This window comes from Leptotrichia sp. HMT-225 (assembly GCF_030644325.1).
GTDB lineage: Bacteria > Fusobacteriota > Fusobacteriia > Fusobacteriales > Leptotrichiaceae > Leptotrichia > Leptotrichia massiliensis.
The window spans coordinates 2,133,838-2,191,508 of sequence record NZ_CP130323.1 but is presented as its reverse complement, the minus strand read 5'-3'; the positions used below and the strand labels follow the sequence as shown (position 1 = coordinate 2,191,508).

56 protein-coding genes and 6 tRNA genes (1 of these 62 running past the window's edge) are annotated in these 57,671 nt (G+C 30.5%); 51 read left to right on the top strand and 11 right to left on the bottom strand.

Annotated elements, in window-relative coordinates; translation table 11 throughout:
- The first annotated feature begins 85 nt into the window (after positions 1 to 85).
- Positions 86 to 1,270, top strand: a complete 1,185-nt coding sequence (gene tuf / locus QU666_RS10530) for an elongation factor Tu (protein WP_304984829.1) — start codon at positions 86 to 88, stop codon at positions 1,268 to 1,270.
- A gap of 519 nt (positions 1,271 to 1,789) precedes the next feature.
- Positions 1,790 to 2,893, top strand: a complete 1,104-nt coding sequence (locus tag QU666_RS10525) for a hypothetical protein (RefSeq protein WP_021769775.1) — start codon at positions 1,790 to 1,792, stop codon at positions 2,891 to 2,893.
- 79 nt (positions 2,894 to 2,972) lie between these two features.
- Here QU666_RS10525 and QU666_RS10520 read toward each other — a convergent pair whose 3' ends face one another.
- The 6 genes from QU666_RS10520 to ppc form a co-directional block, all read right to left on the bottom strand.
- Positions 2,973 to 4,307: a HAMP domain-containing sensor histidine kinase gene (locus QU666_RS10520; protein ID WP_021769774.1), complete on the bottom strand. Its 1,335-nt coding sequence runs from the start codon at positions 4,305 to 4,307 to the stop codon at positions 2,973 to 2,975.
- A gap of 33 nt (positions 4,308 to 4,340) precedes the next feature.
- Positions 4,341 to 5,012, bottom strand: a complete 672-nt coding sequence (locus QU666_RS10515) for a response regulator transcription factor (RefSeq protein ID WP_021769773.1) — start codon at positions 5,010 to 5,012, stop codon at positions 4,341 to 4,343.
- Positions 5,013 to 5,196: 184 nt separating this feature from the next.
- Positions 5,197 to 5,514 carry a PepSY domain-containing protein gene (locus QU666_RS10510; protein ID WP_021769772.1) on the bottom strand — a complete coding sequence of 106 codons (318 nt, stop codon included), beginning with the start codon at positions 5,512 to 5,514 and terminating at the stop codon, positions 5,197 to 5,199.
- 76 nt (positions 5,515 to 5,590) lie between these two features.
- The gene (locus tag QU666_RS10505) at positions 5,591 to 6,166 is read right to left on the bottom strand and encodes a PepSY domain-containing protein (RefSeq protein WP_304984828.1); all 576 of its coding nucleotides are present in this window, start codon (positions 6,164 to 6,166) and stop codon (positions 5,591 to 5,593) included.
- Between the two features lie 50 nt (positions 6,167 to 6,216).
- Entirely contained in the window at positions 6,217 to 6,573 is a 357-nt protein-coding gene (locus QU666_RS10500; RefSeq protein WP_036071463.1) for a PepSY domain-containing protein, read from the bottom strand.
- Positions 6,574 to 6,730: 157 nt separating this feature from the next.
- Complete coding sequence (gene ppc, locus QU666_RS10495; RefSeq protein WP_021769768.1) at positions 6,731 to 9,532, bottom strand: phosphoenolpyruvate carboxylase; 2,802 nt, start codon at positions 9,530 to 9,532, stop codon at positions 6,731 to 6,733.
- Between the two features lie 802 nt (positions 9,533 to 10,334).
- Between ppc and QU666_RS10490 the strand changes: the two genes are divergently transcribed.
- The 49 genes from QU666_RS10490 to QU666_RS10250 all read left to right on the top strand — a co-directional run bounded on the left by QU666_RS10490 (position 10,335) and on the right by QU666_RS10250 (position 51,457).
- Entirely contained in the window at positions 10,335 to 12,674 is a 2,340-nt protein-coding gene (locus QU666_RS10490) for an endonuclease MutS2 (protein WP_021769767.1), read from the top strand.
- Between the two features lie 30 nt (positions 12,675 to 12,704).
- The gene (locus tag QU666_RS10485) at positions 12,705 to 13,925 is read left to right on the top strand and encodes an AAA family ATPase (protein ID WP_021769766.1); all 1,221 of its coding nucleotides are present in this window, start codon (positions 12,705 to 12,707) and stop codon (positions 13,923 to 13,925) included.
- Positions 13,909 to 14,556, top strand: coding sequence for a retron system putative HNH endonuclease (locus QU666_RS10480; RefSeq protein WP_021769765.1), 648 nt, complete (start codon positions 13,909 to 13,911; stop codon positions 14,554 to 14,556). The genes QU666_RS10485 and QU666_RS10480 overlap by 17 nt, the downstream gene beginning before the upstream one ends.
- A 41-nt stretch (positions 14,557 to 14,597) precedes the next feature.
- A complete protein-coding gene (gene cysS, locus QU666_RS10475; RefSeq protein ID WP_036071460.1) occupies positions 14,598 to 16,046 on the top strand; it encodes a cysteine--tRNA ligase in 1,449 nt (482 codons plus the stop codon).
- 36 nt (positions 16,047 to 16,082) lie between these two features.
- Complete coding sequence (locus QU666_RS10470; RefSeq protein ID WP_021769763.1) at positions 16,083 to 16,931, top strand: NgoPII family restriction endonuclease; 849 nt, start codon at positions 16,083 to 16,085, stop codon at positions 16,929 to 16,931.
- A gap of 11 nt (positions 16,932 to 16,942) precedes the next feature.
- Entirely contained in the window at positions 16,943 to 17,929 is a 987-nt protein-coding gene (locus tag QU666_RS10465; protein WP_021769762.1) for a DNA cytosine methyltransferase, read from the top strand.
- Between the two features lie 42 nt (positions 17,930 to 17,971).
- Positions 17,972 to 19,177 (top strand): bifunctional phosphopantothenoylcysteine decarboxylase/phosphopantothenate--cysteine ligase CoaBC, encoded by a 1,206-nt coding sequence (coaBC, locus tag QU666_RS10460; protein WP_021769761.1) that lies wholly within the window; start codon positions 17,972 to 17,974, stop codon positions 19,175 to 19,177.
- Between the two features lie 68 nt (positions 19,178 to 19,245).
- A complete protein-coding gene (locus QU666_RS10455) occupies positions 19,246 to 19,479 on the top strand; it encodes a hypothetical protein (protein WP_021769760.1) in 234 nt (77 codons plus the stop codon).
- 12 nt (positions 19,480 to 19,491) lie between these two features.
- Positions 19,492 to 19,962, top strand: a complete 471-nt coding sequence (locus QU666_RS10450; RefSeq protein ID WP_021769759.1) for a hypothetical protein — start codon at positions 19,492 to 19,494, stop codon at positions 19,960 to 19,962.
- A gap of 39 nt (positions 19,963 to 20,001) precedes the next feature.
- Positions 20,002 to 20,964, top strand: a complete 963-nt coding sequence (locus QU666_RS10445; protein WP_021769758.1) for a M23 family metallopeptidase — start codon at positions 20,002 to 20,004, stop codon at positions 20,962 to 20,964.
- A 297-nt stretch (positions 20,965 to 21,261) separates the two neighbouring features.
- Positions 21,262 to 21,347, top strand: a tRNA-Leu gene (locus tag QU666_RS10440).
- A 411-nt stretch (positions 21,348 to 21,758) separates the two neighbouring features.
- Positions 21,759 to 23,048, top strand: a complete 1,290-nt coding sequence (miaB, locus tag QU666_RS10435) for a tRNA (N6-isopentenyl adenosine(37)-C2)-methylthiotransferase MiaB (protein ID WP_051285857.1) — start codon at positions 21,759 to 21,761, stop codon at positions 23,046 to 23,048.
- Positions 23,049 to 23,261: 213 nt separating this feature from the next.
- Complete coding sequence (rho, locus tag QU666_RS10430) at positions 23,262 to 24,506, top strand: transcription termination factor Rho (RefSeq protein WP_036071652.1); 1,245 nt, start codon at positions 23,262 to 23,264, stop codon at positions 24,504 to 24,506.
- A gap of 24 nt (positions 24,507 to 24,530) precedes the next feature.
- Positions 24,531 to 24,812: a cupin domain-containing protein gene (locus tag QU666_RS10425; RefSeq protein WP_021769942.1), complete on the top strand. Its 282-nt coding sequence runs from the start codon at positions 24,531 to 24,533 to the stop codon at positions 24,810 to 24,812.
- A 199-nt stretch (positions 24,813 to 25,011) separates the two neighbouring features.
- Positions 25,012 to 25,088, top strand: a tRNA-Pro gene (locus QU666_RS10420).
- A gap of 13 nt (positions 25,089 to 25,101) precedes the next feature.
- Positions 25,102 to 25,177 (top strand) — tRNA-Gly (locus QU666_RS10415).
- Between the two features lie 36 nt (positions 25,178 to 25,213).
- Positions 25,214 to 25,289: transfer RNA gene (locus QU666_RS10410), tRNA-His, on the top strand.
- An 8-nt stretch (positions 25,290 to 25,297) separates the two neighbouring features.
- Positions 25,298 to 25,373 (top strand) — tRNA-Lys (locus tag QU666_RS10405).
- 23 nt (positions 25,374 to 25,396) lie between these two features.
- Positions 25,397 to 25,480, top strand: a tRNA-Leu gene (locus tag QU666_RS10400).
- A 121-nt stretch (positions 25,481 to 25,601) separates the two neighbouring features.
- Positions 25,602 to 26,354 carry a tRNA pseudouridine(38-40) synthase TruA gene (truA, locus tag QU666_RS10395; RefSeq protein ID WP_021769899.1) on the top strand — a complete coding sequence of 251 codons (753 nt, stop codon included), beginning with the start codon at positions 25,602 to 25,604 and terminating at the stop codon, positions 26,352 to 26,354.
- Between the two features lie 219 nt (positions 26,355 to 26,573).
- Positions 26,574 to 27,044, top strand: coding sequence for an N-acetyltransferase (locus QU666_RS10390; protein WP_021769898.1), 471 nt, complete (start codon positions 26,574 to 26,576; stop codon positions 27,042 to 27,044).
- Positions 27,045 to 27,335: 291 nt separating this feature from the next.
- The gene (locus QU666_RS10385) at positions 27,336 to 27,572 is read left to right on the top strand and encodes a hypothetical protein (RefSeq protein WP_021769897.1); all 237 of its coding nucleotides are present in this window, start codon (positions 27,336 to 27,338) and stop codon (positions 27,570 to 27,572) included.
- 139 nt (positions 27,573 to 27,711) lie between these two features.
- Complete coding sequence (locus tag QU666_RS10380) at positions 27,712 to 28,398, top strand: N-acetylmuramoyl-L-alanine amidase (RefSeq protein WP_036071586.1); 687 nt, start codon at positions 27,712 to 27,714, stop codon at positions 28,396 to 28,398.
- Positions 28,399 to 29,011: 613 nt separating this feature from the next.
- Positions 29,012 to 29,206, top strand: a complete 195-nt coding sequence (locus QU666_RS10375) for a hypothetical protein (protein WP_021769894.1) — start codon at positions 29,012 to 29,014, stop codon at positions 29,204 to 29,206.
- 69 nt (positions 29,207 to 29,275) lie between these two features.
- Positions 29,276 to 29,608, top strand: a complete 333-nt coding sequence (locus QU666_RS10370; protein WP_036071583.1) for a hypothetical protein — start codon at positions 29,276 to 29,278, stop codon at positions 29,606 to 29,608.
- 31 nt (positions 29,609 to 29,639) lie between these two features.
- Complete coding sequence (locus tag QU666_RS10365) at positions 29,640 to 30,248, top strand: lysozyme inhibitor LprI family protein (protein WP_036071596.1); 609 nt, start codon at positions 29,640 to 29,642, stop codon at positions 30,246 to 30,248.
- A gap of 42 nt (positions 30,249 to 30,290) precedes the next feature.
- Positions 30,291 to 30,452, top strand: a complete 162-nt coding sequence (locus QU666_RS10360; protein WP_232218467.1) for a hypothetical protein — start codon at positions 30,291 to 30,293, stop codon at positions 30,450 to 30,452.
- A gap of 117 nt (positions 30,453 to 30,569) precedes the next feature.
- Positions 30,570 to 30,779: a hypothetical protein gene (locus QU666_RS10355; protein ID WP_021769890.1), complete on the top strand. Its 210-nt coding sequence runs from the start codon at positions 30,570 to 30,572 to the stop codon at positions 30,777 to 30,779.
- Positions 30,780 to 31,029: 250 nt separating this feature from the next.
- On the top strand, positions 31,030 to 32,040 hold the full coding sequence (hrcA, locus tag QU666_RS10350) for a heat-inducible transcriptional repressor HrcA (RefSeq protein ID WP_006805786.1): 1,011 nt from the start codon (positions 31,030 to 31,032) through the stop codon (positions 32,038 to 32,040).
- Between the two features lie 24 nt (positions 32,041 to 32,064).
- Positions 32,065 to 32,652 (top strand): nucleotide exchange factor GrpE, encoded by a 588-nt coding sequence (grpE, locus tag QU666_RS10345; protein ID WP_021769889.1) that lies wholly within the window; start codon positions 32,065 to 32,067, stop codon positions 32,650 to 32,652.
- Positions 32,653 to 32,713: 61 nt separating this feature from the next.
- Positions 32,714 to 34,540 (top strand): molecular chaperone DnaK, encoded by a 1,827-nt coding sequence (gene dnaK / locus QU666_RS10340; RefSeq protein WP_036071580.1) that lies wholly within the window; start codon positions 32,714 to 32,716, stop codon positions 34,538 to 34,540.
- Between the two features lie 134 nt (positions 34,541 to 34,674).
- Entirely contained in the window at positions 34,675 to 34,926 is a 252-nt protein-coding gene (locus QU666_RS10335; RefSeq protein WP_021769887.1) for an AbrB/MazE/SpoVT family DNA-binding domain-containing protein, read from the top strand.
- The gene (locus QU666_RS10330) at positions 34,920 to 35,249 is read left to right on the top strand and encodes a type II toxin-antitoxin system PemK/MazF family toxin (protein WP_021769886.1); all 330 of its coding nucleotides are present in this window, start codon (positions 34,920 to 34,922) and stop codon (positions 35,247 to 35,249) included. Before QU666_RS10335 ends, QU666_RS10330 begins: the two co-directional genes overlap by 7 nt.
- A 100-nt stretch (positions 35,250 to 35,349) precedes the next feature.
- Positions 35,350 to 36,231: an aldose 1-epimerase family protein gene (locus QU666_RS10325; protein ID WP_021769885.1), complete on the top strand. Its 882-nt coding sequence runs from the start codon at positions 35,350 to 35,352 to the stop codon at positions 36,229 to 36,231.
- 196 nt (positions 36,232 to 36,427) lie between these two features.
- A complete protein-coding gene (locus QU666_RS10320) occupies positions 36,428 to 36,916 on the top strand; it encodes a hypothetical protein (RefSeq protein ID WP_021769884.1) in 489 nt (162 codons plus the stop codon).
- 82 nt (positions 36,917 to 36,998) lie between these two features.
- Positions 36,999 to 38,168, top strand: coding sequence for a molecular chaperone DnaJ (gene dnaJ / locus QU666_RS10315; RefSeq protein WP_021769883.1), 1,170 nt, complete (start codon positions 36,999 to 37,001; stop codon positions 38,166 to 38,168).
- A 238-nt stretch (positions 38,169 to 38,406) separates the two neighbouring features.
- Positions 38,407 to 38,979 carry a biotin transporter BioY gene (locus tag QU666_RS10310; RefSeq protein WP_021769882.1) on the top strand — a complete coding sequence of 191 codons (573 nt, stop codon included), beginning with the start codon at positions 38,407 to 38,409 and terminating at the stop codon, positions 38,977 to 38,979.
- A gap of 470 nt (positions 38,980 to 39,449) precedes the next feature.
- Positions 39,450 to 40,124: a metal-dependent transcriptional regulator gene (locus tag QU666_RS10305; RefSeq protein WP_021769881.1), complete on the top strand. Its 675-nt coding sequence runs from the start codon at positions 39,450 to 39,452 to the stop codon at positions 40,122 to 40,124.
- Positions 40,117 to 41,052, top strand: a complete 936-nt coding sequence (locus QU666_RS10300; RefSeq protein ID WP_021769880.1) for a metal ABC transporter solute-binding protein, Zn/Mn family — start codon at positions 40,117 to 40,119, stop codon at positions 41,050 to 41,052. The genes QU666_RS10305 and QU666_RS10300 overlap by 8 nt, the downstream gene beginning before the upstream one ends.
- Positions 41,053 to 41,209: 157 nt before the next feature.
- Positions 41,210 to 41,986, top strand: coding sequence for a metal ABC transporter ATP-binding protein (locus tag QU666_RS10295; RefSeq protein ID WP_021769879.1), 777 nt, complete (start codon positions 41,210 to 41,212; stop codon positions 41,984 to 41,986).
- 1 nt (position 41,987) lies between these two features.
- Complete coding sequence (locus QU666_RS10290; RefSeq protein ID WP_021769878.1) at positions 41,988 to 42,944, top strand: metal ABC transporter permease; 957 nt, start codon at positions 41,988 to 41,990, stop codon at positions 42,942 to 42,944.
- Positions 42,945 to 42,947: 3 nt separating this feature from the next.
- Positions 42,948 to 44,048, top strand: a complete 1,101-nt coding sequence (locus tag QU666_RS10285) for a metal ABC transporter permease (protein WP_021769877.1) — start codon at positions 42,948 to 42,950, stop codon at positions 44,046 to 44,048.
- A gap of 248 nt (positions 44,049 to 44,296) precedes the next feature.
- Positions 44,297 to 44,506 carry a hypothetical protein gene (locus tag QU666_RS10280; RefSeq protein ID WP_021769876.1) on the top strand — a complete coding sequence of 70 codons (210 nt, stop codon included), beginning with the start codon at positions 44,297 to 44,299 and terminating at the stop codon, positions 44,504 to 44,506.
- A gap of 50 nt (positions 44,507 to 44,556) precedes the next feature.
- Positions 44,557 to 44,691, top strand: a complete 135-nt coding sequence (locus tag QU666_RS10275; RefSeq protein WP_255349277.1) for a hypothetical protein — start codon at positions 44,557 to 44,559, stop codon at positions 44,689 to 44,691.
- Entirely contained in the window at positions 44,651 to 44,866 is a 216-nt protein-coding gene (locus QU666_RS10270) for a hypothetical protein (RefSeq protein ID WP_021769875.1), read from the top strand. Before QU666_RS10275 ends, QU666_RS10270 begins: the two co-directional genes overlap by 41 nt.
- A gap of 4 nt (positions 44,867 to 44,870) precedes the next feature.
- Positions 44,871 to 45,197: a DUF5713 family protein gene (locus QU666_RS10265; protein ID WP_036071590.1), complete on the top strand. Its 327-nt coding sequence runs from the start codon at positions 44,871 to 44,873 to the stop codon at positions 45,195 to 45,197.
- Between the two features lie 40 nt (positions 45,198 to 45,237).
- A complete protein-coding gene (locus tag QU666_RS10260) occupies positions 45,238 to 45,657 on the top strand; it encodes a hypothetical protein (RefSeq protein WP_021769873.1) in 420 nt (139 codons plus the stop codon).
- Between the two features lie 145 nt (positions 45,658 to 45,802).
- The gene (locus QU666_RS10255; protein ID WP_304984827.1) at positions 45,803 to 50,812 is read left to right on the top strand and encodes a DUF4132 domain-containing protein; all 5,010 of its coding nucleotides are present in this window, start codon (positions 45,803 to 45,805) and stop codon (positions 50,810 to 50,812) included.
- A 150-nt stretch (positions 50,813 to 50,962) separates the two neighbouring features.
- Positions 50,963 to 51,457 (top strand): DUF441 domain-containing protein, encoded by a 495-nt coding sequence (locus tag QU666_RS10250; RefSeq protein WP_021769871.1) that lies wholly within the window; start codon positions 50,963 to 50,965, stop codon positions 51,455 to 51,457.
- A 132-nt stretch (positions 51,458 to 51,589) separates the two neighbouring features.
- Here the strand turns inward: QU666_RS10250 and QU666_RS10245 are convergent, their stop codons facing one another.
- The 5 genes from QU666_RS10245 to accC form a co-directional block, all read right to left on the bottom strand.
- Complete coding sequence (locus QU666_RS10245; RefSeq protein WP_304984826.1) at positions 51,590 to 54,532, bottom strand: autotransporter domain-containing protein; 2,943 nt, start codon at positions 54,530 to 54,532, stop codon at positions 51,590 to 51,592.
- Positions 54,533 to 54,676: 144 nt separating this feature from the next.
- Entirely contained in the window at positions 54,677 to 55,378 is a 702-nt protein-coding gene (locus tag QU666_RS10240; RefSeq protein WP_021769070.1) for an N-glycosylase/DNA lyase, read from the bottom strand.
- A 32-nt stretch (positions 55,379 to 55,410) separates the two neighbouring features.
- Positions 55,411 to 56,286 (bottom strand): alpha/beta hydrolase fold domain-containing protein, encoded by an 876-nt coding sequence (locus tag QU666_RS10235; RefSeq protein WP_021769071.1) that lies wholly within the window; start codon positions 56,284 to 56,286, stop codon positions 55,411 to 55,413.
- 95 nt (positions 56,287 to 56,381) lie between these two features.
- On the bottom strand, positions 56,382 to 57,152 hold the full coding sequence (locus tag QU666_RS10230) for a LamB/YcsF family protein (protein ID WP_021769072.1): 771 nt from the start codon (positions 57,150 to 57,152) through the stop codon (positions 56,382 to 56,384).
- A gap of 32 nt (positions 57,153 to 57,184) precedes the next feature.
- Positions 57,185 to 57,671, bottom strand: the 3' end of a protein-coding gene (accC, locus tag QU666_RS10225; protein WP_021769073.1) for an acetyl-CoA carboxylase biotin carboxylase subunit. Its footprint extends 857 nt past the window's final position; only the last 487 of its 1,344 coding nucleotides appear in the window; its start codon lies beyond the right edge, outside the window; its stop codon occupies positions 57,185 to 57,187.

Genomic DNA, 57,671 nt, shown 5'->3' with positions numbered 1-57,671 from the left:
TTATTATTTAAATATGTTATAATCAAAATGATAAAAATTCATATAAAAAAATAAAAAAAATAAAAATAATGGAGGAAAAATTAAAATGGCAAAAGCTAAATTTGAGAGAAGCAAACCACACGTAAACGTAGGGACAATCGGACACGTAGATCATGGGAAAACAACAACAACAGCAGCAATATCAAAAGTATTGGCTGAAAAAGGACTAGCTGAAAAAGTTGATTTTGAAAACATTGACCAAGCCCCTGAAGAAAGAGAAAGAGGGATTACAATCAACACAGCTCACATTGAGTACGAAACAGAAAACAGACACTATGCTCACGTTGACTGTCCAGGCCATGCCGATTATGTAAAAAACATGATTACAGGAGCAGCTCAAATGGATGGAGCAATCCTAGTAGTATCAGCAGCTGACGGTCCAATGCCTCAAACAAGAGAACACATCCTACTTGCAAGACAAGTTGGAGTTCCTTATATCGTAGTTTACTTGAACAAAGTTGACATGGTAGACGATGAAGAATTATTAGAATTAGTAGAAATGGAAGTAAGAGAATTACTTACAGAATACGGATTCCCTGGAGACGATGTACCAGTAATTAAAGGATCTTCATTAGGAGCATTAAATGGAGAAGCTCAATGGGTAGAAAGAATCATGGAATTAATGAACGCAGTTGACGAATATATTCCAACACCAGAAAGACCAGTAGATCAAGCGTTCCTAATGCCAATTGAAGATGTGTTCACAATTACAGGAAGAGGAACAGTTGTAACAGGAAGAGTAGAAAGAGGAGTAATCAACGTTGGTGAAGAAGTAGAAATCGTAGGAATCAAACCAACAACAAAAACTACTGTAACAGGAGTAGAAATGTTCAGAAAATTATTAGATTCAGGACAAGCTGGAGATAATATAGGAGCATTGTTAAGAGGAACTAAGAAAGAAGAAGTGGAAAGAGGACAAGTACTTGCTAAACCAGGAACAATCAATCCACATACAGGATTCAAGTCAGAAGTATACGTATTGACAAAAGATGAAGGAGGAAGACATACACCATTCTTCACAGGATACAAACCGCAATTCTACTTCAGAACGACTGACATTACAGGAGAAGTAAACTTGCCAGAAGGTGTAGAAATGGTAATGCCTGGAGATAACATTGAAATGACAGTAGAATTAATTCACCCAATCGCAATGGAAGAAGGATTAAGATTTGCGATAAGAGAAGGTGGAAGAACAGTAGCTTCAGGAGTAGTAGCAACTATTACTAAATAGTTTTCTGTAAAGGACTTTCGTTAAGAGATAAAATAAAAATAAATATTTTATGTTGTAGGATAAATTTTTTAATAAAATAAGATATTTATAAGTAAAATATAATTAATGATAGCACTTAATTAAATTATTAAAAAATTTTTTTGAATTTATTTATAGTGCTATTGTTTTTTTGAAAATTATAAGGTATACTAGTTATGAGATTTGTAGTATCTATATATACTAAATATTGTACATTTGTATGTCTTAGACTTTAAAGTAAATTTTTAAAAAGGTATTTTTAAATGATAAATTTGTAAAGTTATATTTAATTTTCATCAAAAAATATAATATTTTTTATTAATTTTGAAGTTGAGTTGCTGTAATCCAAATTATTTAGCTTAAGTTTGAAAATTATTTTAACTTTATTATTAATAAAATTGCTTTTTTTAAAAAAAACTTTACAAATTCATATTATTATGCTAAAATTAGCTGTGAATTGTTAAGATATATTTGTTAAAATTATTTTTAGGAGGAAAAACAATGAAAAAAGTATTAGGAGTATTAGCATTAGTATTAAGCGTATCTAGTCTAGCTTTAGCTGATCAAGATCAAGATACATTAAAAGAAATTCATTTCTCTACTGAATTTAGACAAAGTTATACAGACAAAAAGGCGAACACTGGAAATGGATTAGGAATCGCAGGATTCAAAGGTGAAAACAAAGAAAAAGCTAGATGGAGAAACATCTTTGGTGGAGATTTACATTTAGTAGATGAAGGAAATATGGGATTGAGATTTGAATTCCAAAATGACCAAGATAGAAGAACAAATAAATTCAATTATCAAACTAAAACAGGAACAAAAGGAACTGTTGATAAATCTCAAACTTGGGAATCTGATATTGCATTGTATAAAGACATTACTTTAGGTTCTTGGACTTCTAAATGGGATTTAGGATGGACTTATAAATCTTCAAAAGGAACAGGAAGATACTCTGGACATAGAGGAACATCAAATGAAATTTATGTAGGACCTACATTTGCAATTAACTTCTTTGGACAAGAGTTCAGTGCAAAAACTCAAGCAGTTTATTTTGATCAATCAGGTGGAAAAAGTGCAGATAACGTTTGGGAAGGAAACGACTTCCAAAAAGGAAAAGTATCTGGATGGGGACTTAATGTTGCTTTAGAAAACGGTGGAAAAATCTTTGATAATGGAATTGGAAGCTTAGATTATAATGTAGGATTAACTCATAAATTAAGAGATGCAAAAGGTAAATTGGTTGCAACTGGAAAAGATGCTAAATCTAATGTATATTTAGACTATGTAGTAGGAACTACTTATAAAACACCTAGTTTCGGTGGATTCTATGGATTAATCAATGCTGAAAATGAATGGGAAAAACATACTTCTAGACATGGATTCTCAAATAACTTCTCAGTATGGACTGGATTAGGATATAAGACAGGAATTGATTTACCAGTAGGAACATTAACATTAAATCCTATGGTTAAATACAGAGTTGTTAACAAAGAAACTGTTAAAGGATATGCTAATGATGGACGTTACACAAGTTCAGATAAATATACAAGAGAATACAATGAATTAAGAGCAGGATTAAAAGTTGGATTAGAAGTTAAATAATAACAACTTAATGTAAATTGATTCATATAAAAGGAAAGAGATGAAATATTTCATCTCTTTTTTGAATACGATTTAACTTTTATAAATTAAATTTTGTAACAAATTTCGTCCCTTTATTCAATTCACTTTCAACCTCAATACTTGCATTATGCTGCTCAATGATTTTTGCAACTAATGAAAGTCCTAGTCCAAAGCCCTTGTTTACTTTTTTGTTTCGTGAGTCATTTACTTGGTAAAATCTTCCCCAAATAAGTTTTTTATCTTCATCAGATATTCCAATTCCATTATCTTCAATCTCCATAATGCAACTTTCATTTTCTGAATACAATTTTACACTTATTTCATCCTTTGTAAATTTCATTGCATTATTAAGCAAATTGTCAAGCAGTCTTTCAATCATTACTTTATTACCATTTATAAATATATTTTGTTCAATACCTTTTGAGATTTTTATATTTTTTTCACTTAGCAGATTTTTGTAATCATCCAATATTTTTTGTACTGTTTCTGAAAAATTCATTTTTTGTAAATCAATCGTTATCTGCTTTTCTATTTTGGAAAGTTCCATTATTTGATTTATTAGTTCTGACATTCTTTTGGCTTGACGCTGAATCACAGAAAAAGAGTCCTTTGCTTCCTCTAAAGTATCTGCATATTCCAGCGAATATTGGCTTTCTGTAAGTATAACGCTTACAGGCGTCCGAAGTTCATGTGAAACGTCTGAACTAAACTGTTTTTCACGTATATAAGAATTTTCAAGTGAATTTAGCATTTCGTTAAAGGCATTTGCCATCTTGTGTATTTCATCTTTTCCTTCGTCAATTTCAATCCTTTTTGAAAAATCGCCGTTTTTTTGAATTTCTGAGGCTGTATTGGAAATTTTTGATACAGGATTTAGGGCTTTTTTAATGATTTTATATCCTCCATAAATTATTATTAATAATAATAACGGACTTGAAATTAAAATTATTAAAAGCATTCTATTGACTTCATTTGTCAACTTATTTACTGGTATAATTCCCCTAATCCATTCACCTTCAGGGGTATCTATTTTTTTATCAAAATAATAGTATTTTCCTCCATTTTTTTCATAAGTTCTAACTGTGTTTTCTACAAGATTTAACGTCAAATCAAATCCCCTCGGCGACATTCCAGCCATTTCTATTCCAGCATTATTATATTTTACAAAATAAATCCCGTCATCAAAATCATCAAAATCGTTAGGATCAGAAGCCATCTCAACTACTGATTCCATAAGTTCCTTCTGGTTTAAGTCCCCTGTTATCTTGTCTGCAACAGTAAAAGAGCCAGCTAGCATAATCGCTATCAAAATAACTATAAAAGCAGTATACCAGAGGGTTATCTTTACAGTTACAGGAAAATTTTCCCAAATTTTATTTACTTTGTCTTTCAAAACTCAATTATTCCTTTCTTTGTACAAAATGGACTAATCCTCCTTTATAACATATCCAAGTCCTCTTTTTGTGTAAATTATTTGCTTTCCAGCTTCTACGTCTATTTTTTTTCTAATGTTTTTTATCAAAACGTCAATTATATTGGAATCTCCTTCGTAATCAAAATCCCACACATGCTCCTTAATCTGCTCTCTGCTTAAAATCCGATTTTTGCTTTGCATAAGGTATTCCAGAACTTCATATTCCTTTCCAGTTAATTCTATCTGTTTTCCAGCTCTTGTTACTGATTTTTCTGAAGTATCTAAAATCAAATCTCCTATCACAAGCTTATTTGAACTATTTCCATATTTTCTTCTCACAACTGCCCTAATTCTTGCCAAAAGCTCATTAAAGTCAAATGGTTTTACAATATAGTCATCAGCCCCCAAGTCAAGCCCTTTTACTTTATCGTCTGCATTATCTCTTGCAGTAAGCATAAGAATCGAAGTATGATTTCCCTTATTCCTAAGTTTTTTGATAACTTCAAATCCATCTACTTTTGGCATCATAATATCCAGAATTACTAAATCATATTCCCCATATTCCAGATAATCAAGTGCTTCTTCCCCATCAAGCACGCTATCTACACTATATCCATTTTTTTTTAGATACCTTGTTACAACATTATTCAAATCTACTTCATCTTCTGCCAACAAAATTTTCATATTTAATTCTCTCCTGCATTATTTTTTAGCAAATGCTAAAATCTTAATTTTTTATTATGCTAATGTAAAAACTATAGCAATTTTACTATAATATATCACGAATTTAAAAAAATAAAAAGAGAGTAAACTGAAAATAGTAAATTTTCAATCAACCCTCTGTAAGAATATTTTTTAATTTATTTTATTAATCTCTGTCTGCTTTCCATTTTACAATTGCACCAGTTACTGCGTCAATATCAAATTCATATTCCCATCCGTTATAATAAATTTCTCCTTCATAAACCATTCTTCCATTTTCTCTGTCCAAGTGGATTTCTTTCACGTGGGAACTATTCGCTCCTGGCACTTTTTTCAATGCAATATTCATTGCCCTGTTTACTCCAATATAACTGTTTGAAGCAATGTTTCTGTTGTATTTATGCTTGCTTTTTGCGTTTACAGTTACTGATACTCCTAATACCATGATTCCTAATAATGCGATACTTAAAATTTTCTTTTTCATAATTTTTCTCCTTCTTTTTCATTTAAATTTTTTTTGATTTAAAAATTTTTGCAAGATTTTTTATTTATATTATATTTTAATAATTTCTATTGTAATGATTTACTTCAGTTCCAATAATTTCCCCTGTTGAAGCGTCTATATCAAATTCGTATTTTGAATTATTGTAAAAAATTTCGATTTCATAAATTGCTCTTCCGTGATCATAATCTAAGTCTATCTTTCCAAAATGGCTTTGATTTGCTCCTGGCACTTGTGCAAGTGCAATTGATTTTGCTTTTTCCATTGTTATAGTTTGCGAATTGTTCACATTTCTACTAATGTAAGCAGAATTATTTGAAACTCCGTCTACTTTCCATTTTACAATGTCACCAGTTACAGCATCAATATCAAATTCATATTCCTGTCCGTTATAATAAATTTCTCCTTCATAAACCATTCTTCCATTTTCTCTGTCCAAGTGAATTTTTTTTACGTGGGAATTGCTTGCTCCTGGAACTTTTTTTAACGCAATGTTCATTGCTCTGTTTACTCCAATGTAGCTATTTGAAGTAATGTCTCTATTATATTTATTTTTGCTCTTTGCGTTTACAGCTACTGACACTCCTAATGCCATAATTCCTAATAATATAATACTCAAGATTTTCTTTTTCATAATTTCTCCTTCATTTTTTATTTAACTTTAGTTTTTTGAATTAATAATTCTTAATTGTGATGCTTTACTTCAGTTCCAACAATTTCTCCTGTTGAAGCATCTATATCAAATTCGTATTTTGAATTATTGTAAAAAATTTCGATTTCATAAACTGTTCTTCCGTGATCGTGATCCAAATCTATTTCTCCAAAATGGCTTTCATTTGCTCCTGGCACTTGTGCAAGTGCAATTGATTTTGCTTTTTCCATTGTTACATTTTGTGAACTGCCTACATTGTTGTTAATATAAACTGCATCGTTTGGAACTCTGTTTCTATTTCTATATTTTCTGCTTGCTCCGTAAGCAATACCAAGTATTCCTAATAATGCCATTCCAAAAATTACAATTTTTATAGCTTTATTTTTCATTTTTCTCTCTCCTTCAGTATTCATTTGCTTTCTGCCTTTCCCTCTTATCTTGAATACATTATAGAACAGTTTTATGAATATAAAATGAATGGAAAAAAATTTTTACAAAAAAAGGAACAGCCCTAATTTTTAATTAGAATTATTCCTTTTATTTGTATTATCCACTGTTACGAAGTCCTGTTGCAAGTCCGTTTATTGAAATATGAATGGCTTTTCTCAGTTCTTCTGAATCGTCTCCAGCTCTTGAACGTTTTATTAATTCAATTTGTAAATAATTCATTGAGTCAAAATACGGCAGACGATTTCGTAGACTGCTCGCTAGTTCTGGATTATCTGCCAGCAAGAAATCATTTCCTGTAATTTTTTTCAATATATCAATTGTTAAAATCCACTCTTTTTCTATTTCCTTAAAAATTTTCTGTGCAGTTTCCTGGTCGCTTGCTAGTTTTACATATTCAGCAAAAATTGACAAATCTGTTTTTGATAAAACCATGTCAACATTTGAAATTGTTGAACGGAAGAATGGCCATTGCTTGTACATATTTTGCAGAATTTCCAGTTTTTTATCATCATTGTCAATCCATTTTGTAAACGCTGTTCCTACACCGTACCATCCCGGAAGCATTATTCTTGCTTGCGACCATGAGAACACCCATGGGATTGCTCTTAGGCTGTCTAGTGATTGTGTTTTTTTACGTGAAGACGGTCTTGAACCAATATTTAACCCTGCAATAAAGTTTATTGGCGTAACTTCAAAGAAAAAGTCTGAAAATCCGTCTGTATTGTAAACTAAGTCACGGTAGGCATAATAACTTAATTGTGAAACATTTTCTATTATTTTTTCATATTCTTCCCAGTCTGCATCTTCCTCTGTCAATGCACTTGATTCAAGAGCGGCCGAAACCAATGCTTCCAGATTTTTTAATCCTAAATCAGGATTTCCGTATTTTGCACCGATTACTTCTCCCTGTTCTGTAAGTCTGATTGTTCCGTCTGTACTTCCTTCAGGCTGTGCTAAAATGGCTTCATAACTTGGACCGCCACCACGTCCTACTGTTCCTCCACGCCCATGGAAGAATGAGATTTCCACATCAAATTCCCGTCCGATTGCAGTCAGTTCTTTCTGCGCCTTGTATAAAGACCAGCTTGAACTTAAATATCCACCATCTTTGTTGCTGTCTGAATATCCTAGCATAACTTCCTGTTTTCGACCTTTTTTATCCATCCATTTTTTTACTAATGGTAAATTAAACCATTTTCTCAAAATATCAGGAGCCGCAATTAAATCTTCCACTGTTTCAAAAAGCGGAACAATCTGTAAATCGCAAAATTCATTTCCTTCATTTCCTTTTGCAAGATTGGCTTCTTTTAGTAAAATAGCTATCTCTAGCATATCTGAAACGCTTGTTGCATGAGAAATCAGATTTTTTTCAATAATTTTACTTCCGAAACGTTCCCTCAAAGATTTTGCCTTTCTGTAAATTGCAAGTTCTGAGGCTAGTGTTTCACTTTGTGGAATTGTTGGATCGCTTAAAATTCTAGGGTCATGTTCCAGTTCCCGTAGCAAAATTTCACATCTTGCGTCTTCTGACAGGCTCAAGTAATCTCCTAGAATGTTTGCATTTTTCAAAAGTTCTGCAACACATACTTCGTGAACGCTGGAATCCTGTCTTAAATCAATTGTCGCAAGGTGGAATCCAAATATTTTTGTGGCACTGATTAGATTGTTTAATTTTCCTTGTGTTAAAAATTCGCTGTTGTTCTTTTTAAGAGATTCTGCCACGATTATCAAATCGTTTGTAAATTCATTAGCTGACTTGTAGGGAAGGTCAATTCCATTTTTTCTTTTTGGCGGTAATAAATCACGGTTATAATCACACAATTTATAAGCTGTTGCAAGCAGTCTATCTGTTATTGTTGTCAATGCACGACGGTATGGCTCACGTGTTCGGTGTGGCGAAACTTCTCCAGAAGCATCAGCCAATTTTTGCAGTTCCTCAGTCACATTTGTCATTGAAATAGACATTGATAAATCTCTGTAAATTTCACGAACTACATCAAGATAATGCTGGAATAATTTTATAGCCTGTTCCTGTGCCGACTGTTCCAATGTATTTACTGTAACATAAGGATTTCCGTCCCGATCTCCACCGATCCACATTCCCATAGTAAGTGGAAGTAGAGCTTGAGATTTTACTTCAGAATTTCCCAATGTTTTTGAAATTTCCTGAAATTTATTCATAAGTCTTGGAATTTCATTGAAAAATGTAATGTTGTAATAACTTAGAGCATTGCTTATTTCATCTGTTACACGCAATTTGGTAGCCCGTAACATTGCAGTTTGCCACCAGATCTGAATACCACGGCTTAAATCATTAAGCCATTCATTTTCATCAATTTGATGAGATTTTACATTTTCATATTTATCAAGAATATCAGTTAATTTTTTTGTCAAATCCAGAATACTTTTTCTTTGAACTTGTGTCGGATGTGCTGTTAAGACTGGCACAATTGAGACTTTTTCCATAGCCTTCAATATTTTATCCTGACTAATTCCCTTTTTCTTCAAATTTTTTAGTGATTTTTCAAGAGATCCAATCTGCAGTTTGTTGGAAATCTTTGCATATCGCTGTTCATGAGTCTGATACACATCTTCAGCAATATTTGCAAGTGCTGAAAAAATCGAAAAACCTCTTATCACACGTAAAATTTCCGCATCAGTAAGATCCGAACAAAAAGACGACAAATTTTTTCTAGCTTCCTGTTTTTGCGTCTTATAGTATTTTCTTGAAGCTTCTTTCAATTTTTCAGTAACTTCATAAATATGTAAACCCGCATATCTAAAAATCGTTTCACCTAGAAGAGTTGCAAAAAGTTCATTATGAACAAGCAAATCCTCCTGATGCTTATCAAGTTTCACTGACGGTAAAGGAGTTATCGGTAAATTTTTTAAATCCATTTATTTCACACTCTCTTTCTTTGTATAAAATTCTACTTATTATCTAAATTCTTTTATTTTAAGTATTTTACCTTTTAAATTATATCACAAAAACGTTTTGTATTAAATAGCGATTTTAAATTATTACAAAATGTGATATAATTTTAACAAAATATGAAAAATTTATAAAAAATATTTTTTAAAAATAATTTTGTTATTTTAGTTAATTTAAGTAGATTTTTTTATATAGTGAATTTATTATTTAAATTATTTTAAGCAGGGAGATCAGACGCCATCTCCCTGCACCCACGCTTTACGCAAAAATTTCTTATAAAGAAAAAATAAAACTCGATTTGGAATAAAGGTTATTTTTACATGATTAACTAAATATTATTTAAAATTTATTCCAAAATCTCAAACAGTTATTTTTTCTTTAACGAAATTTTGCTTACTTTTCTAGTATCACAATTATGTGATTAAATTAAAACTGTCGTGATTTTTTTGGAATGAAAATGATTGTTTGAGCGAAGTTTTACGTAGCGAGTTTCATTTTTATTTTAAAAAAATGCTTAGACGAGCGGGGATTAGTGCGTAGCACTTTCGCTAAAATCTTCAGATATTATAATTTGAAGAAATTGAAATAACTAATATTGCGAAATAAAAGGGGATGGCGACTGTTCCCCTTTGCTTTATAAAAAAGAAAAAGTATAAAATTATCAAGAAAAATCTTTATTAATAATAATTTGTTTCATATAATTTAAATAAGAATATAGGATTTTTAAAATATTAAATAAAAGAAAAAAAGAATGTTGAGGAAAAGAAAATGGAAAAAAATTATGATGTATTGGAATTTTATAAGATAATTAATGAACTTATTGATTTATCACGACTGGAAAAAACGAAAGAAAAGTTTCTGGATATTGATATTATAAAGGAAAAATCGGTTTTGGATAAAGAACTTATGCTTATGATGGAGATGATTGACTTTTATAAGTATGATGATGGTTTGGAACTTGCAGGGCTTGCAGATATTACTAGAATGATGAATTCTATTGATATTATTGGTTCTTATTTGAGTGCTGAGGATTTGTCAGTTTTGAAAAAAAATTTGATGATTTTTAGAATTTCTAAAAGCAGGGCTAAGAATGTCAGGGATAAATATAGAACGATTTGGAATCTGTTTAGTGATGTTGAGGAAGTTAAGGATATTGAGAACTTTATTTCAGAAGCAATTAACGATGAAGGAGTATTGAAGGACGAGGCTTCGATTGGACTTCGTGATGTGAGAAGGCAGAAACAGAATATTAATGCAAATATAAAAGAGAAATTTGATGAGCTGATTTCGAATAAAAGTACGCAAAATGCCATTCAAGAAAGAATAATAACTCAAAGAAATGATAGATACGTAATTGCTGTAAAGACAGATTTTAAAGGGCTTATTAAAGGAATAGAACATGATAGGTCTGCAACAGGAAGCACAGTTTACATTGAGCCTTTAAATATTGTTTCATTAAATAATAAATTACGTGAATACGAGGCTCGTGAGCGTGAGGAAATTAGAAAAATACTGCTTAGAATTACAGAACTTGTGAAGACAAAAAAAGAAGAAATTCTAGAAATTAAGGAAATTTTGGAAAGACTGGACTTTATTGATGCGAAAACGACTTATTCAGTTAATAAAAAATGTATTGTTCCAAAAATTATTAATAAAGAATATTTGAAACTGGTTGAAGCGAGACATCCACTAATTGATGAAAATACAGTTGTGCCGATTAATTTTGAACTTGGGAATCCTGAAAATATAATGCTTATTACAGGGCCTAATACTGGAGGGAAGACAGTAACATTGAAAGTGGCTGGCCTTCTTACAATTATGGCATTATCTGGTATTCCAATTCCTGCAAATGAAAAAACTGAAATTGGATATTTTCACAATGTACTGGCTGACATTGGGGATGAACAAAGTCTTGAGCAAAACTTATCCTCATTTTCAGGGCATGTTAGCAAAATAAAAGATATAATTGAAAATGCAAACAGTAAATCACTTGTATTGATGGATGAATTGGGAAGTGGAACTGATCCGATGGAAGGGGCTGCTTTTGCAATGGCAATCATTGATTACTTGAACAAAAAACACGTAACTTCAATAATTACAACCCATTACAGCGAAGTAAAAGCCTATGCCTTTAACACAACAGGAATTAAAAGTGCTTCAATGGAATTTAACGTAGAAACGTTATCTCCAACGTACAGACTGCTGGAAGGAATACCGGGTGAAAGTAACGCTCTTATAATTGCAAGAAAATACGGAATTAGTGAAGAAGTAATTGAAAATGCAAAAAGTTACATAAGTGAAGACAATCAGCGTGTTGAAGAAATGCTAAAATCAATAAAAGAAAAAAATGATGAATTGGAAACAATGCAGGCACAATTAGAAGCAACAAGAACTGAACTTGACAAGCAAAAGAGCATTTATGAGCAAAATATGATAAAACTTGAAAATGAAAAAAATGAAATTATAAAACGTGCCTACGAGGAAGCCGACAATTACTTGAAAAACATGCAGGCAAAAGCCAAAAACCTAATTGACAAAATTAACAGCGAGGAATCTAAAAAAGAAGATGCAAAAAACGCTCAAAGAAGCCTGAATATGCTACGTGAATCATTCATTACAGATAAAAAGAAAAATGTAAAAGAAAAGAAAGTTGTTACTCAAAACGTAGATTTTGCTGTTGGGGAAGAAGTGCTTGTAAAAACAATGAATCAAAACGGAAAGATTTTGAAAATAATGCCAAATAACCGTATTCAAGTGCAAACTGGAATATTAAAGCTGGTTGTATCAACTGACGACATTGTAAAAATCCAAAAGAAAAAAACAAACAAATTCAAAAACTTCGCCTCATTAAAACGAACTTCCCAAGTACGAGGAGAAATCGACTTACGTGGAATGAATGCCGACGAAGCAATCGCAGAACTAGAAACATACATGGACAGAGCAATGCTAACAGGCTACCACGAAATCTACATAATTCACGGAAAAGGAACAATGGTACTAAGAAAAAAAATCCACGAATACCTAAGAACTTCAAAATATGTAACAGAATTTAAAGATGCCAATCAAAATGAAGGTGGAATTGGGTGTACGGTGATTACTTTGAAGTAGGACATTTGATTTAAAGGAGAATGAAAATTTATGAAAATCAAAAATCTTCATATAAAAGAATTTAAAGGATTGAGAGATATATCTATAAATTTTGAAAAAAATGATAAGCCGTTAGATTTAGTAGTTTTAGCAGGTTCAAATGGAAGTGGAAAAACTAGAATATTAGAAAGTATTAAAGACTATTTCGAAAGTTACATTGATATTCAAGCAATAAAAATTATTAATAATTTGCAAATATTTTTTGAAAAAGAAGAAAAAGAATGTATAGATAAAATAGGAAGTGAAAAATATTTTTATAGTGCTTTGAAATATTTTTCTTTAAATGATAAAAAAGAGAATCTGAATGATTCTTCATATTTGGTTATTAAAAAAAATTTATTAATTCTTCCTAAAATAATTTATGTTCCAACAGAAATAAATTTTCAGAAAATGGATATAGCTATTACTAATTTAGTACAGAAATATGAATTTTTAAATATTGTAAACACAAATTTAATAAAAGATATTCCGTCCTATATTGCAACAAAAATGATTTCAGAAATGTTTAAAAATAAAAATGAAAAAGTCGAAGATATCCAAAGAAAAGTTTTTGATGAAATAAATGAAATATTTGAAAATTTAAATATAGATGTAAAAGTTGAAGATATTTCACAAGATGGTAGAAATATTACACTTTTCACAAATTCTTCAGGAGATGAATTTGATATAAACGAATTATCGTCTGGTGAAAAACAATTATTTTTACGGACTTTGGCTATAAAAATGTTAAATCCTGAAAATTCAATTATTTTGATCGATGAGCCTGAACTTTCGTTGCATCCAAAATGGCAACAAAGAATAGTGGATGTATATAGAAAAATTGGGAAAAATAATCAGATAATTATTGCAACACATTCGCCACATATTTTAGGAAGTGTAAAAAAAGAGAATATTATGTTGCTAGATAAGGATGGTGAAGGGAAAATTGTGATTAAAACTGGGGATGAGTTGTATGATTCTTATGGACAGCCAACGGATAGAGTATTGAAGGATATTATGGGATTGGAAACTACTAGAAATCCCAAAGTGTTTAAGTTGTTGGAAGAGGCTGGGGAGTTAGTGGATAAAAATGAATATGAGAGTGAAGAATTTAAAACTAAATATAAAGAATTACGAGAAATATTAGGTAATAAGGATGAGGATTTGCTTTTAATGGATATGGATATTCAAATTAGAAAAAAACGAGGTTTGAAAAATGTTGAAAGTGAATAAAAAAGATGAACCAGAATTTTTTTCGAAGTTTAAAAAGAAAAACGGACCTAAAGATTGGAAAGACTTAGATTTTGAGATAAAAAGGAAATTGAAAAAATACATGCTGGAAAATGAGCAGAAAATAGACGATAAAAGTTATTGTCCTTATTGTGAAATGATAATCTTTTTTGAAAATGATGATTTTGAAGAAGACAAGAAAGAAAAAGAATGCCACATAGAACATATAAAGCCGAAAAGTGAATTTAGAAATCTTACTTTTGATTATAAAAATTTTTTAACATCTTGTTCAGATAAAAATACTTGTGGGCAGTCGAAAGGCAATAAATGGGATAATTTGTTTATAAATCCAGTTAAAGAAAATCCAGAAGAATATTTTTCATATAGCATAAGAACAGGTAAAATTATTCCAAAAAAAGAAGCTGGACTTGAATACGAGAAGGCAATAAAGACAATTGAAATTTTAAATTTAAATGAAAATAAATTATGTGATTATAGAAAAAGTTATATAAATCAGATATTAAATACCATTAAAAACTCAAGAAATAATGATGAGAAAATAGAAATTATAAATTATTTTGATGAACTTCCAACATTAAAAAAGTTTTTAATAGAAAATATTAAAATTTTATAAGAAATAATCTAAAAAATAAGAAGATTTTTCAAGGAGAAAAAATGAAACTTTACAACACAATGACAAATAAAATTGAAGAATTTAAGACAATAGAAGAAAATAAGGTAAAAATGTATGTTTGCGGACCTACTGTCTATAATTACATACATTTGGGGAATGCACGTCCGATTGTGATTTTTGATACGTTGGCACGGTATTTTGAGCATAAGGGGATGGAAGTCGAGTTTGTGCAGAATTTTACGGATGTGGATGATAAGATTATAAATAAGTCTATGGAAGAAGGGACTTCTGCGAGTGAGGTTTCGGAAAAATATATAAAATATTTTTTTGAGGATATCAGTAAGCTGAATATTCTTGATAGTGTGAAAAGACCTAAAGTTACTGAGAATATGGCAGAAATTATTGAGATTATTCAAAAATTAATTGATAACGGGTTTGCTTACGAGAAAGATGGGGATGTCTATTTTGAGGTAAAAAAATATAAGGATTATGGGAAATTGTCAAATCAGAAAATTGAGGAACTGGAACTTGGGGCTAGGATTGATGTGTCGGAAATTAAAAAAAATCCAGTAGACTTTGCACTTTGGAAGAAAAAGAAGGATGGAGAGCCGTTTTGGGAATCGCCTTGGGGACAGGGACGTCCTGGATGGCATATAGAATGCAGTGCGATGGCAAAAAAATATCTTGGGGATACATTTGATATTCATGGCGGTGGACAGGATTTAGTTTTTCCGCATCACGAAAATGAGATTGCCCAAAGCAAGTGTGCTTATCACGGAAACTTTGCAAATTACTGGCTTCACAACGGATTTATTCAGATAAATGGCGACAAGATGTCAAAATCGCTAGGAAATTTCTTTTTGCTTCGTGAAATACTTGAAAAATTTTCTGGAAATGTAGTAAGACTTTTTATTCTTAGCACTCATTACAGAAAGCCAATTAACTTTTCATTCGAGAATATGGAGGATACAAAAAAAGCGTTGCAAAACATTGTAAAATCAATGAATAAATTTGAAAATATTGTTGAAAAATATAAGAATGAAAAAATAGAAAATGTTAAAAATTCAGAGTTTTCTCAAAAAATTGAAGAATTTGATAAAAAATTTGAAGAGGCGATGGATGAGGATATGAATACACCACAGGCACTAGCGACTATTTTTGATCAGATTAGGGAAACAAATAAATTTATTTCCACAAATGAAAGTGAGTTTTCCAGAATTTATTATGAAATAAAAAAATCTTTTGATTCTTTGAAGGCAAAAATAGAAAATGTGTTTGGAATAGCGATTGAAGTAGAAAATGCTGTGAAGGAGGAAGATGGAGAAAATATGGAATTGACAAAAAAATTAATTGAATTGCTGATAAAATTACGAAGTGAGGCAAGAAGCGAGAAAAATTTCAAATTATCTGATGAAATTCGGGATGAATTGAAGGCACTTGGGGTAGAAATTAAGGATAATAAGGATGGAAGTACAGATTATAATTTTTAAATGTTATAGATTTTAAAATAAGATGGAGATGAAATAATGGCAAGTATAATAAATGCAATAATAAATTTGATAAATAATCCAATAACTGAGATAAAAGAATATTATACAAGTAAAAATAAAATAAATAGCGTAGGAGATGCTTTAGAAATGTATATAAAGGATTTATTTTCAGATGCTTTTAATTTAAGTGATGAAGAAAAATTAGAAAAATATGATAAAATTTTTTCTTATACTGGAAACAAAAATAATCCACCAGATATCATCTTAAAAAATGGAGATGCTATTGAAGTAAAAAAAATTGAAAGTAGAAATTCATCATTGGCTTTAAATAGTTCATATCCGAAAGCGAAATTATATTCGAATAGTTCTATGATAACAGAAGCATGTAGAAATTGTGAAAAATGGGAAGAAAAAGATATTATCTATGTAGTAGGGAGTTGTAAAAATAATAAATTAAATTCTCTTATATTTGTATACGGAGAAGACTATGCTGCAGAGAATAAAATATATGAAAAAATAAAAAGTAAAATAAAATCAGGAATTAATGCAATAGATTGCTTAGAATTTGCAGAAACAAACGAAATAGGAAGAGTAAACAGGGTAGATCCTTTAGGAATAACATATTTTAGAATAAGAGGTATGTGGGGAATTGAAAATCCACTAAAAGTATTTGATTATGTATATAAAATAGATGATGAAAAAGAGTTTAACTTAATGTGTGTTATAAATGATGAAAAGTGGGAAAAATTTAGTAAAGTAGAAATAGAAAAACTCAAAACATTAGTAAATTTAACAAAAAATTCTCAAATAAAGAATATAAAAATAAAAAATCCAAATAATCCATGTAAGTTAAAAAATGCAAAATTGATTACTTTTAAAATATAGGGGGAAAGTTAATGAATATAATAAGTTTATTTTCAGGTGCTGGTGGAATGGATTTAGGATTTGAAAAAGCAGGTTTTAAAATTTTAATGGCAAATGAGATTGACAAAACAATTTGGAGTACGTATGAAAAAAATCATAAAATTCCAATAATAAAAAAAGATATAAGAAAAGTAGATTCAAAGGAATTTCCAGATTGCGACGGAATTATAGGAGGTCCTCCCTGCCAGTCCTGGAGTGAAGCAGGAGCGTTACGCGGAATTGAAGACGACAGAGGGAAATTATTTTTTGATTATATAAGAATTTTAAGAGAAAAAAAACCTAAATTTTTTGTTGCCGAAAATGTTTCAGGAATGTTATCAAAAAGACATTCTGTTGCGGTGAAAAATATTCTTAATTTATTTGATGAATCTGGATATGATGTATATATGGATGTATTAAATGCTAAAGATTATGGAGTTGCTCAAGATAGAAAAAGAGTCTTTTTTATTGGATTTAGAAAAGATATGAAAATTAATAATTTTCAATTTCCAAATCCAGTAGCTGAAAAGAATAGGAAAGTGATGAGAGATATTTTATTGGATCTAGAAAAAACAGCAATTCCAGCAAAGGAAAAAAATAAAAGTAATCATGATAAATGTATAGTAAAGAATCATGAATATTTTACAGGAAACTATTCGACTATCTATATGAGTAGAAATAGAGTCAGAAACTGGAATGAAGTTTCTTTTACAATACAGGCAAGTGGAAGGCAGGCTCCACAGCATCCTAATGCTCCAAAAATGTTAAAGGTAGGAAAGGACAAGTTTGAGTTCATCAAAGGAAAAGAAAGATTATATAGACGTTTGTCAGTTAGAGAATGTGCCAGACTACAAGGATTTCCAGATGAATTTGAATTTATTTATGATAATCTTGATACGGGTTACAAAATGATTGGAAATGCTGTACCAGTAAATTTAGCATACGAAATAGCTAAACATATTAAGCAGTATTTATTGTAAAATTTAAACAAAAAGAAGTAAATAAAAAAGTAAAGGAAAAAAATGAAAAATATTTTAGTAGGAGTTACAGGGGGAATTGCGGCATATAAATCGGCTGGGATTGTATCACTTTTGAAAAAAAAAGGATATAACGTGAAAGTTGTAATGACTGAAAATGCTACAAAAATCATTGGACCTTTGACTCTTGAAACTTTATCAAGAAATAGGATTTATGTGGATATGTGGGACAGCAATCCGCATTATGAGGTGGAGCATATTTCACTTGCAGATTGGGCAGATATGGTTTTGATTGCACCTGCGACTTATAATATAATTGGGAAAGTGGCAAATGGGATTGCGGATGATATGCTTACGACGATTCTTGCTGCTGTTTCAGTTAGAAAACCAGTGTTTTTTGCTTTGGCAATGAATGTAAATATGTATGAAAATCCGATTTTAAAAGAGAATATTGATAAACTGAAATCTTTTGGATACAGGTTTATTGATGCAGAAGAAGGACTGCTTGCCTGCAATTACAGTGCGAAGGGGAGAATGAGCGAGCCAGAAGATATTGTCGATGAAATAGAAAGATACAGTATTTTTTCAAAATTTGAGAATTTTGATACAGCCTTGAAAGGTAAAAAAATTCTTATAACAAGCGGGCGAACAAAGGAAAATATTGATCCAGTCAGATATTTGTCAAATAATTCAAGTGGGAAAATGGGGTATTCACTTGCTCAGGCGGCGGCTGATCTGGGAGCAGAAGTAACGTTAATTAGCGGGCCTACGGACTTGAAAATTCCAAATGGGCTTAAAAATTTTATTTCTGTGGAATCAGCACTTGAAATGTATGAAAAAGTGGATGAATATTTTAAAAATACTGATATTTTCATAACTTGTGCGGCAGTTGCTGATTACAGACCAAAGGAATACAAAAAGGAAAAAATAAAAAAATCTGATTCAGATTTGGTTATAGAATTAGTTAGAAATCCTGATATTTTGCTAGAGATGAGCAAGAAGAAAGAAAAACAGCTATTAGTTGGATTTGCAGCAGAAACTAACAATATAAAGGAAAATGCCTTGAAAAAGCTGGAAAAGAAAAATTTGGATATTATAGTGGCAAATAATGCATCTGTAATGGGCAGCGATGAAAATGTGATTGAGATTATTAGAAAAGATAGGACTTCGGTGGAAATTAGTCAGAAAAGTAAAATAGAACTGGCTTATGATATTTTGAGAGAGATTATTTTTGAGTTGAAAAAGAGATAAAGTTTTTTGAAATTATGAATGTGTTGATTTTTATAAGTTCATTGATTTTGTAAAAGGGAGAATAAATTATGAAATCTGAAAAACAAAAGATAAAAAAAGTATACATGCTGTATCATAGAGATGAAAAGGATGATGATAAATTGATAGGTTTTTTTTCAACAAAGGAAAAAGCATTGGAAATTGTTGATAAATGGAAAGACATGAAAGGTTTTAGGGATTTCCCTGAAGGATTTAAAATTAGAACCATGATAATTGGGAAAGATTATTACACAAAAGGGTTTAAATCTAAAAGCCTTAAATAATTAGGAGAAACTATGAAAATATGGATTTTATCACATGGATATGATTATGGAGATGTCTATGATAAGTATAAGTGGAATGAGGAAGCAAGGTTTTTAGGTGCCTATTATACAAGGGAAGAAGGATTGAATGCACTGGAAAAATATAAAAAAATTAAAGGATTTTGTTCACATTTGGATGGGTTCTGGCTAGAAAAATGTCATTTGGATAAATATGCTGGATGGGAAGGTGGTTATGTTACTTATTATAGAGAAGATGATGTAGAAATTGACAATTCCAAAAACCAAAAATTATACGTACTTTCTCATTTTTATTATATTGGTAAAGATAAAGCAAAGGAAAAACATCGAATTTTATCAGTATGTTTATCAAAATTAGAGGCTAGGAAAAAAATAAAGGAATATCAGAAAATAGAAGGATTTTCTTCACATATTTCTAATTTTTATATTGAAGAATACATTCTGGATGAAGAAAAAAATAAATAAAAGAAGGAGAGGCTATTCAAATTTAGCAAATTGATTATTATGGAAAATGAAAATAAAAATGTAGATGAGGTTTTGGATGAAAAAAAAGAAGAAAAAGTAGAAAAGGAAAATTCAAAATCTGGCAGGAAAACAGGGATAATTATAGGTGTAACAACTTTATTAATTTTAGGAATTATAATTGTTGGAATGATGTTTATTAGGAAAAATATTGATTCTGGAAATAATGGTGTGAATGGAGATGAAGAAGATAAAATTTTCAGAATTGATCCGATAAAGAACCCGCAAGTTACGTATTACAATTTTCGTGGGGAAGTTTATCCTGACTCGGCTAAATTTGGGCTAACGAGAAGTAATGGAGCGAGAGGACATCAAGGAATTGATATTTTTGCATTGCCAGGAACAGATGTTTATGCTGTGCTGGATGGTAAAATTGTGGATATGTATGTTGATAAAACAGGTTATGGATTGAATTTCTATTTAGAAGTTGATCCAAAAGAATTAGAGAAAATAAAGAGAAAAGACTATCATCCAAAATTAAGTGCAAGAGAAATGGACTATAGCAGTAACTATGATCCAAACACAATGCAGATAAAGTACATTAGATATTGCCATTTAAGTGAAGTAAATGTAAAAGTTGGAGATACGGTAAAAGCTGGACAAGTAATAGCTAAATCAGGTGTGACGGGAAATGCAAGCGGGACACATGCTCCACATCTACATTTTGAAATAGCCTTTGAAATGCGTGGAAAAGGTCTTGTAAATAGGGTAGATCCAGAAATGTATTTTGAGATAAAAAATGGAGATCAAATGACAAAACAAGAAATAAATGCTCAAACTGAAGCAGCTAAAACAGAATGGTTTGAAACAAAAGGATATGATGCTGCTTTTAGAAATGCAAGTGTATTTACTGAAGAAAAGCTAAATCCAGATGGTAGTAAAATGAACCAAAATTCAAATAAAGTTAAAAATCTGAGAAGAAGAATTAGGAAAAAGAGGATGTAAATAATAAATTTAGTTTATAGTAAAAATAATCGAGAATAAAGTTTAAAGCTATGATTAGAATAAATGAATTTCAGTTATATTAATTTGATTTTATAAAGATCTAAATATATACTCAAACCCATTTAAAATAGAACTATTAAAAATTATATAAATTTAGGATTTGAGTAAAATAGTCATAGCTTTTGAATTTGATTTTAAGTATACTATAAACTTTGTAAAAAATATCAAAAAAAATTTTAAAATTAGTTGACAAAATTTAAAAAATATATTATACTAAGTAGGTAATTTATAAAATATGCCCGAGTGGTGAAATTGGTAGACGCAACGGACTCAAAATCCGTCGATTTTATATCGTGCCGGTTCGACTCCGGCCTCGGGCACCAATAATAAATTAAATTTTTTCATAATAAATTGCACTCTACACTCCTAGAGTGTTTTTTATTTTAGAATAAAGTAAGTGATAATAAAGTGACTGTTATTGTGAAATACGAGAAATGATATTTGGTATTATTTTTTTAAATTAAGTGTTAAGAAATAAAAATTATTAATTAAAAAAAAGAATAAAAATTTCTTGAAATTCTAAAATAAAAATGATACCATTAGGGCAAGAAAAAACAAACTTGAAAATAAAGACTTATACTTGGATAGTTAGAGCTATTTAAGTGGTAAAAATTTATCATATTTAAGCAATTCAAAAACTGTTCAGGAAAAAATCATAGACTTTTAAGAAATAGAACAAAATTTGGAGGGAAAAAGTGGAAAAGAGAGCAACAATAATAACTTATGGTTGTCAGATGAATGTAAATGAAAGTGCAAAAATGAAACAAATGTTACAAACAATGGGGTACCATATGACAGAAGATATTGAAAATACGGATTTGGTATTTTTGAATACTTGTACAGTAAGAGAAGGGGCGGCTGTTAAGGTGTATGGAAAACTTGGGGATTTGAAAAGAATAAAGGAAGAAAAAGATGGGAAAATGATTATAGGTGTTACAGGATGCCTTGCTCAGGAAGTAAGGGATGAATTTATTAAAAAGACTCCTTATGTGGACTTGGTACTTGGAAATCAGAATATAGGAAGAATTCCTGATATTTTAGAAAGAATTGAATCTGGGGAAGAAACACATATTGTTATGGTGGATGATGAGGATGAATTGCCGACAAGGGTTGATGCTGACTTTGGGGATGATATCGTAGCTTCAATTTCCATAACTTATGGATGCAATAATTATTGTACATTTTGTATAGTTCCTTATGTACGTGGAATGGAGCGTTCTGTACCGCTTAACGAAATAGTTAGTGATGTTGAACAATATACAAAAAAAGGATACAAAGAGATATTATTTTTAGGACAGAATGTAAATTCGTATGGAAGCGATTTTGCAAATGGGCAGGATAATTTTGCAGAATTATTGGAGGAAAGTGCAAATGTAGAAGGAGATTTCTGGATAAAATATGTGTCGCCACATCCAAAGGACTTTAGTGATGAAGTAATTGATACAATCGCAAGAAACCCGAAAATAGCAAGAATGCTGCATCTGCCGCTGCAATCCGGTTCTACAAAAATTTTGGATGCAATGAACAGAGGATACACAAAAGAGGAATTTATTGCACTTGCTAAAAAAATTAAGGAGAAAGTACCTGATATTGGGCTTACAACAGATATTATCGTAGGTTTTCCAGGGGAAACAGATGAAGATTTTCAAGACACGATGGATGTTGTGAATGAAGTTGGATTTGAAAATGCGTTTATGTTCATGTATTCAAAGAGAACAGGGACTCCTGCGGCTACGATGGGCAAACAAGTCGATGAGCAAATAAAAAATGAGAGACTGCAGCAGCTTATGAGATTACAGAATATGAAGGCAAAAGAAGAAAGCCAGAAATATCTTGGAAAAATTGTTAAAGTGCTTGTGGAAGGACCGAGCAGAAAAAATCCTGAAATGTTGACAGGAAGAAGTTCTACGCATAAAATAGTTTTATTTAAGAGCGATAGAAAGGATTTGAAAGGGAAATTTGTGAATACAAGAATTTATGATGCAAAAACATGGACATTATATGGAGAGTTGGTGGAGGAGTAAATGAAGAAAAAAGAGACAGAGAGAGAAGTCGAGATGGGAAAAAATCAGCAAGAGCAGATTGAACCTGTAAAAAAGAAAAGAGGACGTCCGAAAGCGTCGGAAACAAAGGAGATTTCAGAACTTAGCGAAAATTTAGAAGAGAAAAAACAAATTGAAAAAGAAGAAGAAACAGAGAAAAAAAATAGTTCAGAAAATTTGAATCTTGAAGAGGAAATGATAAAGGATATTCTTTCACAAAATGTGACTAAGTTAAAGAAAATGGCAAAAGAATATAAAATTGAAAATTTTTCAGGAATGTCAAAACTTGAACTTATAAATGCTATTTTGATTAAAAAAGGAGAAGAAAGAGGAAAAACTTATGGATTTGGGAAGCTGGATGTAATTGGAGACGGAAATTATGGATTTTTGAGAAATACTTCAATTGGTCCTGATGTTTATGTTTCAATGTCACAAATAAAAAGATTTTTCCTAAGAAATGAAGATATTGTATTTGGAGAATTAAGAATACCAATTGGTACAGAGAAGAATTATGGAATTTTAAAAGTATTGCTAGTAAATGGAGATTTGCCTGAAAAATCACTCGAACGTCCATATTTTGACGATTTAGTGCCCTCATATCCAGATGAGAAGTTAAATTTGGGAAGCGGAGAAATTTCTTCAAGAATTATTGACTTAATTTCACCAATTGGAAAGGGTCAGAGAGGGCTTATAGTTGCACCGCCAAAAGCTGGGAAAACTGTACTCCTTTCTACAATTGCAAATGATATTATAAAATATAATCCAGAAATTGATGTGTGGATTTTACTAATTGATGAAAGGCCGGAAGAAGTTACAGATATTAAGGAAAATGTGAAGGAGGCGGAAGTGTATGCCGCAACTTTTGATGAAGATCCAAGAGTACATACAGAAGTTACAGAAAATGTGCTTCGAATGGCAAAAAGGCAAGTGGAACGTGGAAAGGACATTTTAATTTTAATGGACAGTTTAACAAGATTGGCACGTTCGTATAACATAACAATCCCATCAAGTGGAAAATTGATTTCAGGAGGAATTGATCCGAATGCCCTTTATTATCCAAAAAGATTTTTAGGTGCCGCAAGAAATATAAAAAATGGTGGAAGCCTTACGATTATTGCAACTGCACTTGTTGAAACTGGAAGCAGAATGGATGAAGTAATTTTTGAAGAATTTAAAGGGACAGGAAATATGGAAATTATTTTAAGCCGAACACTTGAACAGTTAAGAATATTTCCAGCAATTGATGCATTAAAGAGTGGCACAAGACGTGAAGAATTATTAATTCCAAGAGAAAATCTGGAAAAAATCTGGAAGTTGCGAAGAGAACTAAGTGAAATGTCAGAAGTTGAAGGGATGAGAAACTTAATTGAACTAATAAAGAAATACAAGAATAATGATGAATTGTTAGAAGATTTATATAAAACAAAAAAAGGAAAATAAAAATAAATTATTAAGGAGATAAAGATGTTTGGAAATGTAAAAAATGAAGCAGGATTGCTATTCAACAAGGGAAATTTTAAATTGGTAAAGAAAATTTTGAAAAAAGATGAAGAAATTGCTAAGCACAACCATGAAGATGAGGAAATTATTTTCACAGTTTTGAAAGGGAAAATGGAAATGTTTTTGAATGAAACTGAAAAACATGTTTTAGTACCAGGCGATATTTTACATTTTGACGGAATAAACTTTATTAATGGAAGTGCTTTGGAAGATTCTGAAGTTAGTGTAACATTAATAAAAAAATAATAAACTTACAATAAGGGTATGTCTAATATACCCTTATTTCAATTAAAAATATGGATAAAATAAAACAAAAAATGAGATTTATAAAGAAAATTGAAGAAAAATTGAAAATATTTGAAAAAAAGAGTTGACATTTATTTTCGTTTATGATATTATATTTCTTGTCTGAGAGTATTTGAGAAATAAAAATTATTCTTTAGAACGGTGTATAGCGCAGCTCGGTAGCGCACCTGCCTTGGGAGCAGGGGGTCGTAGGTTCAAATCCTACTACACCGACCATTTTATAAATTTTGCGGGAGTAGCTCAGTTGGTAGAGCGTCAGCCTTCCAAGCTGAATGTCGCGAGTTCGACCCTCGTCTCCCGCTCCATTTTATTTATAAGAGTAAATTTTTTATAGATATATGGTGACCGTAGTTCAGTTGGTAGAGCGCCAGTTTGTGGCACTGGTTGTCGCGGGTTCAAGTCCCGTCGGTCACCCCATTAATTATGAGCCATTAGCTCAGTCGGTAGAGCACTTGACTTTTAATCAAGGTGTCACTGGTTCGATCCCAGTATGGCTCACCATTTAAAAATTAAATAGTAAATTTGCGAGAGTGGCGAAATTGGTATACGCACTAGACTTAGGATCTAGCGTCTTCGACATGTGGGTTCGAGTCCCACCTTTCGCACCATTTGAAACTTAAAATTACCGATACATATAAGAGCAGAAATTGCTCTTTTTTTTATAATTAAATCATAAAATATAAATTCAAAAATAATATAAGTTTTTAAAGAAAGAAAAAAGAGGAAAAAATGGGAAAAAGAAATTTAAAAATGATTTATCAGTATGATGGAAGTAAATTTTGCGGATTTCAAAGACAAAAAAATATGAAAACTGTACAAGGCGAAATTGAGAGAGCTATTTTTAAAACTTTTAATCAAAAAATAAATATGATTTCATCAGGAAGAACTGATAAAGGAGTTCATGCTATGGAGCAGGTTTCTAATTTTGTTATTGATGAAAATATCCCGATAGAAGCGATAAAAAGACAAATTAATAAATGTCTAAAGGGAGAAGTTAAGGTCTTGGAAGTTGAGGAAGTTGAAAAAGATTTTAATGCACGATTTGATGCAAAAAATAGGACTTATCTCTATATTATGAGGAATGAGGAAGATATTACGCCGTTTGAAGCAAATTATATGACTGGATTGAAGACAAGTGTAAATGTGGAAAAATTTCAGGAAATAATGAATGATTTTGTTGGAAAATATGATTTTAGTAGCTTTATGAAAAAGGACAAGGCTTATAGGAACCCTGTGAGAGAAATTGTCTATATAAAATGCTATTATGATGCAAAAAATGGTAAAAAGCAGTTAAATGTCGAGATTTGTGGAAATGGATTTTTGAAAACGATGGTTAGAATTATGATTGGTTCAGCACTTGCGGTTTATTTTGGGAATGTAGAAGAAGATTATATAAAAAAAAGGTTAGAGAATCCTAATGCTGATGATAAGAAAATTTTGGCAGCTTCGGAAGGATTATATCTGTATAAAGTAAATTATTGATAAATTAAAAAATAAGAAATATATATTTTAAAATAATGTTTGTTTTTGCAAATTGATAAGTATAGTAAAACTACTTTAAAACAGGTCTCAGAGGCTATGATAATTTACTCAAACCTTGAGTTTGCATAATTTTTTATAGTTTATTTTTAAATAAGTTCGAGTATAATTTGATAAAATTGTAAAATTGGCTAAAAAAATAAAATAGAAAGGAAAATTTTTATGGAAAGAAATTACAAAATAAAAATATTAGATACGAAAAAGGATTCAGATTTATTATTTAGAATTGTGGAGCATGAAAATGAGGTTTTTGGAGAGGCGACTGTCGGAAATTGGAACATTAAACCGTTTAGCAAATATGGGAAAGTTTTTGCGATGCTTAGTAATGATGAGAATGAGGAACTGATGTCGGTTATTGAAGTTTTGAGCAGCTTTGATAGAGAAGTGGCTTATGTATATGGAGTTTCCACTGTTCCAAAATTTGAAAGAAACGGATATGCAAGAATTTTGCTTGAGTATGTAATGAAAAATTTAAAGGAAATTGGTATAAAAAAAATAGAGCTTACTGTTGATATGGATAATTTTACAGCGAAAAAAATTTATGAAAATTTAGGATTTAAAATAGTGGGAAATTTGGATAATGAATATGGAGATAATATTGAGCGATATTTAATGAGATATTTGGTGAAGTAATTGTAAAATATAAAATAAATTCTAAGAAATTTTTTTAAAGAATTTGAATATACTAATAATTAGTTTAAAAAATATTTGTATATTAAAATCTTATGTATATTTAATTATTTGTTAATAATAAATACAACATAATCAAATATACTTAGGGTATAATTTAGGATAACATAGTTTTCGTTTATCGAAAATTTTGATAAAAATTTGTGATTTAAGTGTCTGGAAATTCAACCATAAAATGAAATATTAAACATCTCAATTTTGCATTTTGGAAAACTTATAAAGGAGTGATTAATTATGAAAAAACTAATATTAGGAATATTTTTATTATTTGGTGTACTTGGCTTTTCAAGATATGTAGAACGTTGCAGAATAGTATCGGGTAATACTTGTGTGAGTCTTGAATCTGGAAAAAGATTTAATTTTAGAGGATACCCATTCTCAGGACTTGGAATTGGGGATGTTTATAGAGTGTACTTTGAAGGAAGTGGATACAGAAATTTATACTTCACAGGATCATCTTACCTTTATTAAATAAGTTCTATAATTTAATTGTATAAAAATTGAATAATTTTTAATTATTTTTCCAGACATGAAAATTAAATTATTATGATAAATTGAGATGTTTAAAAAATAAAAAAACGAATAAAATGTTGGAAAAGAGGAAATGATAATGAAACTGTTATTTAAATTGGCTATTTTGCTAAGTAGTCTAACAGGATTAATGAGTGCGGCTGAAAAAGTGTGTATTGATCCAGGGCATCAAGCTAAAGGGAATATGCAAACAGAAGAAATAGCACCAGGCTCAAGCAAAAGAAAACCGAAAGTAGCTTATGGAACAAAAGGTGTTTCTAGTAAAAAAACCGAGTATCAATTAACATTAGAAGTGGGATTAAAATTAAGAGATGCTTTGAAGGCTAAAGGATATTCAGTATTTATGGTAAGAGAGACAAATAATGTAAATATAAGTAATAAGGAAAGAGCCTTGATGACAAATAAGGCAGGTTGCTCAGTATACTTGAGATTGCACGCAGATGCAGGGGGAAGCAGTGCTAGAGGTGCAACTGTGCTTACATCATCAGCTAAAAATCCACATACAAGAAGTGTACAAAAGTCAAGCGATAGATTTTCAAGAGCTATTTTGTCAGAATATACAAAAGCAACTGGATTTAAAAGTCGAGGAGTTGCCTATAGAGATGATTTAACAGGAACAAATTGGTCAACAGTTACAAATACATTACTAGAAATGGGATTTATGACAAATCCTGAAGAAGATAGAAAAATGGCTTCTCCAGATTTTCAAAATGTAATGGTAAAAGGAATTGTGAATGGAATTGATAAATATTTCAGAGAAAGATAGAATAAAAAAATTCTAAATTTCATAAGACAAAAAAATTAAAGTTAATAATATGTAGATATAAGGACTGTTTTAGTGATTAGGCTAAAATAGTCTTTTTTTTGAGAAAAATAATTAGAAAATATAAGATTTGATTTTAGATTTAAGGTATTTTTATTCTAAAACATACTTAAAGTTATTATAAAATGTGATTTTATTTAGAATTTTGTTTTAAAATATATGAAAAAGTGTAAAAAAAATATTAATTTTCTTTTTAAATTAATTTTTATTTAATTTTATCGAAACCAAAATCAAACGGGGGGGGTATAATATAAAAGGCTTAGTTTTTTATGTAAAAACATTTGAGAAATATTTGTATTTTTTATTGTTTGGTAGAAATTAAGAGTAAAATTAAGTTTAATAAATATTTTATTTTGATAGTTTTATGATGTTTATAAAGGAATAATTAATTATGAAAAAAACTAATATTAGGAATGTTATTATTAACAGGAATTTTGTTGTTTTCAGAAAGGAGGATAGTGATAAAATCTGGAAGTTACTGTACAGGATATTTGGGAGAAACTGGATATGATAATGGTTCTCAAGCAACGGAAGGTGGATACTTTGGGAATATTATATGTTTAAAAAATGTGTAATTAACGGAAAAACATATTATGGAACAGATTCACAAGACGGTAGCTCACGAGCCGCTCTAAGAGTATATTTTAATGACTTTTCACAAAGAAGTTATATAACAGGCTTAATGGAAGATAATAGAAGAGTTAATTTAAAAGGTGGAGTTACAGCAGTTGACAAAGGGGAAGGAAACTGAGGGATAAATGTTAATAAAATTGAAATAAAATAAAACGAAATATATCATTAAGTAAAGAAGGTATTAATATTGAAAAATAAAGTAATAATTTTAATAATCATGATTTTATGCTGCATGAATTTATTGTCAGAATGGACTGATTTTCAAGATGGAATATCATATTTTATTGAAAATGAAAGTGAAAGTGATATAGATGATGAAATTAAAGATTTGTTGTGCTATCAAAATAAAATTATTATGGACGATGATTATGTCTACATTTGTAAAAATGGTAAAATAAGTCGATATGAATCAGAAAGTCATGATGAGGATGATCCTTGGCAATTAGATGAAGTGGATGGAGTTAGTTTGTTTGATACAGATAATCCAAGATTAATTTGGATAAATGGAAATTTATTTTAAAGATTGTGAAAAAACAGAAAGGAAAATAATTATGAATAAAAAGACGACTTTAATTATTGTATGTACTGCAATATTTACATTTTTTCTAGGAGGGGCGTTTTTAATATATAGTTCGTATATTAAAACACAGGAATTACAGGCAAAAGTTAAATTAGAACAGGAAAAGACAAAACAGGAAATGATAAAAAATCAGAATGAACAGCAGCAAATGGCACAAGTAACAACTTCACAAGAAACATCTACATCAGTAGTTGCTAAGAAAAGTAGAAATTATGAGGCTGAATTGATGAGTAGAATGAGTTCAGTTCAAGATACAGGATTCGATGGTTCTGATAGTCAAATGTATTATCAAGCTGAAGCGGCGTATCAAGCATGGGATAAAGAATTGAATAAAGTTTATAAACTTCTTATGTCAGAGTTGCCAGACAGTCAAAAAACAAAATTACGAAATGAGGAAAGAGCTTGGTTAAAAGGAATGGTTAATAAAACAAAAAAAATAATATATGAAGAATGTGGAGAAGAAGGAGAAAATGGATGTGGAAGTATAGTTCAGTTAAGAAAAATTGGAACAAAAACGGATATGGTAAAAGCTCGAACAATAGAACTTGCTAGAATGTATGATGAATTACATGGTAATTAAAATATAAATAAAATGTGAAGGATATACGTATAAATGAAAAAATTGATTTTAATGTTAGTTGTCTTTATTTCAACACTAAATACGATAAGTTATGGTGCTACAAAAAAGAAAGTGGCAAGTAATAGTAATACACCACAAAAAGTGGCAGAAAATTTTGTTAATGGCTATTCTATTAGAATTAGAAATGGTAATAGTGATAATTAGATTTTAAAAAATGAAAATATCACTGAAGATTTTAGAGATATTTATAGAGAATTAGTCGAATATAATAATAATGCTGATTGGAGTGAAGGAATCCCAGAGAATTATTTAGGAGTACCTATGGATGCAGACTGGATATTAACTGGACAAGATCCAGATACAAGTGGTGGATACAAAGCAATATATTACGATGAAGATACAGGATATGTGTTGTTAAGATCTCGAAATGTTCACAATACTTATGTAAAAATAGTAAATATAAATGGTAATTGGTATGTAGATGGAGCAGGTTATGTCAATACTTATGATTTTCCAGATGAATATAAATAAAAGATTATATAATTAAAATTAAAAAAGGTTGTTTTTTTGACAGCCTTATTTTTTTTTGATAATAATTTAAAAATATAAATTTGATAGACCCCAGCATTCATAATACTTATCTCAATATTATAAAAATTTTCTGAAAAAATGAAAAAATTTTTAAAAAAAGTGTTGACAAATTTAAAAAAATGTAATATTATATATCTATAGTTAGCAACCTAACTTAGAGAGTGCTAACAACAAAAAGGAAGGTGCCAAGATGAATGATAGGGAGCAATTGATTTTAAAGGCTATTATCAAGCATTATCTAGAATTTGGTGAAAGTGTAGGATCACGGACGCTGGAGAAAAAGTATAACATTGGAGTGTCGTCAGCGACTATCCGAAATACAATGGCAGATTTGGAAGATAAGGGCCTAATTGTAAAAACACATACATCTTCTGGACGTATTCCGACAAGTGAAGGATATAAGCTGTATGTCGATGAGCTTTTGAAAATTAGAGATATTTCTCAGGAGGAAAAGGCGAAGGTCATGCAGGCGTACAATAAGAGGATGAATCAAATTGATACGATATTTGAAGAAACATCTAGATTATTGTCAAAAATTAGTCAATATGCCGGGGTTGTATTAGAGCCGGCGTTTACGCAGGAAGGTGTAAAAAAGGTAAAACTGGTACATATTAATGAAACGACAGTACTTGCTGTAGTTATAATGAATTCTTCCCTTACAAAAAATTTAAATATCTTTCTGGAAAATCCTGTAACTGAAAATGAAGTGGAAGCAATAAATAGTTTTTTAAATGAAAAAATTGCGAACAGTGAGTATTTTACATTATCTGACTTAAAAGATTTTTTCACGAATACAAATTTATTTATGCAAAGCGATTTTCAGGATAATATGATTTCCGATGAAGGAAAATTATTTTTTGAAGGTGGAACGAATCTTATTGAAAACAACGCATCTGATGTAATGAACCTTATAAATCGGGTAAAACTGTTTAATAATCCGAATGATTTACGGAATGTGTTTGCACAGTTTTTACAGATGGAGGAATTTAAAGATAGAGAAGTGAATGTAATTTTCGGAGAAGATTTGAATATTGCAGGACTTGAGGATTTCTCATTTGTGTTTTCGGTTTATACGCTTAATAATGCGAAGGGGATTATCGGTGTGATTGGACCAAAACGAATGGAATATTCAAAGACGGTTGGACTCGTTGAATATGTAGCAGAAGAAGTGAATCAGTTATTAAATCAAAAAAATAAATAATAAGAAGGAGAGTGGGTTTTTTAAATGGCGGAAAAAGATTTGGAAAAGAAAAATTTGGAAGGTGAAGCTGTACAGAATGAGGCGGTTGAAGAGCAAAATGAAAATGTAGAAAATCAAGAAGCTGAAAAAAGTGCAGAAGAAACTTCTGATAATTGTGATGATAAGGTAAAGAAATTAGAAGCTGAACTTGAAGAATGGAAAAATTCATATACAAGAAAGTTGGCTGAATTTCAAAACTTCACAAAAAGAAAAGAAAACGAAGTTGCTGAAATGAGAAAATACGCTTCTGAAGGAATTATCGTAAAATTGCTTGACAATATAGATAATCTGGAAAGAGCGGTTGACGCCTCGAAGGAAAGTCAAAACTTTGATTCATTAATCGAAGGAGTTAATATGATTTTGAATAATCTAAAAAATCTGTTGACAGAAGAAGGTGTGGAAGAAATTGAAGCGGCTGGAAAAGAGTACGATCCTTACGAACATAAAGCAATGATTACTGAAAATAAAGAGGAACTGGATGATAACGTAGTTGTACAAGTTTTCCAAAAAGGGTACAAAATGAAAGGGAAAGTTGTAAGACCTGCGATGGTTACTGTAAATAAGAAACAATAAAAATTGAAATAAAAAATAAATTAAATTTATAAAAAATTGATAATAAAGGAGAATGATAGATATGAGTAAAATAATAGGAATAGATTTAGGGACAACAAACAGCTGTGTGGCAGTTATGGAAGGTGGAAACTTTGCTATAATACCAAATAGTGATGGAGGAAGAACTACTCCGTCAGTAGTAAACATTAAAGATAATGGAGAAATTATTGTAGGGGAAATTGCAAAAAGACAGGCTATTACAAATCCTGATTCAACTGTAATTTCAATTAAAACTCACATGGGAAGTGACTATAAAGTTGATATTAACGGAAAAAGCTATACACCACAAGAAATTTCAGCAATGATTCTTAAAAAATTGAAAAAAGATGCTGAGGCTTACTTAGGTGAAGAAGTAACAGAAGCTGTAATTACAGTACCTGCATACTTTACAGATGCGCAAAGACAAGCAACAAAAGATGCTGGGGAAATAGCAGGACTTAAAGTTCAAAGAATTATAAATGAGCCAACAGCGGCTGCGTTATCTTATGGAATGGATAAGAAAAAAGAAGAAAAAGTATTAGTATTTGACTTGGGTGGAGGTACATTTGACGTATCTGTGCTTGAAATTGGAGATGGAGTTGTGGAAGTTATTTCAACTTCTGGAAATAACCACTTAGGTGGAGATAATTTTGACCAAAAAATTATTGACTGGTTAGCTGACGAATTTAAAAAAGAAACTGGAATTGACTTGAGAAATGATAAAATGGCAATTCAAAGATTGAAAGATGCGGCAGAAGATGCTAAGAAAAAATTATCAACTACACTAGAAACACAAATTTCATTACCATTTATCACAATGGACGCAACAGGGCCTAAACATTTGGAGAAAAAATTGACTCGTGCAGCATTTGATGAATTGACAAAAGACTTGGTTGAAGCAACTAAAGGACCAGTAAAACAAGCATTGGAAGATGCTGATTTAAGCCCTAGCGATATTGATGAAGTATTATTGGTTGGAGGTTCTACAAGAATTCCAGCGGTTCAAGAATGGGTAAAATCTTTCTTAGGAAAAGAACCTAACAAATCAATCAACCCTGATGAAGTAGTTGCGGCAGGAGCGGCAATTCAAGGTGGAGTATTGATGGGAGACGTTAAAGATGTATTATTATTAGATGTAACTCCATTATCATTAGGAATTGAAACAATGGGAGGGGTATTTACTAAAATTATCGAAAGAAATACTACAGTTCCTGTTAAAAAATCACAAGTATTCTCAACAGCGGCAGATAATCAGCCAGCAGTATCAATAGTTGTATTGCAAGGGGAAAGAGCAAGAGCGGCTGACAACCATAAATTAGGAGAATTTAACTTAAACGATATTCCACCTGCACCAAGAGGAGTACCTCAAATCGAAGTAACATTTGACATTGATGCAAACGGAATTGTACACGTTTCTGCAAAAGACTTGGGAACTGGAAAAGAAAACACAGTAACAATTTCTGGAAGTTCTAACTTATCTAAAGATGACATCGAAAAAATGAAAAAAGATGCCGAAGCACACGAAGCTGAAGATAAGAAATTCCAAGAATTAGTAGAAGCAAGAAATCAAGCTGACCAATTAGTAATCGCAACAGAAAAAACTATAAAAGAAAATGAAGATAAACTTCAAGGAACTGAAAAAGAAGACATCGAAAAAGCAATCGAAGAATTGAAAAAAGTAAAAGATGGCGACGATGTAGAAGCAATCAGAAAATCAATTGAAGAATTATCAAAAGTTTCTCAAGGTTTCGCAACAAGAATGTACCAAGAAGCAGCTCAAGCACAACAAGCGGCACAAGGCGGAGAAACAGCTGGAGAAAGTAACAATTCTGGTGCTAATGATGTGGAAGATGCAGAAGTTGTGGATTAATTAAGAAATAGAAATTTAAAGTGAAAAATAGGATTGAGAAGGGGAATTAGTTCTCCTTCTTTTATAAAAAATAATTGATTTTTTCATAAAAAAAGTATATACTATGTATATACTTGATAGAAAGAGAGATTATTATGGCAGAGGTTTTAAAAATACAAAAATGGGGAAACAGTCAAGGAATAAGACTTCCTAAAAAAATATTGGAAATACTTGATTTAAAGGTAAATGACACTATTTTAATAGAAGAGGGAGATGATTGCCTTAAATTAAAAAAAATAAAAAAAGAAAAAAGAAAGACAATAAAGGAATTATTTGCAAATTATAATGAGGATTATGAAAAACAGGAAATAGATTGGGGAGAACCAGTAGGTAAAGAGGTATGGTAAAACAAGGGGATATAATAAAGATAAATTTTAATCCGCAGGTAGGACATGAACAAGCTGGACATCGTCCTGCGGTTATAGTAAGTAATGATACTTTCAATAAGGTAACAAATTTAGTTTTGGTTTGTCCAATTACAAATTCAATAGACAAATTTCCGCTTCATATAAAATTAGACAATCGGACTGCTACTACGGGTATAATTTTATGTGAACACCTTAAATCTTTGGATATTACTACAAGAAGTTATAAAATTATTGAAAAATTACCAGAGGACATTTTCGAAAAAGTTGTAGACATTATTTTTTCTGAAGTAGAAATTGAATAAAAAATAAATTTGAAATTGGGATAATAAGATTGAAAAATAAATTTGGTACAATAATAAAATCAAAATAAATAAAAATCTTTAAAAAAGGATGTGTTCAAAGATGGAAAATACAATAAACATTTTAAAATATGGGAATGTTGAAATTGCAGTTGCGGATAGAGGGGCGGAATTACGAAGTTATAAAGTGGATGGAGAAGAGTTTATGTGGGACAGAAAACCTGAGTTTTGGGCTGCCAGCTCGCCTGTACTGTTTCCATTTGTTGGGACTATAAAAAATGGGGCTTATAGTTACAACGGAAAAGAATATAAAATTTCTACACGGCATGGGTTTGCTCGGACTGAGGATTTTGAACTGGTTGAGAAAACTGAAAATTCTTTGAAGTTTAGATTTTCTTCAAATAAGGAAACTTTGGAGAAGTATCCGTTTGAGTTTGAACTGTTTATAACTTATACAATTGCTGGAAATACTTTGGAAATTGGGTATAATGTTGTGAATAAGAATAATTCTGATATGTATTTTTCACTTGGGACACATCCTGCATTTTCACTTGATGTAAATGATAACATAAAATTGAGTGATTATTATTTGGAATTTGAGAAAAATGAAATTTCGCAGAAATATAAACTTACTGATAATGGGTTAGTTTTTGATGAAAAAGCTGATTGCTTGAATAATGAGAATAAATTGCAGATTACTGAAACTGTATTTGATGATGATGCAATAGTATTTGATGATTTGAAATCAGAGAAGGTTTCGATAAAAAATAGTAAAAATTCTAAAGAGCTTAGTGTTGAGTATAAAGGATTTCCTTATATTGCATTTTGGAGCAAGCCAAAAGCTCCGTTTGTGTGCATAGAACCTTGGTATGGAATTTCGGATTTTGAGAATACAAGTGGGAAATTGGAAGAAAAAACAGGGATTTTGAAATTGAAAAAAAATAGTGAATTTTTTGCAAAATTAATTGTAAAAGGTAAAAAATAACGAAAAATTCAAAAAACTCAAATTTAGTGTTGGATTTCTTGGGAAATTAGGTTATAATATGTTTAATTAGCTTTAAAACCAATTATTAAATGATTATAATTTTTAGAGGTATTTAAGGTTTAATATAAACTTAAAAATTATAAATTCCTAATAATTAGAGAATATTTGTGGAATGTTATAATAGAAGGATGTGAAAATGACAGGTACACTTAAGGAAAGAATGAGTAGAATTGCAAATTTGATAGGTGCAATTTCTTTTGGAATATTAGTTTCTAGATATGCATCAAATTTTCCACGAATTCATATATTTATATTTTTTTATTTCATGAGTGTCTTAATAATGTGTTTTCTTATGTATAAGGCAGTGAAGCCAGGATTTGAGAATGGCGTTGCAGATGTGGCATTTTTTGCAATAATTCATTTGTTAAGAGTAGGTTCGGGATTAAAATCATTTTTATTCGGAGCTTATATATTTGTTTCAATAAGTTCAATTTTTCATAAAGCAAAAGAAATGGAAAAGGGAAAGGATCCTTTAAGAGGAGTTTTATATGTACTTATTGTGATAGTTGTAGTAATGATATTTTTAGAACGACCAACAATATGGTGGGAATTGACAAGTTTTGAAGCTATTAGTGATAGAATGTGGTTGTTCTTTGGATTAGTAGGTCTTGCAATGAGTATTTAATAGTTTATATTTTTGTATAATTTAAAATAAAAATAATAGAGAAAATAAAATTTGCAGAAGTGGAAAGGATAAAAGATAAAAAATGGCAAAAAGAGATTATTATGAAGTGCTTGGCGTACCCAAAAACGCTTCGGAACAGGATATAAAAAAAGCGTATAGGAGTATGGCAAAAAAATATCATCCAGATAGAAATAAGGATAATCCTGAAGCTGAAGCCAAATTTAAGGAAGTACAGGAAGCAAATGAAGTGTTAAGCGATCCGCAAAAAAGAGCGGCGTATGATCAATATGGACATGCAGCATTTGAAAATGGTGGAGCTGGAGCAGGTGGCTTTGGAGGACAAGGCTTCGGAGGCTTTGGCGGTGCTGGTGGCTTTGAGTTTGAAGGTTTTGGAGATATTTTTGATAGTTTTTTTGGTGGAAGAAGTCGAAGTCAAGGACCAAGAGTGCATCAAGGGGATGATTTAAGATACAATTTAACATTGACTCTTGAGGAAGTGGCTTTTGGTACAGAAAAAGAATTAAAATATAAAAGAAACGGGCAATGTAAGACTTGTCATGGAAGTGGTGCTGAGCCAGGACATAATATGAAAACATGTGATAAATGTAATGGTTCAGGACACGTAAGAGTGCAACAGAGAACATTGTTTGGTATGACAAGTGGAATACAGGAATGTGATAAATGTCACGGAACTGGAAAAATTCCTGAAAAAGAATGTCATACTTGCCATGGAACAGGGCTGGAAAGAGAAATATTTACAAAAAAGGTAAGATTTCCATCAGGACTTCAGACTGGACAAAGATTAGTAGTAAGAGAGTGTGGAGACGCAGGGGCAAATGGTGGAGTCTTTGGGGATTTGCGAGTGCATATAACTGTTGCAAAGCATGATATTTTTGAAAGAATAAGTGAATATGATATTCATTGTGAAGTGCCTTTAAAAATGACAACGGCTATTTTAGGTGGAGAAGTAGAAGTGCCTACGCTTAGTGGCAAGAAGAAAATAGTAATTCCTGAAGGAACTCAAAATGGAAAAACATTTAGATTGAGAAATGAAGGAATTAAATATGCTCGAAGTGAAAATAGAGGAGATGAAATTGTCGAAATAAAAGTGGAAACTCCAACAAATCTTACTGACAAGCAAAAAGAAATCTTACGTGAATTTGATGGCTCACTAGACAATAAGAAAAATTACAAAAAAGCACATTCATTTAAGGATAAAATAAAAAGATTCTTTAGTAAATTTGAAAATTAAAAAAATTTTTTAGATTAAAATTTTTAATTGAAAAATAATGAGTTGTATTACAATTATTTTATAAATGTAAAAAAATACTCTAGTCTTAATTGATTAGGGTATTTTTTATGATACAATGATTAACAAAATTCACAATTTTAGTTTAACTTTACTTAAAATTATAAAAAATCAGTTTATTGACTTTTGATATTACAAGTGTTACAATAATAATATAAACAAAAAAGATGGAGGTTTTCTTATGAAACAGAATGCATTGATTAACAACATTGTTAAAATTGAAACAAAGGAAAAGGAAATTTTTAGAAATGTTCTTTTAGTATTAGGTGGAGTAGTATTTTTGAGTTTAATGGCTCAAGTTATGATTCCATTACCTTATACTCCAGTACCAATTACACTTGGAACATTTGGAGTTACATTAATGGCGTTGCTATATGGTAGAAAATTAGGAACTGCTACTATACTTTCCTATGTTGCGGCAGGTAGTTTAGGTGCCCCAGTTTTTGCTGGCGCTAAGGCAGGATCTTTATTTTCACCAACAGGAGGGTATATTTTAGGATATATTGTTTCTACAATGCTTTTGGGATATTTAGCTGATAAAGGAGTTACAAAATCTTACGTAAAAACAATTCTTTCATTAATGCTTTCTAGTACAATTATTTTGACATTAGGTGCATTGCAATTATCATTATTTGTAACAGGTAAAAATGTATTCATGATTGGTGTGTTACCTTTCCTTCCAGGAGATGCGTTAAAATCAACAGCTGTAACGTTGCTTGTGCCAACATTATGGAAATTTATTCCAAGAAAATAGTATAATAAAAAGAATTAATTAAATGAGTTATTTAAGAAGTTAAAATTAAAGTAAGAATACTTGATATAAAAAATTCCCGTTTTTAAAAAATTTAAATGGGAGTTTTTTTTTTGTAACCAAAGTTACACTATATTTTTGAAAAATGTTGTACAATATGAATGGAGAAAAATTAATTTGAATTGATTTAGACGAGTTGTATATAAATAGTTTATTATAGCAGCTCCTATCAAACCTTTCAATCAAAGCACGTTTTTTAATATTCAGATAAAAATTCTGGTATTATTAGATGTGCTTTTTATTTTTATGTTTAAATTAATTTTAATTAGTGTGATATTAAAGTATCTTGGTATATTATATAAAAAAATTATTGAAGAAGACTTGACAATCAAAGTATTTAGTGGTAATATAATAACGTTGTTAGGCAAACCTAATTTATAGATTAGGTCAAACTAAAAAAGGAAGGAGTTGGAATGAGCAGAAGTATAGAAGATTATTTAAAAGGAATATATACTTTGAAAAAAAAGAAGGAATATTCCAATAAAAAACTTGCAGAATATTTAAATATATCTCCAGCTTCAGTCAGTGAAATGATAAAAAAGCTGGTAAACGATGATTATTTAACTGTTGACAAAAAAACAGTAAAACTTACTGAAAAGGGGAATAAATTTGCACTTGACATTATACGTAAACATAGGGTTTGGGAAGTTTTTTTGTTTGAAAGGTTAGGATATGATAAAGAGGAAGTACATAAGGAAGCAGAAATTTTGGAGCATGTAACAAGCAATAAGTTACTTCAAAAACTGGAAAAATTCTTATTTTACCCTAAAGAATGTCCACATGGCAGTCCAATTTTTTATGATGTAAAAAACTTCAATGAGGAAAATATTATAAATTTGTCTGAAGCTGAGGAAGATGACGAAGTTGTTATATTAAGTGTCGAAGATAATATCGAATTATATGATTATCTACGAGATTTGAATATAAATTTAAAGGAAGAATATATTGTCGACAAAAAGGATCCATTTGATGGGCCAATATATTTAAAAAGTAAAGCAAATCATGAAAAAGCAGTAGCTTTTAATGCAGCAACTATGATTAAAGTTTACAAAAAAAATGAAGACACGGAGGAAATAGATTATGAGTAAAAATAATATACTTAGAAAATTAAATTTAGTAATTGCAGTATGTGTGGCAATGATGCTACTAATATCTTGTGGGAAAAGTGGAGCTTCGTCAGGTAAAAAAATAAAAGTTACTACAACAACGACAATGCTTACTGACCTTGTAAAAACAATTGGTGGAGATAAAGTCGAAGTTACAGGACTTATGGGAGAAGGAGTAGATCCGCATTTGTATAGTGCTAGTGCAGGAGATATTGAAAAACTTGGAAATGCAGATATTATAGTGTATGGTGGATTACATCTGGAAGGTAAAATGACAGAAATTTTTGAAAAATTAACTTCTCAAAACAAAAATATACTAAATGTTGGGGACAAACTGGATAAAAGTAAAATTCATTTAGTTGAAGAAAATACTCCTGACCCGCATGTATGGTTCAATACAGAATTATGGGAAAAGGAAGCTGAAGCTGTAGAAGCTGAATTAAGTAAATTTGATCCTAAAAATAGCGACTACTACAAAGAAAACCTAAAAAAATATAAAGCTGAACTAAATGAACTTACAACTTATGTAAAAACAAGAATCAAGGAAATTCCTGAAAAAAGTAGAGTTCTTGTAACAGCTCATGATGCATTTAACTACTTTGGAGAACAATTTGGATTAGAAGTAAAAGCTATACAAGGTGTTTCTACAGATTCTGAAACTGGTACAAAAAATATAAGTGATTTGGCTAATTTCATAGTTGAAAGAAATATAAAAGCAATATTTGTAGAATCTTCTGTTCCGAAAAAAAGTATAGAAGCACTTCAGGAAGCAGTAAAAGCTAAAGGAAAAGAAGTTAAAATAGGTGGAGAATTGTACTCAGACTCATTGGGGGATGAAGCACATAACACTGAAACTTATATTAAAACAGTTAAAGCAAATGCAGATACAATTGTAAATGCATTAAAATAAAATTGGTAATTATTTTTATTAATTATATATAAAATAATTCAAAAAAACATAGCAGAATAACTTTAATTATCACTCCCCTTTTATTATGTAAAACATAAAAAAATTCCTTAAAGTTGTTTTGCTATGTTATAATTTTTAAATTTAGGAGAGAAGTAAAATGAATCAAAATGTTTCTGATGATGTTATTATAAAAGTTGAAGATTTAACAATAGCATATGAGGATAAACCTGTTTTATGGGATGTTGAGCTGGATATCAAAAAAGGTATTCTTATGGCTATTGTTGGACCGAATGGTGCGGGGAAATCGACTTTGATTAAGGCTATGCTTGATTTGATAAACCCTATTACTGGAGAAGTTAGGTTTTATGATGAAAAATATAGCAAAGTACGTGATAAAATAGCGTATGTGCCCCAAAGAGGTAGTGTTGACTGGGATTTTCCTACTACTGTATTTGATGTTGTGGAAATGGGGCGTTACGGGAAAGTTGGATGGTTAAAGAAAGTTAGAAAAATTGATAAGGAAAAAACAAAGGAAGCTATTCACAAAGTGGAAATGGATGAATTTTCAGACAGGCAGATAAGCCAGTTATCTGGAGGACAGCAACAAAGAGTATTTTTGGCAAGAGCCTTAGTGCAGGATGCAGAGATATACTTTATGGATGAGCCTTTTCAAGGCGTTGACAGCAAAACTGAAAAATCTATTGTGAATATTCTAAAAAAATTACGGGATGAGAAAAAAACTGTAATCGTTGTTCATCATGATTTACAAACAGTAAAGGATTATTTTGACTACGTAACATTTATAAATGTTTCTGTTATAGCTTCTGGTCCTGTAGAGGAAATTTTTACTCCTGAAAATATTGAAAAAACATATAAAAGTAAAAAATTAACTCAAGATAATAAAAATCATCTTGAAATTGAAAAGGAGGATTAAAATGCATATATTAAATCTTCTTGTTTCAGATCATACTTTTAGGACAGTTGCACTTGGCTGTTCATTACTTGGAATGGTTTCTGGAATACTTGGATGTTTTGCTGTTTTACGGAAGCAAAGTTTATTGGGAGATGCGGTTTCTCATGCTTCACTTCCTGGAGTTTGCTTGGCTTTTTTATTTACAAATGTAAAAAATACAGAAGTTTTGTTGCTTGGTGCCTTAATAACAGGAATTGTATGTATCGGTTTGATTCAGTTAATTCAAAATTATACAAAAATAAAATTTGATAGTGCTTTAGCATTGATTTTATCAGTATTTTTTGGATTGGGATTAGTTTTACTTTCTTACTTGAATAAATTGCCGGGTGCGAATAAATCGGGATTAAATAAATTTATTTTTGGACAGGCGTCAACATTTATTAAAAGAGATGTAAATATTATCCTGATTACTGGGATTTTTCTTCTAATTATAATTATTCTTTTCTGGAAGGAATTTAAAATTGTTTCATTTGACTCTGATTTTGCCAAGACATTAGGATTTCCAAGTAAAAAAATTGAAATATTGATTTCCGTATTGATTGTAACTACTGTAATAATCGGTATTCAGGCGGCAGGAGTAATTTTAATAAGTGCAATGCTTATTTCTCCAGCAGTTGCTGCACGGCAATGGACAGACAAACTTTCAATCATGGTAATTTTGGCAGCATTTTTTGGAGGAATATCAGGTTTGTTTGGAACTTTGATTAGTATAAGTGAAAGCAATTTGCCTACCGGGCCTGTTATCGTTATAATTATAAGCATAATCGTGATTATTAGTATTCTTTTTTCAAATAAAAGAGGGATTGTATTTAAAATTATAAGAAATCAGAAAAGAAAAAAAGAATTTAGGGAAAAACTTGAAAATAAAAAAGCTGGATTAAATAATTTTAAAATAAATAATTTGGAAAGGGGGAAATAAATTATGGATTTTTCATTTGAAATACAGTTAATTGCAATAATGGTGGCAAGTGCCTGCTCAATTTTGGGAACATTTCTGGTTTTAAAAAGTATGGCGATGGTTTCAGATGCGATAACACATACTATTTTGCTTGGAATTGTAATAGCATTTTTTGCAGTTCATGATTTGAACTCCCCTTTGCTAATCATAGGTGCGGGAATAGTTGGTGTTTTAACCGTTTACCTTGTGGAACTTCTTAATTCGACAAGGCTTGTCAAGGAAGATTCTGCAATTGGAGTGGTTTTCCCGCTGTTATTCAGTATTGCTGTAATTTTAATTTCAATGTATGCTGGAAATGTACATTTGGACGTTGATTCAGTATTGTTGGGAGAACTAGCATTTGCACCGTTTAATCGGGTACAGATATTTGGCTTCAGTATTGCAAAAGGGCTAGTTACAACTTTTGTAATATTTTTAATAAATGTATCTTTTGTTACTGTTTTTTTCAAGGAGTTAAAAATATCAGTATTTGACAAGGCTCTTGCAATAACGCTTGGAATGAAGCCGGTATTAATTCACTATATGCTAATGTCGCTTGTATCAATGACGGCAGTGGCATCGTTTGAGGCAGTTGGTTCAATACTGGTGGTTGCCTTTATGATTGGGCCTCCAATTACAGCATATTTATTGACAGATAAGTTAAAAGTAATGATTGGATTAAGCATCGTTCTGGGAGCTGTAGCAAGTGTGGCTGGATTTCACTTTGCAAGGCTTTTCGACATTTCAATCGCAGGAAGTATTGCAGTTGCAATTGGTATAATTTTCCTTTTAACATTGATATTTTCTCCAAAGAAAGGATTAATTTTCACAATAAGTCGAAAAAAATCTCAAAAAATGGCATTTTCTGTTAGAATATTGCTAATCCATTTATCAAACCACATAAATACAAAACAGGAAAAAGATGAATGCGGAATTGACACCATTTATAATCATTTACGTTGGAATAAGGGATTTTTGAATAAAGTTATTGGAAAAGCTAAAAAGGAAAAATATATTTATGTTGATGGCACAGTTTACAAACTTTCTGAAAAGGGAGAGAAGTATTTGCAGTTAAATAATAAATAATAATAATTAATTTTCAGTCTTTGTATGGAGGCTGATTTTTTTGTTTTTATTTTTTAAGAATAAAAAGTTGTAGTTATTCAAATATTTGACTATAATAGTGTTAAATTATTGGATTTGAAGGATATAATGAATTTCTAATCTAAAAAAAAAAATAATAAGGTGGTTAAAACAGAAATATTAAAAACATAGGATATACTAAAATAAAAGAAAGAAATGTAAAAATTTTATAAAATTTAGGAGGAGTTGCTATGAGAAATTTATTCAGAGTATTGATTTTGATTTCATTTGTAATGAGTTTGAGCAGTTGTGAATTATTTGATGTAAATGAATGGAGAGAAGCACGAGAACGGATGGATGCGGCAGGATTTATATGTGATGGACATGGAAATTGTGGATATACACGTCCTTATTGTACTGATGATGGAGAAAGATATGAATGCAGCAGTAGTCCTTATTAATTGGGTACTGTATTCAAAACAAATAATGATTTAGGACAGGAGGAGCTTTTATGAAAAGGTTTGTTAAATTTTTAATTATTTCAATTGTAACAATACTGTTTGTTACTAGTTGCATAACTACAGCAGGTTATACAAGAGATTGCGATGATGATGGAAAATGTAGTTATGATAGATATTATTATTAAAAAAAATATTTTAAGATTGTTAGGAAAGACTGGCTTGGAAAGTAAATTTTCAGATCCAGTCTTTTTTATTTTGTTAAAAATTTGGATATATTTTAAAAGCCTTCACAATGTAAAAAAACAGGAATGTATGATAAAATATAAAAAAATTGTTTTAGGTGGTGCAGAATATGAATAAAAATATTAAAAAATTTGATGAAAATTATGTTTTACTGGAAGAAATGTTTGAAGATGATTATTATCCAAAATTTCTTGTAGAAAAAGTGGAAAAATTGATTAGAAATGTTATTGAATTTTTGGAAACTGGGGAGAATGATGTTGAAATTGTTCAGAAAAAGTTGGATGAAATGACAATTGGGATTAATGATTTGGAAGATGAGTTTTATGAAAATGAAAGCGAGATTGAAACTGTTGCGAGAGATAGCATTGGTGTAACTGTGGAATATGTGCTGAAGTGGTTTGGGATAGATATTGACATTGAAGAGGCGATTCGGGAAAGAGAATGGTAAAAAAGTTAAATGAAAAAATTAATGAAAGTGGATAAAAAAGATGAAAATATTTGTAAATGTAAAGCAAATTGGGAAAAGAAAAAATAAAATTGATAAGAAGAAATATGAAATTAGCGAGAAAATAACGACTGTAAAGGAGCTTTTGACAGAATTTGTTACGATAAATGTAAATGAATTTAATAATGGATTTACTGAAAATGATATTGTTCCATATTTGACTGATAAGAAAATTAATGATTTGTCTGATGCTGGGAAAATTTCCTTTGGGGTGGATTATAATGAGCAAAAGCAAGATTTAGAAAAGGCGATTGAAAATGCATTACAAAGTTATGAAGATGGAATTTACAGGGTCTTTGTAAATGATGAAGAAATGGGAGAGATTGATTGTGAGATAAATTTGAAAGAGAATGATGAGTTGACATTTGTTAGGCTTACGATGTTGGCGGGGAGAATGTGGTAAGTAATATTTGAAAATTACTAAAATAAAAAATACTATAAAAGCCGTTACTAAATAAAGTAACACAAAACGTAAAAATTAAAAAACATACTTTAAGGTAAATATATAATTAATAAATTAAAAAAATAATTTATAAGGAGAATTTATTATGGTAATAGATTACAACATTCCTGACAAGTTGAAAAACAGTTACAGAACGAAATTGTCAAAGGAAAAGGAAAAATTAAACCCAGAAAGTAGAAAATTTATTGAAAATGCGTTGAAAGGAACTGTCAAAACTGGAGAATATGAATATGAAATTTTTGCAATTGCAGAAATAAAAAAGAAAATTAAAAATATTGAAAATGTTACTCTTCAAGATATTTTTCCAAAAGAAATTTATCCTGCTTTGGATGCTATGATTGGAAAGAATTTTAGAGAATTTTTTATTGAAATTTGTGAACAAACTGTACTAACTCCTTATACAAAAGGATATTATAGAAAAATGATACTAAGTTCGAATTATAGAGATCATTTGCAGGATATGTGGGATATTTTGACACGTTTTGTGAAATTCCATATTTTGGAATTGGATATTATGAAAATTTTGAAAAAAGAGTATGATACGAAACAGTATGGGAATATTGACGCAGAATCTTATCTTTTAGCTGAAATTAATAGAGGCAATAAAGAAGTTATTGAGTTTTTGAAAGAAATGATTTTGAGTGATAACAATACATTTGTATTAGATTATACAACTTTTAGGGCAATTTTTTCGTCAAATAATCGCGAGCTTGTAGAATTAGTTGGGAAATTACTATTGGCTGCAAAGCTTCAGGAAGGGCTACGACAGGCTATTTGTGAAACGATGGATGGTGGAACTGTGGAAAACTTTAATTATATGTTTAAAATTGTTTATGATAATGATTTATTACGTTTTTCATCGGTAAAAAGAGCTTTGGCAACATGGACTGGAATTGGCGAAATGTATGCAGACAGAGTTAGCAAAAAGGAAATTGAGATTATAAATAAACTTTTGGAAAATCCAAAGTATGCTGATGACCTTTTGAAAAGTGATGATAATGTGGAAGTTTTGTTAGGGCTTTGGCAAAAGGGAAGAGAAGATGTTTCGGTGGCTGTAAAAGCGATTGAAAAACTTATAAATACTGGAAAACGCCACACTGTTTTGCTTGCTTCCTACTACCTTGATATCATTCAAAATCCAGACTTATCTCAAAAAATTTCAAAAAAAGTTATTCAAAAAAATCCTGATGATTTGGAAATTTATGCATGCTATTCAAGTAATCTTGTGGGAAATGTAAACACTTATCAGATTTTTCAGAGAATAAATAATGGAAAAGTTAAGCTGACCGATTTTTTTGAAAATGAAGATGAAGCAAAAGAATTTTTTGGAATACTTGAAAATTTAGTTAAACAAATGACAAAAGTCAGAAAGGATTTTTCTCCTTGTATTTTCCCGTGGTATTCGGTTACACTTTATAAAGTAGCAATTGTTGATAAAATGGCAATAATATCACTCTTTTTGAAAGGTGAGTATATTGATAAAATTTTAGATTATGCGAAATTTCTTAATTATTATACAAAAGAGGATATTCTACAGCTTGTTGCTCAAAAATTTGAGAATGAAAATCATGAAAAATTTGTGATTGGTAGTTTAAAAGACGGTGCAGTAACTAATAAAGCCTTTGAAATAGCTAAAAAACATAATTTAGTCCAAAAATATTGTAAAGAAATGGAAGAAATGCTAAAGTTAAAAACTCCAGAAGTTCGTAAAAATCTGATTAATTTACTTTATTTGCAGAAAAAAACGGCATTTTATGAAAGTGTTGAAAATCTTATAAAGACAAAGGATGTAAATAAACGGCTGGCTGCATTTGACTTGATTTTGAAGGCTAAAAATGAGAAAAAAGACGATATGAAAACATTGAAGAAGTACGTAAAACTTGTTAAAGAACCTACTTCAAGTGAAATTGTTTTAATTAGTGAAATTAATAGGGAAGAGAAAAAAGCTGTTAATGAGGAACTTAAATATAACATTAATTATGAACCAAGTTTTGAAAATAAAGAATTTTTAGAGAAAAAATTAGATATAAAACAAATATTTACAAAGTCTATTGATGAACTTTTGGAAATTGTAAAAAAATTAAACGATTTGTATGTGAAATACGAAAATTATCAGTACAAAACTGCTTATGGCGAAGAAGTTTTGCTTTCTAATACATTTTCTCCTATTTTTTCTTCGGATAGAAAATACGATTATGGAAATCAGAAATTGGAGGATTATCCACTGGAGGAAGTATGGCAGGAATTTTACAAAACAGAAATTAAGGATTTTGAAACACTGTACCAAGTCTATTTATTCACAAAGGAAAGATTTTCAGCAAAGGAATATTTAAACTATACGAATGAAATGCTTGGATTTGGTGCAAATAACCTAATTGAAAAAATAATATTTGAACAAAGAAAAAATAATGATTTAAAACATTTTGAGGTAAATAAAGGATATTATTATTCAGTTGGAAAAATATCTCAAATTATATATTTGCTTATAAATGAATACAAAAATGAAGAAAAAAATAAAAAATATTGTTATAAATTTGGAAAAACTGTATTTTCTTATGTTTACAATCACTTGGATGAAAGCAAGATTTTGACAAAGCAGGGGAAAAATCATTGGGGAAGAGATGATGCCAAAGAAATGTATTCAAGCATTTTTGACAATAATCTAATTTTTCGAGAGGCTAAAAATAATATGGGATATTATCCAAATGAGAAGGAATTTGGTGAGCAGTTTATCCTAAAATATGAAATTTATAAAAAAATGTACAATTATATACAAAAGAAAAATGGAGAATTAAATGGCGAGCTCATTTCACTTTATGAATTTGCTTTTGCTGTAACAAAAGGAATTATTACAAAAGACGAGTTTTATATTGAAGTACTTAATCGCGGAAACGTAAAGGATAATATAAGAACTTTGTGCAATTTTATTTATAATAATGAAGATTCTAAAAAAAATCAAGATGAACAGAAAGTTATGGAATTTTTTAGAACAGAAGGGCAAAAAATAATAGACTATATTTTGGATTTGGAGTTTAAAAGAGGGGAAAATCCCGTGGAATACTCAAATACGATTCATCAGATACCTCTTGTAAAAGGTATTGACAATCTTATCAAGATTTTGATGGCACTGGGGAATGAAAAGCTGGAAAGAGGTGGTTATTATTCCTACTATTACAGTGATGATTCCAAAAAATCAAATTTGAGCCATCTTCTGAAAAATAGCCAGCCTAATAAAAACGACACCAGTGAACTTTTTGCAAAAAAAATAAAAGGAAGCAAAATCAGTCAGCAGCGGCTTATAGAAGTTGCAATGTATGCACCACATTGGATATCACTTATTCAGGGATATTTAGGCTGGAAAGGAATGGAAAGTGCCTGTTACTATTTCCATGCTCATATAAGTGATGTGTCTAAAAATATGGAAAGTCTATTTGCCAAATATACTCCAATTTCTGTGGAAGACTTGGCTGTAGGAGCTTTTGATATTGACTGGTTCAAGTCTGCTTATAAAGAATTGGGGAAAAAACGATTTGAGATGCTTTATGAGGCGGCAAAATATGTATCAGATGGAGCAAAGCATTCACGGGCAAGAATGTTTGCAGACGCTGTACAAGGAAAGTTAAAATTAAAGGAAACTGAAACAAAGATTCAAGACAAGAGAAATAAAGACTTGGTTGCTAGCTATTCATTAATTCCATTAAAAAAGGCTCGTGACAAAGATTTACTTCATAGGTACAAATTTTTGCAGAAATTTCTAAAAGAAAGTAAGCAGTTTGGAGCTCAGCGTCGGGCAAGCGAGGCAAAGGCTTTTGAAATATCGCTTGAAAATTTATCAAGAAATGCTGGATATTCAGATGTAATTCGTTTAATTTGGAGTATGGAAACAGCTTTAATTAATGAAATGCAAAAATATTTTGAGCCAAAAATAATTGACGAAATATCGGTGTTTATAAAAATTGATGAATTTGGACAAACTAAAACAGTTTTTGAAAAAAATGGAAAAACTTTGAAAACAATGCCAGTAAAACTAAAGAAAAATAAATATATTGAAGAAATTAAGGAAGTTAATAAAAATTTGAAGGAACAATATAGACGTTCTAAAAAAATGCTAGAAGAGGCAATGGAAGACGGTACAGAATTCTACAATTATGAAATAAAAAATCTAATGGAAAATCCTGTAATTTCACCATTGCTGGACACTCTCGTTTTCAAATCTGAAAACAATCTTGGTTACTACAGTGATGGTACTCTTGTAACTGTAAATGGAGAAATTCTCGAACTTGAAGAAAGTCAAGTGTTAAAAATTGCTCATGCTCTTGATTTGTATAACAGTGGAAAATGGAGCGAGTACCAGCAAGACCTATTCACAAAACAGATAAAACAGCCGTTTAAACAGATATTTAGAGAAATTTATATAAAAACTCAGGATGAAAAAGGCAAGGAAAATTCATTAAGATATGCTGGACATCAAATTCAGCCAAATAAAACTGTTGCTGTACTAAAAAATAGAAGATGGGTTGCTGATTATGAAGAAGCGCTGCAAAAAATTTATTATAAAAATAATATTATAGCAAAAATTTATGCAATGGCAGACTGGTTTTCTCCATCTGATATTGAAGCTCCAACACTTGAATGGGTTTGTTTTTACGACAGAAAGACCTTTAAACCGATGCTTATAGATGATATTCCTGATTTAATCTTTACAGAAGTAATGAGAGATGTGGATCTGGCTGTAAGTGTAGCTCATGTTGGCGGTGTTGATCCTGAAGCTAGTCATTCGACTGTTGAAATGAGAAAAGCTATTGTTGAGTTTAATCTTAAATTATTTAAACTTAAAAATATTACATTTACTGAAAAACATGCTATAATAAAAGGTAAACGTGCAGAATACACAGTTCATTTGGGAAGTGGAGTAGTTCATCAGAGAGCAGGAGCTGAAATAAATGTACTTCCAATACATTCTCAGCATAGAGGAAGGATATTTCTACCATTTGTTGATGAAGATCCCAAAACAGCTGAAATTATGAGTAAAATCATTTTATTTGCAGAAGACACTAAAATAAAAGATCCGTTTATTTTAGAACAAATTAAGTAATACTATTTTTCCATTTAAATAATGAATTTATTAAAAATTTTTATTTAGCAAATAATTCTTGGTCTTTTATTACTAACTAACTAAAATATAATGTTTATTGTTTAAATGGAATTTAGTATAAAATGACAAAAATAGAAAGGAAAAATTTTTTTGGAAAGTTTTATTTTTTTAGGGCTAATTTTATTAGTTGGTGCAATTACACAGAATAAATCCATAGTTTATGCAACAATTTTCGTGTTAATTTTAAAAGTTTTATTTAATATTACAGAAAGTTATAAATTAAAAGGAATTGATATTCAAAATTTTATGACTCAATTTAGAAAAGAAGGTATAAATTGGGGTGTTTTAGTAATTACAGTTGCTATTTTAATTCCTATTGCTACAGGAGAAATTGGTTTTTCTCATTTATTAAATGCTTTTAAATCTCCGATTGGATGGATTGCGATTATAAGTGGAATTACCGTTTCTATTCTTTCTTCAAAAGGAATAGGATTACTCTCGGGGCAGCCTGAAATTACAGTCGCTCTAGTAATTGGAACAATAATGGGAGTTGTATTTTTTAAAGGGATTGCGGCAGGGCCTGTTATTGCTAGTGGAATTACTTTTTGTATTTTGAGAGTTGTTGAATTGTTTTTTAAAAAATGATTTTAAAGAAGTATTGTTGTTATGTCCAATAATGATTTAATTTATAATAAGAAAAGTTGTAACTGAAATTAAAAGCCACAACTCTTCTTATTTTTTTATTTTTTAAATAATTATTTTTATAACAAACCTATACTAGAAGTTAAATCTAAGCCCTGTTGTAAATACATTGTTATTTCCTTTACCTTTTCCACTATCAATTGAACCATCATAGTTTACATACCATCCAAATTTAGAATTTACTTCAGTCAATGCTCCAACTCCTACCCAAGTTCTATTTTTAGCAAGTCCAATTCCTTTTACCTTGAATGTCGCTCCTGGTAATCCAGTATATCTTGCATTAAAACTTAAATCTTCATCATTGAAGGCTCTCTGATGTGTTACATAACCTTGGAATGTAGTCTTGCTTCCACCATTCCAGTTTACAGCTTTTCCAACTCTAACTCCAAGTAATGCAGCTGTCTGGTTGTAATTTTTTTTGTCAGCAGTCAATCCAAATTGACTCTTTTCTTCTGAGAACGAGCCTCTTACAACTGTATCGTGAGTTAATCCCACAAATGGTGTTACAACAAAGTCTCCATTATCATTCTTAATATCATATCCTGTTTCTAAATATCCAGAATAAACTTTATCATTATGGTTAATTTTAGCTCTTGTGTAGTCATTAGTGCTTAAAATAATATCTCTTTCAACATCACTGTCAACAAATCCAATTCCAAAACGTCCTTGCAAGTAGAATGGAATATTTTTGTTTCCTAATCTTCCATATAGTGAAACTCCGAAGTTATTGGCATCAGATTTACCACCATATCTGTTAAATTTAACGTTAGCTTTTGAATAAGACAATGCAGTACCTAAAATCAAGTTTTCACCAAATTGCTTGTCGACTCCAACTTGCCCACCAACTACTTTAGTATCTCCTTTACCATACCCATCTTGTTTTAATGTACCATTAGCTCCCAATCCAGAAATCCATAGTCCAAAATTATCTCCAACATTGTCAAGAGTACCAAGCATAACTAATCTATTTGACAAGTCCTTATTTACAGTTTGTGAATGTTGGAAAGTAAGAGCTTGTGCAGAAGCATAAATTTGTCCAGATAAGCTATCTAAAACAGCAGCTCTGTTAGAAGAAGTAAGAGCTTGTAGAGTAGCAGCTTTTCTTTCAAACTGAGCGACATCTCCAGCAGTACCATTTTCTATATTTTGATCTAATTTTTGGAAGGCAGTTTCCAAGTTTTGTGCAGTATTTTTTTGCATTTCGTCAGATTCTGCTATTTTTTCTACATAGTCTAATACATTTTTTCTGCTTACATTTGCAGAAACAGTATTTTCATTTTGATTAATTTTAGCATTTAACATTTCATCAGTGTTTACATTTTCAAAATTTCCTTCGATTTTGTGGTCTGATGTAATTACATTTTGTGTAGTCCCATTAGCCGTCACATATTTTCTCTCTCCATGTTCTTCTGGTTTAATTTCAAGTCTTGAATTATTTAAACTAACTTTTCCTTGTACATGTAAGTTAGAATTTAAATCTGTTACAACTCTTGAATTTTCCAAAGCCTCATAATTTCCAGAAACTTGTGTTGAACCAGAATTTTCTATAATACCATTATTTGTAATATCATTTTTTATTACAGCATTATTTGTAGAAAGAATAGCTTGTTTTTTTACATTAATTGATGAAGCATAAACACCATTTACTTGTAATCTTCCGGCATTTACTGTTGTTGGACCTGTGAATGTAGAGTTTCCAGATAAAATTAAATCTCCAGTACCGTCTTTGATTACACCTGCATCTCCTGAAATATCATTTGAAAAAGTATAACTTCCATTTGGGATATTAATAGTTACATTATCCCCAAGTGCAAGCTGCTTACTAAATAATGCAGGTCCTTTAAGAGCTTTATCAACATTTAAAAGTCCCCATCCATAAATATCGTCAACTCCAGTTGCTCCTATGTCAGTTGCAGTTGATAAAATTGTTTGACGAATTAGACTAGCATCCATCCAAGGATATTTTTCTTTAATCAATGCTGCTGTTCCTGTTACAAGTGGTGCGGCAAACGAAGAACCACCACCAACATAATTTTTTCCTTTTATTGAGAATACTTGATCTCCAACTGCAGTTACAGTCCAATTTTTTGCAACTCCTGCAGGTGAAAGTGGTGTCAAATTATCCCAGCTTGTATCTCCTAATTTTGCTTCTTCTTTTGAAGTTAATGCTACTACATTTATCCATCCTTTTTCAAGTCCACTTTCAAAATAAGGCAATCCTCCTTCAAGTGTAGATTGTGTATCAGATGAATCATTTCCTGCAGCCCATACAAATAACGAACCGTTATTTACTTCATCTCTATAGAATTCAAGTATATTGCTTCCTATTTGATGCCCATAATAATGGCTAGAAGTTGAAGTATTGTTAAAATCTGTTACTACTCCGTCAATTCCAAATGATTGGTTATAAATAGTAACCCCTTGATTTTTTAAGGCTTGATACATTTCCAGTGTTATTTTAGGATATACTCCTTTCTCACCTTGTTTACTAGAATCAATGGCATAAACAGTTGCATTTTTTGCAATTCCAGCAGAAGAACCTGCTGCAAGATCAGCTACAACTATACCATGATCATCATTCGCAGTAGATTCAGCTGTGAATCCAGGAACTGTAAGTTTTGACAAACGACTTCCAAATTTTGCTGATAAATCTGCATCAAATGATGAATTTTGGAATCCTACATCAATAATTCCGATTTTAACATTGGAACCTGTAAATGTCGAATTCGAATTGTTATGTGGGTTATCTTTGTTGTATGAAAAAGTGGAGTCGTTCCATGCAATTGAACTAGCTGATTTAGTTACAGTTGGCTTAGTTTTTACTGGTGCTGTAGGTAGAGAACCAGTATCAGACGTTGGAGTGCTTGATGATGTGGAACCACCACCGCCACCTCCTCCACCGCCACCACAACTTACTAATAATGCAGTTAACGCAATAAGAATTGATTTTTTTCTGAAGTTATGTTTTTTAGAATACTTTTTTATATCTTCATTAAATTTTTCTAAATTAGCAGTCATAACTATCTATCTCCCTTCAATATATATTTTCAAATTATTTTATTTATTTTTCTTTGTTAACGTTAATATCACATTAATAAAAATGATATTTTCCAATAGTATTTTACCACATTTTTTAAAGAATTTCACTATGAATTAAAAATTTTATTTAAAAATTTCTCCAGCTTCTTTGTACCATAAAACCAAGTCTAGCTCGTCCATTTTTATTTTAGAGAATTTTGAATATTCTTTCATTTTTTCTTCAATTTCATAGTATTTTTTTTCAGTTATTGTTTTAGGAATTTCGCTAATTACATTAAGTGCTTTGAGATTTCTTAGAATATGTCTATCCAAAATGGCAATATTTTCTCCAAACCCAAGATTTCTGAGCACATGGTTTGCTTCTTTTAATCCCATTCCTTTAATATTTTTCAAAATCCATTTTCTTTTTTCAAAAGTATCACCAATTTCTGATAATATTTTTTTTGGCTGTAATTTTCCATCTTTTGTCATCAGTTCTCGCAATTCTGCTAAATAACGTGATTTATTATTCTTAAATCTGACAATATTTAGAAATTCTACTATTTCTTCAGGATTCCCATTGTAAAGCAGTCCATTTTCCACCAAAGTTGTAATGGCTTGCCAAGCATTTTTTGCTTTTGACTGAGGTGTCAGAATACAAAATGCCATTTCTGCAAACACTTCTTTTTCTGTACCTTTCCAAGCCTTTTTATAGCCTTTTATAGCTTTTTCAATCCCTTCTTTTATTTCTTTATAAATTTTAAGAATTTCTTCGTGCTTTTCCTTATCAATTTTTTTACTAATTTCATTGTTTTCTATATTCTTTTTTTGTTTTTTTTCAGGCATAATTAAAATTCCTCGTTTTATTATTTTTTATTTTATTTCAGAAAAAAATTTCCAATTTCATCAATAGTTTCTTCTGATTCCTTGAGAGGTGCCAAAATCCAGTCGTGGCACAAATTTTCCCCAATTTTTATTTCCACACTTGTTCCAATCGCAACTTCAAGCATATCGCTTAATTTTAGGCAATCAGGATACAAAATTTCATTTGTTCCAAAAATTAGAAAAATTTCTCCAAGATTGTCCATATTTCCATAAATTGGCGAAATCATAGGATTTTTCACATCCAGTTCTCCTGCAAACTGCTTTCCTGTTATAATCAGTCCATTTAGTGGCAAGAGGGGATCTTTTTCTGCAAATTCCTCTATTTCCCCATTTGTCATTGAAACATCGATCCAAGGTGACATTAACGCAGTTTTCTTTGGAAAAGGCAAGTTTTTTTCATTTTTCAATAGTTGTAAAAATGCAAGTGCCAAGCCTCCGCCAGAAGAATCGCCAAACAGATAAAATTCATCATTTTTGTATTTGCTGGTTATATTCCTATAAGCATCCATTACTACTTTATGTGCTTTGTCAACAGTATTTTCTGGAGCAAGCGGGTAGTCAATGAATGTAACTTTTAAATGGAATTTCTTAACCAGCTTTTCAATAATATTTTTGTGAGCCCTGACTGCACGCATTACGTAAGCCCCGCCATGTAGAAAAACAACATGCTTGTTATAACTTTCTTCTGAAAAAACTGTCAAAACTTGGTATTCATCAATAAACTGTTCATCAAGAATAAGCGTTTTGTCAAAATTTTTTTTATTCAAAAAATCTGTATCCCTTCTTGGGTTTAAAAAATCTTTTTCCTTATATTTTTTCATATTCACCAATTTTGCGATTGGCACTGCAATATCTGATAATAAACTCATTTTTTCATTTTATTTTTTAAGAAAAATAATCAAACTCCTTTCTTATTTTTTAAATTTGCTTAATTTAATCAATCAATTAACAAATTTTAAATTTATTATATGATTTCTGATAATTTTTGAACTATGATTCCTTCACATTCTAATTTTTCACGTATTTTTTTTACAAAAAGCAAAGCTTTTTCACCATCGCCGTGAACACAAATGGAATCAGCCTTTATCGGTATTTCTTTTCCTGTTATTGAAGTTACTTTTTGTTCCTTTATCATTTTTATTACACGTTCTATTGCTTCGTTTTCATCGTGAATCATTGCCCCTTCCTTTGAACGTGCCACAAGGCTTCCATCTTCCTCGTAAGCCCTGTCTGCAAAAACTTCGCTGGCATATTTTAAACCTAGGTCTTTTGCAGCTCTTAAAGTTTCGCTTCCTGAAAGTCCAAGAATTATGAGAGAACTGTCAAAATCAGCAATAGCCTCACAAATAGCCTTTGATAGATTATAGTCTTTTGCAGCCATATTATACAAAGCTCCGTGAGGCTTTACGTGTTGCAGTTTTACACCTTCACTTTTACAAAAAGCTCCTAAAGCTCCTAATTGATACAGCACATAAGCTTTCGCTTCGTCTATTGAAATCTTCATTTCACGCCGTCCAAATCCCATTAAGTCGAGAAATCCAGGGTGAGCTCCTATTCCAATGTTATTTTTTTTAGCAGTTTCTATCGTTTTTTTCATAACAACAGGATCTCCTGCATGAAATCCGCAAGCTACATTAGCACTGGAAATAAGAGGAATAATTTTATCATCTCCTCCAATTTTATAATTACCGAAACTTTCTCCCAAATCACAGTTCAAATCCACTTTAAAAGCCATATTTTACCTCTTTTCATTTTTTATTTAAATTTTTAATAAAGCAATACATTTTCAATAAAACTTGTAGTTGCTTTTCCTTGACAGAAAACCTCGTTTCTCATGATTTGATATTGAAAATCTAAGTTAGTTTCTACACCTAAAATAACAGTTTCGTTTAGTGCTGAACGCATTTTTTGAAGTGCCATTTCACGAGTTGGAGCGTGAACTATAATTTTAGCAATCATTGAATCATATTCAGTTGGTATTGTATAGCCTGTGTAAATAGCAGTGTCAACTCTTATTCCATTACCATCTGGTAAATGTATGTTTGTTATTTTTCCTGGACTTGGCATAAAGTTTTTTTCAGGAATTTCTGCATTTATACGGCATTCTATTGCATGTCCTCGTAATTGTATAGCTTCCTGTGAAAAACTTAATTTTTCATTCATTGCCACTCTAATTTGTTCAATGATTAAATCTGTTCCTGTCACCATTTCAGTAACTCCATGTTCTACTTGAATTCTGGTATTCATTTCCATG

Bases quoted from the DNA above. Each gene is read 5' to 3' on its own strand.
- QU666_RS10465 (WP_021769762.1), top strand. From the start codon at position 16,943: ATGAATATAATAAGTTTATTTTCAGGTGCTGGTGGAATGGATTTAGGA.
- QU666_RS10285 (WP_021769877.1), top strand. From the start codon at position 42,948: ATGGATTTTTCATTTGAAATACAGTTAATTGCAATAATGGTGGCAAGT.
- QU666_RS10485 (WP_021769766.1), top strand. From the start codon at position 12,705: ATGAAAATCAAAAATCTTCATATAAAAGAATTTAAAGGATTGAGAGAT.
- cysS (WP_036071460.1), top strand. From the start codon at position 14,598: ATGAAACTTTACAACACAATGACAAATAAAATTGAAGAATTTAAGACA.
- QU666_RS10230 (WP_021769072.1), bottom strand. From the start codon at position 57,152: ATGGCTTTTAAAGTGGATTTGAACTGTGATTTGGGAGAAAGTTTCGGT.
- ppc (WP_021769768.1), bottom strand. From the start codon at position 9,532: ATGGATTTAAAAAATTTACCGATAACTCCTTTACCGTCAGTGAAACTT.
- coaBC (WP_021769761.1), top strand. From the start codon at position 17,972: ATGAAAAATATTTTAGTAGGAGTTACAGGGGGAATTGCGGCATATAAA.
- QU666_RS10355 (WP_021769890.1), top strand. From the start codon at position 30,570: ATGGATGCAGACTGGATATTAACTGGACAAGATCCAGATACAAGTGGT.
- QU666_RS10515 (WP_021769773.1), bottom strand. From the start codon at position 5,012: ATGAAAATTTTGTTGGCAGAAGATGAAGTAGATTTGAATAATGTTGTA.
- QU666_RS10505 (WP_304984828.1), bottom strand. From the start codon at position 6,166: ATGAAAAAGAAAATCTTGAGTATTATATTATTAGGAATTATGGCATTA.
- QU666_RS10260 (WP_021769873.1), top strand. From the start codon at position 45,238: ATGAAAATATTTGTAAATGTAAAGCAAATTGGGAAAAGAAAAAATAAA.
- grpE (WP_021769889.1), top strand. From the start codon at position 32,065: ATGGCGGAAAAAGATTTGGAAAAGAAAAATTTGGAAGGTGAAGCTGTA.
- dnaK (WP_036071580.1), top strand. From the start codon at position 32,714: ATGAGTAAAATAATAGGAATAGATTTAGGGACAACAAACAGCTGTGTG.
- QU666_RS10385 (WP_021769897.1), top strand. From the start codon at position 27,336: ATGAAAAAACTAATATTAGGAATATTTTTATTATTTGGTGTACTTGGC.
- QU666_RS10245 (WP_304984826.1), bottom strand. From the start codon at position 54,532: ATGACTGCTAATTTAGAAAAATTTAATGAAGATATAAAAAAGTATTCT.
- miaB (WP_051285857.1), top strand. From the start codon at position 21,759: ATGAATGTAAATGAAAGTGCAAAAATGAAACAAATGTTACAAACAATG.
- QU666_RS10325 (WP_021769885.1), top strand. From the start codon at position 35,350: ATGGAAAATACAATAAACATTTTAAAATATGGGAATGTTGAAATTGCA.
- hrcA (WP_006805786.1), top strand. From the start codon at position 31,030: ATGAATGATAGGGAGCAATTGATTTTAAAGGCTATTATCAAGCATTAT.
- QU666_RS10270 (WP_021769875.1), top strand. From the start codon at position 44,651: ATGATGATGGAAAATGTAGTTATGATAGATATTATTATTAAAAAAAAT.
- QU666_RS10390 (WP_021769898.1), top strand. From the start codon at position 26,574: ATGGAAAGAAATTACAAAATAAAAATATTAGATACGAAAAAGGATTCA.
- QU666_RS10295 (WP_021769879.1), top strand. From the start codon at position 41,210: ATGAATCAAAATGTTTCTGATGATGTTATTATAAAAGTTGAAGATTTA.
- QU666_RS10320 (WP_021769884.1), top strand. From the start codon at position 36,428: ATGACAGGTACACTTAAGGAAAGAATGAGTAGAATTGCAAATTTGATA.
- QU666_RS10380 (WP_036071586.1), top strand. From the start codon at position 27,712: ATGAAACTGTTATTTAAATTGGCTATTTTGCTAAGTAGTCTAACAGGA.
- QU666_RS10235 (WP_021769071.1), bottom strand. From the start codon at position 56,286: ATGAGTTTATTATCAGATATTGCAGTGCCAATCGCAAAATTGGTGAAT.
- QU666_RS10255 (WP_304984827.1), top strand. From the start codon at position 45,803: ATGGTAATAGATTACAACATTCCTGACAAGTTGAAAAACAGTTACAGA.
- QU666_RS10335 (WP_021769887.1), top strand. From the start codon at position 34,675: ATGGCAGAGGTTTTAAAAATACAAAAATGGGGAAACAGTCAAGGAATA.
- QU666_RS10375 (WP_021769894.1), top strand. From the start codon at position 29,012: ATGTTTAAAAAATGTGTAATTAACGGAAAAACATATTATGGAACAGAT.
- QU666_RS10490 (WP_021769767.1), top strand. From the start codon at position 10,335: ATGGAAAAAAATTATGATGTATTGGAATTTTATAAGATAATTAATGAA.
- QU666_RS10455 (WP_021769760.1), top strand. From the start codon at position 19,246: ATGAAATCTGAAAAACAAAAGATAAAAAAAGTATACATGCTGTATCAT.
- QU666_RS10500 (WP_036071463.1), bottom strand. From the start codon at position 6,573: ATGAAAAATAAAGCTATAAAAATTGTAATTTTTGGAATGGCATTATTA.
- QU666_RS10525 (WP_021769775.1), top strand. From the start codon at position 1,790: ATGAAAAAAGTATTAGGAGTATTAGCATTAGTATTAAGCGTATCTAGT.
- QU666_RS10470 (WP_021769763.1), top strand. From the start codon at position 16,083: ATGGCAAGTATAATAAATGCAATAATAAATTTGATAAATAATCCAATA.
- truA (WP_021769899.1), top strand. From the start codon at position 25,602: ATGGGAAAAAGAAATTTAAAAATGATTTATCAGTATGATGGAAGTAAA.
- QU666_RS10300 (WP_021769880.1), top strand. From the start codon at position 40,117: ATGAGTAAAAATAATATACTTAGAAAATTAAATTTAGTAATTGCAGTA.
- QU666_RS10275 (WP_255349277.1), top strand. From the start codon at position 44,557: ATGAAAAGGTTTGTTAAATTTTTAATTATTTCAATTGTAACAATACTG.
- QU666_RS10310 (WP_021769882.1), top strand. From the start codon at position 38,407: ATGAAACAGAATGCATTGATTAACAACATTGTTAAAATTGAAACAAAG.
- QU666_RS10290 (WP_021769878.1), top strand. From the start codon at position 41,988: ATGCATATATTAAATCTTCTTGTTTCAGATCATACTTTTAGGACAGTT.
- QU666_RS10240 (WP_021769070.1), bottom strand. From the start codon at position 55,378: ATGCCTGAAAAAAAACAAAAAAAGAATATAGAAAACAATGAAATTAGT.
- QU666_RS10450 (WP_021769759.1), top strand. From the start codon at position 19,492: ATGAAAATATGGATTTTATCACATGGATATGATTATGGAGATGTCTAT.
- rho (WP_036071652.1), top strand. From the start codon at position 23,262: ATGATAAAGGATATTCTTTCACAAAATGTGACTAAGTTAAAGAAAATG.
- QU666_RS10480 (WP_021769765.1), top strand. From the start codon at position 13,909: ATGTTGAAAGTGAATAAAAAAGATGAACCAGAATTTTTTTCGAAGTTT.
- QU666_RS10425 (WP_021769942.1), top strand. From the start codon at position 24,531: ATGTTTGGAAATGTAAAAAATGAAGCAGGATTGCTATTCAACAAGGGA.
- dnaJ (WP_021769883.1), top strand. From the start codon at position 36,999: ATGGCAAAAAGAGATTATTATGAAGTGCTTGGCGTACCCAAAAACGCT.
- QU666_RS10510 (WP_021769772.1), bottom strand. From the start codon at position 5,514: ATGAAAAAGAAAATTTTAAGTATCGCATTATTAGGAATCATGGTATTA.
- QU666_RS10305 (WP_021769881.1), top strand. From the start codon at position 39,450: ATGAGCAGAAGTATAGAAGATTATTTAAAAGGAATATATACTTTGAAA.
- QU666_RS10365 (WP_036071596.1), top strand. From the start codon at position 29,640: ATGAATAAAAAGACGACTTTAATTATTGTATGTACTGCAATATTTACA.
- QU666_RS10445 (WP_021769758.1), top strand. From the start codon at position 20,002: ATGGAAAATGAAAATAAAAATGTAGATGAGGTTTTGGATGAAAAAAAA.
- QU666_RS10280 (WP_021769876.1), top strand. From the start codon at position 44,297: ATGAGAAATTTATTCAGAGTATTGATTTTGATTTCATTTGTAATGAGT.
- QU666_RS10330 (WP_021769886.1), top strand. From the start codon at position 34,920: ATGGTAAAACAAGGGGATATAATAAAGATAAATTTTAATCCGCAGGTA.
- tuf (WP_304984829.1), top strand. From the start codon at position 86: ATGGCAAAAGCTAAATTTGAGAGAAGCAAACCACACGTAAACGTAGGG.